This window comes from Polaribacter sp. 20A6, assembly GCF_011378915.1.
In the GTDB taxonomy this organism is placed as follows: Bacteria; Bacteroidota; Bacteroidia; order Flavobacteriales; family Flavobacteriaceae; genus Polaribacter; species Polaribacter sejongensis.
In genome coordinates this window covers 1-57,671 of sequence record NZ_WTPZ01000006.1, presented here as the reverse complement: position 1 = coordinate 57,671, position 57,671 = coordinate 1, and the positions used below count along the sequence as shown (strand labels likewise).

Sequence of the window (57,671 nt, the reverse complement as noted above, 5' to 3'; positions counted from 1 at the left end):
ATTTCTTGGACGGATAAAAATGGAGATGGTAAAATTCAGTATGTTGCAGGGAATGCATTAGACGGAAAAAAACCAGTGTACACAGAAGATAGAGGCACGTTTGGTGAAAGGTTAATTTCAAACGCAAATTTAGAGGCTAAAAATGAATTGTATGTAGATAGAGATATAATGGTATTGGCAAATCCGGAAATAGCACAATTACCAAACTGGGTAATTGGTTTAGTTGCAGCGGGTGGTTTAGCAGCAGCATTATCTACAGCAGCAGGTTTATTGTTAGTGATTTCAACCTCTGTTTCTCATGATTTAATCAAAAAACAATTAAAACCAGATATTTCAGATAAAGCTGAATTAATGGCTGCAAGAATAGCAATTTTTGTAGCAATTTTAATCGCAGGGTATTTTGGTATAAATCCCCCAGGATTTGTCGCCGCGGTAGTTGCGTTAGCCTTTGGTTTGGCCGCGGCTTCTTTCTTTCCTGCGATCGTTTTAGGTATTTTTGATAAAAAAATGAATAAAGAAGGAGCTATCTCAGGGATGGTAGTTGGAATTGTGTTGATGCTTTTTTACATGATGAAATTTAAATTAGACATGTTTGGTGGAGGTACAGAAGAAGATTGGTGGTTTGGTACGTCTCCAGAAGGTTTTGGTACCATTGCAATGTTTGTGAATGTAGTTATTTCAGTAGTGGTTTCTAGAATGACTGCAGCTCCACCACAAGACGTACAAGAAATGGTAGAAAGTATAAGAATTCCTTCAGGTGCTGGAGAAGCTTCAGGTCATTAAGCGCTATTATTTTAAAAATAAACAAATAAAGGTAAAATCGTTAGTTAGAAATCAGCATTACAACTTGTAATGCTGATTTTTTTATTATTTTTAAGGAATAAAGTAAATCAATGAAAAAAAGACACGAGCAGAAGTTAATTGTATTATCAATTGCATTGTTTTTTATTTTTAATATACCATTTGTCCTAATTTTTAATTTTGAAGGAGCGGTTTATGGTATTCCTACTTTTTATTTTTCCATATTTTCTGCTTGGTTATTATCCATTGTAATTTCATATATCGTTTTAAATCGTCATTATGAATAGTTTTACTTTAATAACCATCATTATTATCTACTTAGCAGTGTTGTTTTACATTGCCTTTTTTGCTGAAAAAAAACGACAAAGCAAATGGGTAAATAATCCTTATGTGTATACTTTGTCTCTTGCAGTATATTGCTCTGCTTGGACGTATTACGGGAGCGTAGGTATTGCAGCTACTTCTGGTATTCACTTTTTGCCTATTTATTTAGGTCCTGTAATTGCTGCTCCTTTATGGATTATTGTACTTCGAAAAATTATTAGAATTTCTAAACAACATAAAATATCTTCCATTGCAGATTTTATTTCTTTACGCTACGGAAACAACCGATTTTTAGGAGCTTTGGTAACTGTTGTATGTCTTTTCGGGACATTGCCTTATATTTCTTTACAATTAAAAGCAGTTTCTGAAACCTTTGAAATCATGTCTGATGAAACAAGTTATGTTTCAACTTCTATATTTGATGATTCTACTTTTTACGTTGCTTTGTTATTAGCCATTTTTGCTGCTTTTTTTGGTACTCAAAATACGGATGCATCAGAAAAACACAAAGGTATTGTTGCTACAGTTGCTTTTGAATCGGTTTTAAAATTGGTTTTTTTCTTTATTGCGGGTGGGTATATTACTTTTTACTTGTTTGATGGTACAACGGATATTTATGATAAAATTTCGAAAGCAGAAAATTTTATAGAACTCACTACTTTAAGTGGATTAGAAGAAGGTTTTAGTTGGTTTTTTATGATTGCTTTATCTTTTATGTCCATCTTTTTATTACCACGTCAGTTTCAAGTTTCGGTGCTAGAAAACAATAGAGAAAAACATTTAAAGAAAGCAATTTGGTTATTTCCATTGTATTTATTGTTGTTTAATATCTTCGTTATTTTTATAGCTTGGGCTGGTAAATTAACGTTTGGTTCTATAGAAAATGCAGAGTACTATTCTTTGCTACTTCCGTTAGAAAATGGAAATTCATTTTTAGCTACGCTTGTTTTTTTAGGTGGTTTTTCTGCAGTTATTTCTATGGTGGTAGTTTCTACGTTGGCATTGTCAACCATGGTAAGTAATAACTTAATTATCCCTTATGGGTTTTTAGATAAATTTATAAAAAACCAACCAGAAAGAAATTCTAAATACATTAAAAATATACGACGTATTTCCATTTTTACCATTATTATTTCTGCCTATTTCTTTTATGTATTATTTTCAAAAGAACTTTCCTTATATTCTATAGGGTTAATCTCTTTTGTAATCATTGCTCAATTAGCACCTTCTTTTTTTATTGGCCTATTCTGGAATCGTGGCTCTTCTAAAGCGGCTATTATCGGAATTATAATAGGGGTTTTTATTGCCTCTTATTCCTTGGTCTTACCTTTTACTTTACAAACGATTACAGGTACGGCTGATTTTATACAATATGGTTTATTTGGTATTACTGCTTTAAAACCAAACGCATTATTTGGTATCGATTTTTTAAGTCCGCCAGCACATGCGTTTTTCTGGAGTCTAACATTTAACTTGATGAGTTATTTAGTCTTTTCATTAGTTTCTAAAGGAAATTATAGAGAACGAAATTATGCAGAGATGTTTGTAGACAGTAAGAGTTTTACCTCACTTCAAGAGAATGCTTTTGTATGGAAAGGAGAGGCTTATGTTTCGGATATTAAAAATGTATTGGTTCGTTTTTTAGGTGATGAACGTGCTACTCGTGCACTTAAAATATTTTTCACCAAATATAAATTACCACCAAATACGCAATTGGGAGATGCACGGTTAATTAATTTTTCAGAAAAATTATTAACAGGAAGCATTGGTTCTGCATCCGCAAAAATATTGATTGCAAGTGTGGTGAAAGAAGAGCAGATTAGTTTGGTAGAGGTGTTAAAAATTTTAGAAGAATCTAAAGAACATATTGTAAATAATAAGGTTTTACTAGAAAAGTCAAATGAATTATCTCAATTATCAATTCAATTAAAAGACGCGAATGAAGAGTTGATCAGTAAAGACAAGCAAAAAGACGAATTTTTAGACACCGTTGCGCATGAATTGAAAACACCAATTACAGGGATTCGTGCAGCTACAGAATTGTTGATGGATGAAGAGGATGATATGCCGAAAGAAGTGAAAGCACAATTCTTAAAAAATATTTTACAGGATTCTGAAAGGTTAGGACGTTTAATTCATAATATTCTAGATTTTGAGAAACTAGAAACAGGAAGATTAAATTTAGATTTAGAATATCTAGACATTCAAAAAACAATTACCAAAGCAATTGGAAGTACTACTCAAATTGCCACAAAAAAGGGAGTGAAAATAGTGGTGAAGAATGTACATTCTTTTAAAGTGAATTATGATGAAGATAGGATTTTACAAGTATTAACCAATTTAATCTCTAATTCCATTAAGTTTTGTCAACCAGAAACCGGTAAAATTGAAATAGATTATAAATTAGGAAATGCTGTTGTAGAAATCTCTGTATCTGATAATGGTAAAGGAATTCCAGAGGAAGACCATGAGTTTATTTTTGATAAATTTTATCAATCTAAACATCAAAATACTAGAAAACCACAAGGTAGCGGATTGGGGTTGGCAATTACCAAGCAAATTGTTGATAAACATAACGGTAAAATTTGGGCAAAAAAAGGTGTTAAAAACGGAGCAATATTTGTTTTTACCATCCCTTTTAAGTAAATTGTTCACGTAAAGTATGAAGAAGAAAATTTTAATTGTTGATGACGAGCCAAATATTGTAATGTCATTAGAATACGCTTTTAAAAAACAAGATTTTGAAGTGTATATTGCAAGAGATGGAAGTGAAGCTTTAGAGATCTTAAAACATCAAACGCCTAACATTGTTTTGTTAGATATTATGATGCCAAACGTAGATGGATATCAAACTTTACAACATATAAAAAATACGGTTAGTTTAAAAGATACTAAAGTGGTCTTTTTAACGGCAAAAAATAAAGCTTCAGACGTTGAAAAAGGTTTAAAACTTGGAGCAGATAAGTATTTAACAAAACCTTTTTCAGTAAAAAAACTAGTTTCAGAAATATTGGAACTTTTACATTAAAGAGAGTCTTTAACGCTATTAAATATTGATTTTGTGTGCAAACAAACAATGTTTAATTAAAATTTAAAGACATGAAATTTCAACTAAATCCGCTTGCATCAGATATTTTTATCAGTATCTATGCAGTAAGTACATTGTATTTTAGGTTTAAGTTTGAAGATAACGGAAACATAGATCCTATACTTTCGGTAGTTTTAGGACTTTCTTTTGTGACCATTATTTGGGCGCTTATTAAACTTAAAATATTAAACCCTAATTGGTTTGGCTTGCTTAATTCTAAAAAAGCGAGATCATGAAATACCAAAAATTTTATCAAAAAAGTATTCTTCATCCAGAAGATTTCTGGGGCAAACAAGCAGATAAATTAGATTGGTATAAAACACCGACTACTATTTTATCAAAAGACAAACACAACTATTATCAATGGTTTGAAGATGGGGAACTTAATTTAAGTTATTTGTGCATCGATAAACATATTAAAGATGGTTTTGGAGATCAAAATGCCATTATTTATGACTCTCCAGTAACTGATACTAAACAGCATATTACCTTTCATCAATTGCATCACGAAGTATCTAAACTTGCAGGTGGATTACAACAGTTAGGATTAAAAAAAGGAGATACTTGTATAATCTATATGCCTATGATTCCGCAAGCTTTATATGCTATGTTGGCTTGTGTTCGGATAGGTGTTATTCATTCTGTGGTATTTGGCGGTTTTGCTCCGCATGAGTTGGCTATCAGAATAGATGATTGTAAGCCAAAAGCAATTATTACAGCTTCTAGTGGAGTAGAAATAGAGAAGATAATTCCGTATAAACCTTATGTAGATGCTGCAATTGAGAAATCAGTAAATAAGCCAGAAAAAGTAATTGTTTTCGATAGGAAATTAGGGGTAGAAGTATCAATGAAAAGTTACGATGTAGATTATACGGATTTAGTTGAAAAATCTCCTTCCATAGAACCTATTTCAGTAGCGTCTATACATCCTTCATATATTTTATATACATCAGGAACCACAGGAACTCCAAAAGGAATTATTAGAGATACTGGAGGTTATGCAACTGCTTTAAAATTTTCTATGAAATATATTTATGGAGTAGATAAAGGAGATGTTTTTTGGGCTGCAAGTGATGTCGGTTGGGTAGTTGGACACAGTTATATTGTATATGCGCCATTATTAAATAGAAACACAACCGTACTTTTTGAGGGAAAACCAATTAGAACACCAGATGCATCTACTTTTTGGCGCGTAATTAGTGAGCACAAAGTAAAAGTGATGTTTACGGCTCCAACCGCAATTAGAGCAATCAAAAAAGAAGATGCTAATGGTAGGATGATTAAAAAATACGATTTATCGAGTTTAAAATATCAATTTTTAGCAGGAGAACGTTGTGATGTAGCTACGTTAACTTGGACCAAAGAACATTTAAAAGTTCCGGTTATAGATCATTGGTGGCAAACCGAAAGTGGTTGGCCGATGGTAGCAAATATGGTAGGTGTAGCATTGCAAGAAGTAAAACCAGGATCTGCAAGTTTTCCTGTTTGTGGGTATGATATTCAGATATTAAATGAAGAAGGAGAAGAAGTCGCTTCTAGTGTAGAAGGATTTGTTGCAGTAAAACTGCCTTTGCCTCCAGGCACTTTAATGAATCTTTGGGGCAATCCAGAGCGCTTTCAAATGGGATACTTACATCGTTTTCCGGGATATTATTTTTCTGGTGATGGTGGTTACAAAGACGAAGATGGATATGTTTTTATTACCGGAAGAGTAGATGATATTATAAACGTTGCCGGACACCGATTGTCTACCGCAGAAATGGAAGAAGTTGTAGCATCTCATAAAGCGGTTGCAGAATGTGCTGTTTTTGGCGTGCATTGTGAAATTAAAGGACAAAAACCTTTAGGATTAGTCGTTTTAAAAAAGGGAGATGGTTATAATCAAATACAAATTCAAAAGGAAATTATACAAGATGTACGTCATGGAATTGGTGCTGTTGCGTCTTTTAGAGATGTATTAATTATAAATAGATTGCCAAAAACAAGAAGTGGGAAAATTCTTCGTAAATTGTTACGCAATATTGCGGATGACTTGCAGTATAATATTCCGTCTACAATTGATGATATCTCGATTATAGCCGAAATAAAAAGGGTTTATCAGAAAAATCACATAGGAATTTATAAATAATTAAATAAACAAAATATAAAACTAACTTGTTAAATTGGCATTCGTAATAAAAATGCCTTAAAAAATAAAACCAATATAAGTATGAGTAATTACCACATAAAACATTTAGAAGAATATTTTAAAGTCTATAGAAAATCTATAAGAGAACCTGAAGTTTTTTGGGAAGAAATAGCAGAAGAGCATTTTTTATGGAGAAAAAAATGGGACAATGTGTTAGATTGGGACTTTTCTAAACCAGAGATTAAATGGTTTGAAGGAGCAAAATTAAACATCACAGAAAATTGTGTTGATAGGCATCTGTCTACAAAAGCAGACAAAACTGCAATTTTATTTGAACCTAATGATCCGAATGAACCTGCAGAACATATTACCTATAAACAATTATCAGAAAGAGTCAATCAATTTGCCAATGTTTTAAAAGAGCATGGAATTAAAAAAGGAGATAGGGTTTGTATTTATGTTCCTATGATTCCGGAATTAGCAATTTCTTTGTTAGCGTGTGCAAGAATAGGAGCGATACATTCTGTTGTTTTTGCTGGTTTTTCATCAACAGCTTTGGCAACTAGAATTAACGATTCTGATTGTAAAATTGTTATTACTGCAGATGGTTCTTTTAGAGGGAAAAAATCAATCGACTTAAAAGGAATCGTAGATGAAGCTTTAGAAAATTGTCCTGGAGTAGAAAATGTATTGGTTGCAAAAAGAACCAAGGCAGATATCAATATGAAAGAAGGAAGAGATAAATGGTTACAACCATTATTAGACAACGCTTCTAAAGAATGTAGCCCAGAAATAATGGATGCAGAAGATCCTTTGTTTATTTTATACACTTCTGGTTCTACAGGAAAGCCAAAAGGAATGGTGCATACAACAGCAGGTTATATGGTGTACACGGCATATACTTTTAAAAATGCATTTCAATACAGAGAAAACGATGTCTATTGGTGTACGGCAGATATTGGTTGGATTACGGGACACTCGTATATTGTTTATGGACCTTTAGCAAACGGAGCAACAACCGTACTTTTTGAAGGAGTACCAAGTTATCCAGATTTTGGTCGTTTTTGGGATATTATAGAAAAACATAAAATCAATCAATTTTATACAGCCCCAACCGCAATTAGAGCTTTGGCAAAACACGGAACAGAATTATTAGATAAGTATGATTTATCATCTTTAAAGGTTCTAGGGTCTGTTGGTGAGCCAATTAATGAAGAAGCATGGCACTGGTACAATGATAATGTAGGTAAGGGAAAAAGTCCTGTTATAGATTCTTGGTGGCAAACAGAAACTGGTGGAATTATGATTACGCCAATTCCTTATGTAACCCCAACAAAACCAACATATGCAACCTTACCATTTATAGGAATTCAGCCTGCAATAATGGATGAAAATGGAGGAGAATTAAAAGGAAATCAAGTAGAAGGAAGATTGTGTATCAAGTTTCCTTGGCCAAGTATTGCACGTACTATTTGGGGAGATCATCAACGATATAAAGAGACTTATTTTTCAGCCTATAAAGACATGTATTTTACTGGTGATGGAGCGCTGAGAGATGAGGTTGGGTATTATAGAATTACAGGTAGAGTAGATGATGTAATTATTGTTTCTGGACACAATTTAGGAACTGCACCAATAGAAGATGCTATTAACGAACATCCTGCAATTGCAGAATCTGCCATTGTTGGTTTTCCACATGATATTAAAGGAAGTGCATTGTATGGATATATTACCTTAAAAAATGCTGGAGAATATAGAAATCATGATAATTTAGAAAAAGAAATCAATCAATTAATTACAGATAGAATTGGTCCTATTGCTAAATTAGATAAAATTCAGTTTACAGAAGGATTGCCAAAAACACGTTCTGGAAAAATTATGAGACGTATTTTACGTAAAATAGCTTGTAACGAAATGGATAATTTAGGAGATACAAGTACGCTGTTAAATCCAGAAATAGTGCAAAGTATTATTGATAATAGAAAGTAATTAGATATATTTTTTATTTGTAAATGGAAAATCAGATTACGTTAGAAGATAAATTAAAAGAAAGAATTAAAGAACTAACTTGTTTGTATAGAGTTAGTTCTTTAATTAAAGATAGCGGTTTTAATGATTTAAAAGAATTATTAAAAGAAATAGCCCTAAGTCTAAAAGAAGCAGTTAGATTTCCTGAAGAAGCATTTGTAGAAATTAAAGTAGATAATTTTGTTTTTGTTGAAGGACAAAAAAGGGAAGATGCTATTTTTATTATTTCTGCTATAAAATCTTTTGGAAAAATTAAAGGATCTGTAACCATAGGTTATTCGAAGCAAAAATTTTCTGAAAACTCTTTTTTAGAAGAAGAAAAGCTATTGTTACACCAGATTGCTTCAGAAATTGGCGATTTTTTAGAACGAAAAGAAATCAATGAAAAAGAAGAGATTGCCAAAAGACAAATTGAAAGAGTTGGTAGACTCACTATTTTAGGAGAAATTACTGCGGGAATTGCGCATGAATTAAACACACCTTTAGCGAACATTTTAGGTTTTTCAGAATTATTAAAAGAACAATATAAAGGAGATAAAGTTGGGCGTGAAGACTTGAAAAAAATAATAAATAGTGCCATCTATTCTAGGGAAGTAGTTAAAAAATTAATGTTTTTTTCTTGTGAAATGCCTCAGCAAATGGTGTCTGTAGATATCAATATTATTATTAATGAGGCAATTAGTTTGTTAAAGCCTAGTTTTAACAAGAAACACATACGTTGTAATATTACTTTTTCAAGTGATGAAATTTATTTAAAAGTTGATAAAATTCAGTTAACCCAAGTCATTTTTAATTTGGTAATTAATGCTATTTACTTTTCACCAGAAAGAGGAAAGATAGATATTAATGTTATTGAAAAAACTAAAAATGTACAAATTAGAATTTCTGATGAAGGCACAGGAATAGAACCAGCTAATTCCGAAAATATTTTTAATCCTTTTTTTACAACCAAACCCACCGGAGATGGTTCTGGTTTAGGTTTAAGTGTTGTACACGGAATTATTAAAAGTCATAAAGGGACTATAATTCATCAACCAAATTCGCCAAAAGGTGCTATTTTTGTTGTTAGTTTTCCCAAAAGTTAAAAGATGCTAAACAAAGAAAATATATTAATTGTAGATGATGACCTTCTTATTTTAGAGCTCATACAAAGGCATTTACAATCTTTAAATTATCATACTTATAAAGCGATATCTGTTAAGGAAGCATTAGAAATTTTAAAAGATACTTCTATAGATTTATTAATTACAGACCTGCAAATGCCAGATGTGGATGGTTTAGAGTTAATTAAATATACGTCTGAGCATTATCCTAAAATTCCAAAATTAGTAGTTACAGGTTTTCCTTCAATCGAAGGAGCTTTAGAAGTAATGAAATCTGGAGCAGTAGATTATATTACGAAACCTTTTACAAAAGAAGAACTTAAAAAGGCAGTTTTAAAATCTTTAGAAACAAAGTCTAAAGAAGATAGAGTTACTAAGATAAAAGTAGCTGAAACTCATAAACCGTATGGCGAATTGATAGGAGCATCGCCTGCAATGAGAAAAGTAACTGACGTAATAGATCGGTTAAAAAATAACAAAGCAACAGTTTTTATTTATGGTGAAAGTGGAACCGGAAAAGAGTTGGTGGCACGTTCTATTCACTATATGGGTAAATATTCCTCAGCACCTTTTGTTGCCGTAAACTGCGGAGCAATTCCAGAGAATTTATTGGAATCAGAATTGTTTGGTTATGTAAAAGGAGCATTTACGGGTGCAGAAAAAGATAGAAAAGGCTTTTTTCAGGCAGCCAATAATGGGACTATCTTTTTAGATGAAATTGGCAATGCATCTTTAGCAACTCAATTAAGATTATTACGAGTTTTACAAGAAAAAGAAGTGGTAAGAGTTGGTTCTCAAAAAGCAGAAAAAGTGGATGTTAGAGTAATTGCTGCAACCAATATCAATCTAAAAGATTTAATTGAAAAAAAGCGTTTTAGAGAAGATTTGTATTACCGATTAACAGTTGTAGAAATTAAGGTGCCAACTTTGGCAGAAAGAAGTTCAGACATTCCGCTGTTGGTAGAAAAGTTTTTATTCAAATACGGAATAGAATACAAAGACCGTTTTTTAAAGATTACACCTGAAGCTTTAGAGGTTCTAAAAAACTATTATTGGCCAGGTAATATTCGGGAATTAGAAAATGTAATACAAAGAGCTATTATTATGTCTGATAGAAATGTAGATGTAGAGCATTTGCCAGAGCATATAAAATATCAAATCGATTTTTCTAAAACAGATAAGTTGTTGTCTTTAAAAGAATTTGAAAAAAACTATATTTTAAAGGTTTTAGTCGCTACAAATAATAATAAAACCAAGGCAGCAGAGATTCTTAAAATTGATAGAAAAACACTCCGGGAAAAATTAAAATAAAAACATTTTAAAAACGAGTAAAAAAGTAGCAGTTGGGGAATATTTCCTCAACTGTTTTTTTTGTAATAAATACCGGTTTTAGGTTAAGTGGTTGATTCAGTGTTGTTTGATTGTTGTTTTTGTTCTTTTGGATATAAGTGGCATATGACTTGCTATTAGATAGTTGTAATTAAAAAGATAATTATGGTTTTCAATAACAATAGTTTATGTAGTACTTGTATTCATAAAACAGACTGTAGTTTAACATCAAATAAAAATGCTATTTGGGCTTGTAGTGAATATGAAAAAAAAGATTTATTAGAAACAAATGCAATATCAGATTTTAATTTTTAAGAAATTAAAATCATTTAATTATAAAATTGTTAGTAGAAAAGTAAAAAAATAAGCTAGTTAAACAAGGTTAGATCGAAAATGTATTAAGCAGTTTAACAGTGCTAACTAGTTTGTAAACTCAAAGCTAAATTAAGAAATATTTAATGCAGCCAATAATTAATAAGTAATTCATTTTCCTTTAAGAATGGGCAATGAAGATGTAGAAAAAATAGTATTGCTATAACTCCAGGTATTTTATATTATTCTGGAGGTATTGTAGATTGTTATTTTTAGTGGCTTTACAATAAAAAGGGAGAAGTATTTATTAAGGAATTAAATCTTGCAGAAAGTAGGCAGATAGATTTATGCTTTGTCAATAGATGGATTAGAAAGAATGTATGTAAAATGTGGTTTTTTCCATAGAATTAAATTTTGAAAAAATGAAGTATGGTCAGTTAATTATAGAAGAAAATGAGTTTTTAATAATTGAAAAACTCTTAAATTTAAATAAGGTAGTCGAGTCAAAAACGGTAAAGAGTCATATTTTTAAACTACAAGAAGAATTAAGAAATGTAACTAAAGTTGTAACGGAAAAAGAAATGCCTGCAGATGTTGTAAGGCTTAATTCATTAGTTACAGTGCGTTCTTTAGATGGTTTATGGGAAAAAACTTTTGAGTTGGTTGTGCCTTCTAAAGGGAACGTTTTACAAAATAGAATATCATTATTATTACCAATGGGTACCGCGGTTTTAGGGTATGCCAAAGGCGATTTAATTTTATGGGATTTTCCTGGAGGACTAAAAGAATTAAAAGTTTTAGAAGTAATGCAGCCAGAAAGTATAACAAAATAAATAATTATTATGCAAATAGATAATGAGCAAACTGAAAATCAAATAATTCAAAAACGAAGTCTAAAGGAAGTAAAAAGATGGATGTTAGAACTGAATGAAATTTCACAAGAATGTAATGATATTGAAATGAATGGTCTTGAAGGAGATCATTTAAGTAAGGAAATTACTGCTATTCTTGAAAATAATAAGATGATACATCAAACACTTTTGGAATATAAAAATGTCTTAGACAATCCAACGGAGTGTATTGATTTAGCGTGTGATTTATTTTTTTACAAAGAGCATAAAAAAAATAGAAATCTATTTATAGAGCATTTTAATGATTATAAGAAATTGAAAAAGGAATATGATTTAATTTAAGAATTGTTAAGTTAGTTTTTTTGTAGGTGGCTCTGAATTTTTCATTTGGAGCTGCCTTTTTCATTTGATTTTTATGCTAAAATTAAAGATTATTCTCTCTCTATAAAAGACCTTTTCTGTCATTACTTCTTTGCAAATAAGCTAAAGAAAGTACCGTGTTTTTTTTCTTTAAAACACAAAGTAGTTTTACAAATAAGATTGCGGTAATAAAAGCATCTCCAGAGGCCGTATGTCTATCATGTTGAGGTATGTTAAATCGAAGTGATAATTCATCTAAACTAAAATGTTTTTTTGAAGTATCTAATTTTGATTTTACAAACAAATGCCCAGTGTCTAACACTTTATTTTTTAGTTTGGGTAGGTTTAAACGCTTTAAAGCTTGGTTTATCATGGCAACATCAAAGGCTGCATGATGTGCTACTAAAACAGCATTTTTAATATGCTCCAAAAATTGGATGATACCTTCCTGTTCAGTTACTTTATGTATGGTTCCTTGTTTTAGAATACCATGAATTTTTACCGTTTCTACGTTGAATAAATCTTGTGTAAGATAGGATTCTAAACTGTCAGAAACTTTTATTGTTTTATCAATAACAGCGATGGTTCCAATGGATAATATTCTATCTTTTTTGATGTCTAAACCTGTCGTTTCAGTATCAAAAATTACAAAACGGATGTTTTCAAATTCAGCGTATTGTTTCCCTCTGAAACATTCTTTATAGGATTTCCAAAAAGGTGGGTATACTTTTTTTCTGAACCAACTCATACTACAAAAATTGAGAAAGTTTAAATCGAGTCTGAATTAAATCTTGCACCTCTTTTACGGCTTTAAAACAACTTTTTATTTCCAAACGATTGGCTTTACTTAGTGTTTGTAAATCTATAAATCTACCCGAATCGTTGTGTAGTAAACCTTGTTGTGTTCTAAAATATAGTAAATTTTTAAAAGCATCTAAACAAGCCAAATACACCTCTTTATTCTGAGGTTCCAATTCTACCAATTTTTGATATCTAACAATGGTATTGTTGTGTGTTTTTATATTTTTTGATAAGATTAACAAACGTGCCGCATCTACCAAAGGCATCATCGCACGCGCTTTAATATCAAACTGATCTTTGTGTTCTCCATCTCGTTCTACTAAAAACTGTCTAAAGAAACTTAACGGAGGTGGATTTTTTAAAGCATTTAAACCTAAATACGTTAAAAAAATATCACGAGATTCTATAGACTCAAAAATACTTTCTGCTAAAGAGTTTACTAGTTTTTTATCACCATAAACAAATTCAAAATCAAAGAAAATAGTACACAACATCAAGTTGTCTTGATCTGGTGTTGTAATCCATTTTTTAAATTGTTGTTCCCATTGAGAAACCGATAAACACCAGGCAGGATTGCTTGCCATCATATCAGCAGGACACAATTCAAAACCAACAATTTCTAATTTTTGATTTATTTTTTTAGCAAGCGTTAAAAAATATTGTTGTGTTTCCTCATATTCATTTTTATCAACATCATTAAAAACGAGCGCATTGTCTTGGTCTGTAAGTAACAATTGTTCTTCTCTACCTTGACTTCCAATGGCTAACCAAGCAAAATTAGTTGGTGGAGGAGTTGGCATTTCTTTTATAGCTTGATCAATAATTTTTTGCGTTATACTTTCGTTAATAGCAGAAAGAATTTTGGTAGCAAATGTAATAGGAATTTGCTGTTTGATATACCGTTTTAAAAGTTGCTCTGCTCGTTTTCTAATCTGTTGTAATTGCGCAGGAGTTGAGGTTCGTTTTACTTCTTTTACCAATGCAGATGCATTATTTTCTCTAACGACAATAATATCATGTTCAGATAAAATACCTGTTAAATCAGAATTTGGTGTGCCATCTTTGGTAATACACAAATGTGTAATTTTATATTTTAACATGGCAATTTGTGCTTCTGCAACTGTAATGTTTTCTGGATATGTTATTACCGGAGAAGACATTATTTTAGTAACAGATTCTTCGATAGAAACCAATCCTGTAGCAATTTTAATCCGTAAATCTTTATCGGTAATAATACCTAAAGGTTTGTTGTTTTCGGTGATAATGATAGAACCAACCCGTTTGTGCGTCATAATAATGGCCGCCGCTTTTATACTTGTTTCTGGAGAACAGTGAATTGGGTTTTTAGAAAAATCGATGGATTGCTCTTCAAAAAAATCTTGTATCTTCTCTGAAGATTGATTTTGAGGTTTTGGTTCTGAATAGCGTGTGTTAGAAACAAAGCTCGTCATTAAAAAAGCACTCGCTTCTGAGTTTGTGGTGATATAATTCTCAAATAATTCAGCAGACAAACTATACACAATACTTTCCTCTAAGGCTTTTGCAGTTAATTTATAACTGTCTTTACGCATGAGCGCGCGCAAACCAAAAATATCACCTTCATCGCATTCGTCAACTAAGGTATTTGTTTCTTCTTCAAACAAACCAATGGCACCATCTTTTACTACATAAAATTGATTTTTAATGGGTGTTCCTGTGACAAATAAATCCGTATTTTTTTCTAAATAAAGGATGTCCACAGCCATACAAATTGCCAATAATTCATCTTTGGGCAACATGTTAAAAGGAGGGAAGTCCTTTAAAAAATCTGAAATACGTTTTGCAATAGTGTTCATGATTCTAGTTTACAAAATACGATTTGGTTTTTAATGAGTTGTCAATTGTTTTGTACTCTATAGGTCTAATTTATAATGGGATGTTTCCGTGCTTACGATCTGGTCTCACTATTTCCTTATTTTCTAACATAGAAAAAGCCTTTATTAACTTTCTTCGGGTATCTTTTGGAATAATTACTTCATCTATAAAACCACGTTGTGCAGCGCTGTATGGATTGGTGAAAAGTGCTGCATATTCTGCTTCTTTTTCTTTTAATTTTTCTGCTGGTTTTTCAGACGATTTAATTTCTCTTTTAAAAATAATCTCTACAGCTCCTTTAGCTCCCATAACTGCAATTTCTGCACTTGGCCATGCAAAATTCATGTCTGCTCCAATATGTTTAGAGTTCATAACATCGTACGCGCCACCATACGCTTTACGTGTAATTACGGTAACTCTAGGCACTGTAGCTTCGCTAAAAGCATATAATAATTTTGCTCCGTGTACAATAATACCATTCCATTCTTGGTCGGTTCCTGGTAAAAAACCTGGAACATCTTCAAGCACTAACAGTGGAATGTTAAAAGCATCGCAAAAACGCACAAAACGTGCACCTTTTTTAGAACTATTTACATCTAAAACACCTGCTAAAAACTGTGGTTGATTGGCTACAATTCCAACACTTCTTCCGCCTAATCTAGCAAAACCAACAATAATATTTTCAGCATAATCTTTATGAATTTCATAAAAAGAATCTTCATCTATAATTCCGGATATGACTTTGTGCATATCATACGGTTTGTTGGCATCTAAAGGAACAATGCTAGAAAGTTCTTCTCTAATTTCATCTTGTAATTTAAAAGGTAAAAGGGGAGGAGTTTCTTTATTATTTTGAGGTAGATAACTTAAAAGTTTTTTAATGTCTTCTAAACAAGTTACGTCATTAGATGAGGTTTTATGCGCTACTCCAGATTTTGTAGCATGTGTACTTGCGCCACCTAGTTCTTCACTTGTTACTTCTTCATTAGTAACCGTTTTTACTACACTCGGTCCTGTGACAAACATATAACTTGTATGTTCTACCATAATGGTGAAATCGGTCATTGCGGGAGAATAGACTGCACCACCAGCACAAGGTCCCATTATGGCAGATAACTGCGGAATGATACCCGAGGATTGTACATTTTTGTAAAAAATATCGGCATAACCGCCAAGAGAACGCACACCTTCTTGAATTCTTGCACCACCAGAATCGTTTAGTCCAATTAAAGGAGCACCAACTTTTAGTGCCAAGTCCATAATCTTACATATTTTCTCTGCATGAGTTTCAGATAAAGAGCCTCCAAAAACGGTAAAATCTTGCGCAAAAACATAGGTTAATCTTCCGTTTACCGTTCCGTAACCAGTTACAACGCCATCACCATAATAAACTTGATATTCCATACCAAATTCTTTTGTTCTGTGTGTAACTAAAGCGCCAATTTCTTCAAAAGAACCGTCATCTAATAAATACAAAACGCGCTCTCTGGCGGTTAATTTTTTCTTTTGATGTTGCTTATCAATTTTATCTTGACCACCACCTAAATAGGCTTGAGCAAGTTTGTCGTTAAGGATTTTTATTTTTGATTCCATTATTGTGTTTGTTTTCTCGCAAAGTTGCTAAGGCGCAAAGTTTGGCTAGTTGTGTTGTGTGTTTGTTTTCTCGTTAAGGCTCAAAGACGCAAAGTTTTGTGTTATTTTTTTGTGCGTTTGTTGACTTTTTTTGAATTTCTTTTTTGTGAAATAATAGTTTACACGTCTAATTTTTATTTTTTTGAATACTGCGACTGCGACTGCGACTGAATACTACTACTACTACTACTACTACTACTACTACTACTACTACTGCCTACTAGAAACAGGTATTCTCAATAACTTTTTGTCTTCTAAATACTTTTTTACTGCAATTAGTGCGGCAATTTCTGCTTCTTCTTTTTGCTTCTTTTTTAAAGCTTCGGGCGAATAATATTTTTTTACAAAATGTGTATTGAAATTTCCAGAACGAAAAGCATCGTGTTCACACACAAAAGTTCCGAATGGTAACGTGGTTTCAATTCCTTCAATTTGATAATTCTGAATTGCAGTAAGCATTAATTCGATGGCTTCTTCTCTTGTTTTTCCGTAGGTGATGAGTTTCGATAACATTGGGTCATAATAAATAGGAATGTCCATACCTTGTTCGAAACCATTATCTACACGAATGTTGTTGCCAATTGGTAATTTATACACTTCTAAATTCCCCACACTTGGTAAAAAGTCATTTAAAGGATCTTCTGCATAGACACGTAATTCTAATGCGTGTCCGTTTATTTTTAAGTTTTCTTGAGTGATTGGCAATACTTCGCCACGAGCCACACGAATTTGTAATTCTACTAAATCTGTATTTGTAATGAGTTCCGTTACCGGATGTTCTACTTGCAAACGTGTATTCATTTCTAGAAAATAGAAATTATGATGATCATCTAACAAAAACTCAACTGTACCAGCACCCACATAATCACAAGATTTTGCGACTTTAATGGCGGCTTCTCCCATCTTTTTACGTAATCCTGGAGTTAAAACAGCAGAAGGAGCTTCTTCAATTACTTTTTGATGTCGACGTTGAATACTACAATCACGTTCAAAAAGATGTACCCCATTTCCGTGTGTATCTGCCATAATTTGAATTTCGATATGTCTTGGAGAGGTAACATATTTTTCTATAAAAATGGATCCATCACCAAAAGCATTTAATGCTTCGCTGATGGCTCTTTGCATTTGCGATTCGAATTCCATTTCGTTTTCTACCACACGCATTCCTTTTCCACCACCACCAGCAGATGCTTTTATTAGAATAGGAAACCCTATTTCTTTCGCTATTATTTTAGCTTTTGGAATGTCTGTAATGGCTTCTTCAGTACCAGGAACCATTGGGATATTGTATGCTTTTACGGCTTCTTTTGCCGCCAATTTGCTCCCCATTATTTTAATGGCTTTAGATTTCGGACCAATAAAAATGATGTTATTTTTTTCGCAGGCTTCTGCAAAATCGGCATTTTCAGATAAAAAACCGTAACCAGGATGAATGGCTTGTACGTTTAGGTTTTTAGCAACTTCAATAATTTTATTTCCTAATAAATAAGATTGATTGGAAGGAGCTTCTCCTATTAAAACAGCTTCGTCTGCAAACCGAACATGTGGTGCATTTCTATCTGCAGTAGAATAAACAGCAACGGTTTTTATACCCATTTTTTTTGCGGTTCGCATAACACGAATGGCAATTTCTCCTCTGTTTGCTATTAAAAGTTTTTTCATATAAAATTTATTGGTTTTATGAAAGATGGTAAACGGATATGTCAATACCTACAAGGTTTTAAAAACCTTTCATTAAGAAATTTCTTACTTATTCAAATTCTATTAAAAGTTGATTTTTATCTACAGTTTCTCCTTTTGTAACAGAAATTGTTTTTATAATTCCTGCTCTTGGAGACGTTAAAGCGTTCTCCATTTTCATGGCTTCTAATATTAAAAGGGTGTCACCTTCTTTTACTTCCGAACCAACTTGAACATTAATTTCTAATATTAAACCAGGCATAGGCGCTTTAATTTCGTTGACTTCTTTTGTGATGCCAATTTCGAATCCCATTTCTTTGATAAGAATATCTAATTCATGATGAATGTTAATATGATAAACCGTGTTATTCACTTTTACAGAATACGATTTCTCATTAAAATTGGCGTTTGTAATTTCAGTTTTGTACGATAGATGATTATGTAGTACATGAAATTCGGAATCTGAAACTTGTAAAGTGTCTAGTTTTTTTACAGTTTTTTCGTCAATCTTAAAATCGAAAGTATCGTTCACTTTTACTTGATAAGCATGTTTCATCCTTTTTTATGATTTAATGATTGTAAATATATGTTTTTTAAAGGTTTCTTTTTAAGGTGTTTATGTAAATGTTGCTAATTTAATATAGTTATTGTTGAAAAAGTATTGATTGTTATTTACGATTTTCAATGTTGTAAAGTGTATTTTAATATCTTCTTATTATTGATGAAATTCAGTAAAAACCTATCTGAAAACTTAATTTTTAGTTAAACAACTATTTTTGTAGTTATATAACTAAAATTATAGTTTATATTTGGAATGCGTTAGAGGTAGCAGCCTTTCGACTACGCTCAAGACAGGTATAACGAATAGCCCGACCCTTTTGGGAAACGCCCTAATAAATAATAGTCTATAATGGAAAAATTAACCAACAAAGAAGAGGGAATCATGCATGTTTTATGGAAGTTAGAAAAGGCTTTTGTAAAAGATGTACTTGCCGAAATTAAAGAAGATAAACCGCATTACAACACGTTGTCTACGATTATTAGAAAATTAGAAGACAAAGGATATGTGGGGTATAATGCCTACGGAAAAACGCATCAATATTATCCGATTGTAACGAAAGAGGCATATAGAAGTGGGTTTATGAATACGGCAATTGATAATTATTTTAACAATTCGTATAAAAATATGGTGTCCTTTTTTGCGAAAGAAGAAAAGATTAGCGTAAAAGAATTGAAAGAAATTATTGATCTGATTGAAAAAAATAACTAGTTATGGACTATTTACTAAAAGTGAGTGCGGTGGTTGCTATTTTCTATTTGAGCTACAAATTGCTTTTACAACGAAATACTTTTTTTAATGAAAATAGATGGTTTTTGTTGATGGGATTGGTAACTGCTTTTATTATTCCGTTGTTGGTGATTCCTGTTTATATTGAGTATACACCGGTTGTAACTTCAGAATATATTTCTAGTGATGTGGTAGTTCTGAATGAAATTATTGACAAACCATTTAACATTTTAGACTATTTGCCTATACTATATGGTTTGGGAGTTTTGTTTTTTTTGGTGAAGTTTCTAATTCAGTTAATGTCTTTAAGTTTTGTGATTTTTAAAAATAAAAAAGAGAAAGTTGGCCGTTTTACATTTATTAATACGATTAAAAATAATTCACCTTTTTCTTTTTTTTGTTGGATTATTATCAACCCGAATAATTTTACAAAATCGGAATTAGAACAGGTTATGATTCATGAAAAAGTACATGCAAGTCAATTGCATTCTATAGATGTTTTGCTAAATCAAATTTCTTGTATTGTACTTTGGTTTAATCCGTTTATGTGGTTGTATCGTAAAGATGTTCAGCAAAATTTAGAATTTATTGCTGATAAAAAAACACAAGAAAAAATCGATTGTAAAAAGAGTTACCAAACTACATTATTAAAAGCGAGTGTTGGCGTTAATCATTTGACTTTAAGCAATAATTTTTATAACTCATTAATAAAAAATAGAATCATTATGTTAAATAAATCGAAATCAAAAAAAATAAACCTTTTTAAATTTGCTGTTGTAATCCCATTACTAGCATTGTTTTTAATGAATTTTAACAAGAAAGAGGTGTTTGTTAAAAAAGTTTCTCAAGAATCAGTCAATTATTCCGATTCTGGTATAAAGGAAACAAAGGATAGGATAGAGGTAATAATTGACAAAAATACTTCTGATGAGGATTTAAATAATGCTAAAGAAGCATTTACAAAAAAGTTTGCTGTTGATTTTTCTTACACGAATCTTAAAAGAGATTCTAATTATAAACTTACATCTATTGAAGTTAAACTAGAAGATAGAAATGGAGCTGTAACTGCAAAACATTTTGATGAATTAGGTATTAAACCATTTATAATTTATTACAATAAAGATGGAAGCGCAGGTACACATTTTGTGGAAAAAGAAAAAACTAATAAAGTTGAAGAATTTGTTATTACTGATAATACACCAGATGAACAGTTTAATGTTTTAAAAGAACTTTTAGCCCAAAAAGGATATACTCTTAAAATAAGTAATTTAAAGCGTACAAAAGGAGGTTTAATTAGAGCTATTACAATAAACATCAAAAATGAAACTACAAAAGCTAGTTTTAAGACCTCTTCTGCTTTGCCGATAAAAGTGATACAGATATTACTTGATAAAGAAAATAATAGTATTAAAATAGGAAACCTTTCTAAAACGGATAAAGAAATGGTTTCTGGGTTCTCTTCTCAAAAAGCAGCTAATGAATATAATGAATCTAAAAAAGTGAAAAATTTAATTCCGGAAGATCAATTAAATAGTGCATTGTATATCTTGGATGGAAAGGAAGTTACCCCAGAAGTTATTAAAGATTTAAATTCAGATGACATAAATTCTATGTCGGTTTTAAAAGACGAGAAAGCTACAGTAGTTTATGGAGAAAAAGGAAAAAATGGAGTTATTTTGATAACAAGTAAAGAAGCACATGAAAATGAAAAATTTAGTAATATTGGCAAGTCTTTTTCTGATGTTAATGCTATTGAAGATGCAGGTTCTGATGTTAACGTTATTGAATATGCAAGAAAAGAAAGAAAAGAGCCACTTTGCTTAATAGATGGTAAAGTGGCCTCTAAAAAAGAGTTAAAAGCATTATCTCCAGATGATATAGAATCTGTTTCTGTTTTAAAAAATGAAAAATCCATCGAAAAATATGGAGAAAAAGGTAAAAACGGTGTTATTGAAATAACTACAAAAGAGAAAAAATAAAAAGATTTATCATAATTTCAAGACCCTTCAGGTTTTTAAAACCTGAAGGGTCTTTTTGTTTATTGTAACTTTGCAAATATGTCAGACTTCTTTTCTATGGCATATAAATTGACAATACATTTGTACTTACATTTTAAAATAAACAATGCAACATTATAAAGAATCAAAAAAAGATAAATCAAAACCCAAAGTAACCTTAAAACAAGCTTTTAAAACCATTATTTGGCCAAGAAGAAACTTGGTCTTTTTAGGTTTGATATTAATAATTATTAGAAGTTTATCGGGTTTTGTACTACCCATGCAAAGTAAAGTTTTGATGGATGAGGTAATTCCGACTAAAGATTACAGTCAGTTATACAACTTAATTTTTATTGTAATTGGGGCTATTTTAGTACAAGCAGTAACTTCTTTTTTATTGACAAAAGTATTGAGTATTCAGGCGCAATATTTAATATCAGAATTAAGAGCACAAGTACAAAAGAAGGTTTTGTCGTTGCCAATTAGTTTTTTCGATAATACAAAATCTGGAGCTTTAGTATCTAGAATTATGAGCGATGTAGAAGGTGTAAGAAACTTAATTGGTACAGGTTTGGTACAATTAATTGGCGGTTCGTTTACGGCAATTTTAACCTTAGTCATTTTGTTAAGAATGAATGTTTGGATGACGGTTTTTACATTTGTACCATTATCTATCTTCGGAATTATTGCCTTAAAATCATTCAAATACATTCGACCTATTTTTAGAGCAAGAGGAAAAATTAATGCCGAAGTAAAAGGACGTTTAACAGAAACTTTAGGCGGAATTAGAGTGATAAAAGCTTTTAATGCAGAAGAACAAGAAAGTAAAATTTTTGAGCAAGGTGTTGATAATATTTATCAGAATGTAAAGAAAAGTATGACGGCAACTGCTATCGTGACAAGTTCATCAACCCTTTTAATTGGTTTGGCAACTACTGGAGTGATGGGAATTGGTGGTTATTATATGATACAAGGCATTATGACTTTTGGAGACTTTATTCAGTTTACATTTTTACTAGCTTTTATGGTGGCGCCAATTGTACAGATGAGTAATATTGGTAGTCAGTTAACCGAAGCGTTGGCAGGTTTAGACAGAACCGAAGAATTAATGAACATGGCTGCGGAAGAAGATGATGAAGAAAGAACGGTTGTTTTAGAAGATTTACAAGGAGAAATTAATTTTGATGATGTTTCTTTCTCTTATGAAGAAGGGAAGAAGGTGATTAATAATATCAACTTTAAAGTTCCTGCAGGTTCTGTAACGGCTTTGGTGGGGAGTTCTGGTTCTGGTAAATCTACCATTGCAGGTTTATCGGCAACGTTTTTGAACCCTAAATCAGGTACAATTACGATTGATAATCAAGATATGTCTAAAGTAAAACTATCTAGTTATCGTAAATATTTAGGCGTTGTTTTACAAGACGAATTTCTGTTTGAAGGAACGATTAGACAAAACATACTATTTCCAAGACCAAATGCTACAGAAGCAGAATTACAAAATGCTGTTAAAGCTGCGTATGTTAACGAATTTACAGATCGTTTTGATGATGGTTTAGATACTTTAATTGGAGAAAGAGGCGTGAAGCTTTCTGGTGGGCAGCGTCAAAGATTGGCAATTGCAAGGGCTATTTTAGCAGATCCAAAAATTATTATTTTAGATGAAGCTACTTCTAGTTTAGATACCGAAAGCGAGTCTTTAATTCAGAAAAGTTTGTCTAAATTGGTAAAAGATAGAACAACGATTGTGATTGCGCACAGGTTGAGTACTATTAAAAAAGCAGATCAGATTTTAGTGGTAGAAGCGGGGAGTATTGCAGAAAGAGGTACTCATGATGAGTTGATTGCGAAACAAGGAAGGTATTATGATTTGTATACGTATCAATCTAAAATATAGGCGCAGTAGATAAAAATTATATTGTCTGTTCGAGCTCAGTCGAGAACTAATAGGTTTCGACTGCGCTCAACCAGACATTTTGCTAAAATTGAAGGGTATGTAATTTATAAAATTACCTATTCATTTCTAATTTAACATTTAAATTTCACTCCTTTTGTAAAGAAATACAATAAAAACGACTTTTTAAACTATCGAATTTAAATATATAATCGAATTATGAAAAAAGTACTTTTATTGTTAATTGTAGTCATTGCAATTTCTTGTAAGAATGAACCTAAAAAAGAGGTTGAAAAAGGTAATATTGTAGCTATAAAAACAGAAAATTTCCCTGAAGAATTAGGAAAAGTTTTTGAAGCTCACGGAGGAATTGATACTTGGAGAAATGCAGAAATTTTATCCTTTAAAAAAGGAGAAGAAGTACATACAATCAATTTACAATCTCGTATAAATGTAATTAATGCACCTAATTATGCTGTTGGTTTCGACGGAAAAAATGTTTGGTTAGACGAAGCAGAAGAAGGAACGTTTAAAGGAAATCCTGCTTTTTATCACAATTTATTCTTTTACTTTTATGCAATGCCTTTTGTGTTATCTGATGAAGGAATTACATATGAAAAAATAGCACCTTTAACTTTTGATGGTGTAGATTATCCTGGTTATAAAATGTCTTTTAAATCTGATGTTGGTAGTTCTCCTGATGATAATTACAAGTTATATTTTAACGTAGAAACACATCAAATGGAATGGTTAGCGTATACGGCTACTTTTATGTCTAAAAAGCCAAGTGATAAATTCAACATCATTAAATATGGTAAATGGAATAATGTAAGCGGATTGATTTTACCATCAGAAATTACTTGGTATAAAAAAGATGAAAATGGTGTGCCAACTGAACCAGCAAGACCCGCTGCTGTATTTACAGATGCATCAATCAATAAAAATAATTTAACAGATTCATTTTTTGAAAAGCCAATTAAGTAAGTATATTTGAAATTAATCGGTTTAAAAAACGCTGAAATCAAATTATGAAAAAAGTACTTTTATTGTTATTGGTGGTAATTGCAGCTTCTTGTAAAAACGAAGCTAAAAAAGAGGTCAAAAAAGAAACAGTTGTTGAAGCTAAAAAAGAAACATTTCCAACAGAATTAGGAAAAGTATTTCAAGCTCACGGTGGAATCGATGCATGGAGAAAAGCGCAAGTATTGTCTTTTAACAAAGGAGAAGAAGTGCACACTACAGATTTACATTCTCGTAAGATTGTTGTGAACACACCGGAATACTCTTTAGGTTTTGACGGAAAAGAAATTTGGTCTTTAGAAGAAGTAGAGGGTAGTTTAAAAAGAGATCCTGCTTTTTATTACAACTTGTATTTTTACTTTTATGCAATGCCTTTTGTATTGGCAGATGAGGGAATTATTTATGAAAAAGTAGCTGATTTGGTATTTGAAGGAACCAATTATCCAGGTTATAAAATTTCTTATAAAGCAAATGTAGGTACTTCTCCGGATGATAATTATATTGTGTATTACAATGCTAAAACCTATAAAATGGAATGGCTTGCTTACACAGTAACTTTTAAATCTAAAGCTCCGGTTGATAATTATAAAATGATTAAATATAATTCTTGGGAAAATGTAAATGGTTTTATTTTACCAAAACAAATTACTTGGTATAAAAAAGATGGAAATGATCAATTATCTGCTACTTCTAAAATTGTAGATTTTACAATGCCTTTAATAAGTCAAGGGAAGTTAGCAGATTCATTTTACGAAAAACCAGCGAAATAATTTTAGTATAAAAAAAGTAAGCGTCGTTTTTTTTACAAAACGACGACTTACCAAGTAAACTAATAAAACCAAGTATTAGTATAAATATTAGAAGTTAGCTTTCTAATATGTTTTTATTCGGAGTAAGGCTGATGATTATAACTCAGTACCCTTTTTAATTTCCAAATTTTATTTTCTAAAATCCAAAGGTGTGTAAAATCTGCAATTCCAACAGTTTTTAATACACCTTTTTGTTTTTGTTGAAACGTGTGTTTTCCTTTTTGAATAGCGCCATAAATAACGCCATTATTGTTTAATTGATATACTTCTAAAGAATTAGCAACCAATTGTCTGGTGTTGTTTCCTGGGTTGGTACATAGGTTCTTTTTTATAGTATCAATAAATTCTGCCTTGTTTTGAATTCCTCCAACATCATGATAGAATTCAAAATTATCAGCTATAAGTGGGCTTAGTTTTTCAACTTCACAATTGTTAAACGCTCTTTCAAATAGAATACTATCTTTAGATTTTAATGTTTTAAACAAGGCAGAATTTGTATCAAACTGAGCGTTTAAAACAAAGTTGTAAAACAACATTGCCAAAAATAAAAGTACTTTTATTAAAATTGATTTTCTAAAAGGTTCTAAAAAAGAGTCCATAGTTTGGTTGCTTAATTTGTTACAATTGATTATTTCTTAGAAATACTTCCGCCAGAAGTCGTTTTTTTATCAATTGTTTTTGGGTTTCCTTTAAAATCAATATCGCCACCACTTGTTGCTTTTGCTTCTAGTTTTTTTGATGCATAAATATTAATATCAGCTCCACTAGTTACTTTTGCTATGGTATTTTCGCTTTCTAAATCATATGCATCAATAGAACTTCCGCTTGTTGCGTTAGAAGCATGATTGATTGTATTTCCCGAAATATGAATGTCAGAACCACTTGTAGAATTGGTTTCTACACTTGTTGCGTTTATTTTAATATTAATGTCTGCACCACTGGTAGCCGAAATAGAAATTTCATCGGTATTTATAACATCTTTTCCGTATACATCACTTCCGCTAGTGGCTGTTAAAAGGGTTAAATCTTTAATGGTAACATGTACTTTTTTGGCTGCTGCTCTCCAGATTCCTTTATCAGCATATATTTTTAATATGCCATCTTCAACTTCCGTAATAATAATATCGTGTAAATTTTCATCAGCTTCTAGGGTCACTTTATTTTTAGAACCTTGGGTTATGTAGACATCTAAACCTGTACTTACTTTTATTCCCGTAAATTGATCTGCAATTTTTCTAGTTTTTGTAATTATATTTTTATCTCCGTTAATTCTATTCATCATGTCTACATTACAAGATGTAAAAAGAGTTGTTATAAATAGAATTGCAATAATTTTTGATACTGAATTTTTCATGAGTTTGGTTTTAATTATATTGTAAATGTCTTTTAATAGACGCTTCAAATCAAAGGATGGTTGCTCAATTGTTGTTTTTTATGGTTGAATTGTATTAATTAACTTCCTCTTCAATAATTTCAGTATCTTCTAATTCTACTTCACAATCGGTACATTGTAAGGTTTTATCGGTCATTTTAAAATGATGATTAACCATGTCTTTGTCATAGATATCAGTTTCATTTTTTACATCGTCTAAAAAGTTTTTTATTGAATGATCAAAATAAACGGTGTTTCTTTCTGGAATATACAAAGTGATATTAACTTCTTCATCTTTCCATATATTTTTAAAGTTTGATAAATAATAAGCATCTAAAACAATCGTATTATTGATAACTTCATATTTATATTCAATTCTTTCAGCATTCCAGTTTGCATTGTATCTAGTTTTTCCAGAAGATTCTTTTTGAAGAATGATGTATGCTTCATTAGAATTACTTTTTTTAACATCAACGCTAATGTTATTAGAATATAATTTGTTTATTCCATCTATTTCAATTTGCTGCTTGCGATAACTTCTTCTTAAATTATGTCTGTAATAGATTTCATCATCATTGATCATTTTTAAATTGATGGTATCATTTTCCATAATATTTAAAGCCGTTTTCTTTACAAACTTACCGTCATTAACATGAGTAGTTCCGTATTCTATTCCTGTAAAAATCATCATTAATAAAGCAATTACCCAAACGCCCAAAAGTATTAATGAGGTGGGTTTGCTAATTTTTTTTACACTACTCGATAATATGCGTAGGCCTAAAACAAATAAAATTAAAAACGGAATACCAATTAGTAAAAATGCTGCAATTGTTAATACCCACTTAGGTAAAATTGCGTCATAGAAAAATGGAGGATATTGTAAAAATTCTCCGTTCACATTTAAAACCTCTAAACTTCCTACTGAAAACCCACCAATGATTAGTGATAAAATAACTGCACCAGCAATAAATACTAGCAGAATTCCAATAAATTTACCAATCACTTTAAAGAATACAAGAATAATCTTGCCTATGGTGTTGATGAAATCTTGTAATCCATTATTTTTTTGAGGCTTTCCCGAAAAAGTCTGATTCATTTTTTCTGAAAACTCATTTGCTCCATCTTTAAATTTTTCTGATGCTTTGTTCGCAAATTCTGTTACATTTTCTGAAACATTATTAAACTCTTCACGAATCTTTTTTTCGATATTATCGATGTTTACAGGTTCTCCTTCCATTTGTAATTTCTCTGCCGTCGTTTTGGCTTCTGGCAATAAAATCCAAAGGATAATGTATAAGATAACTCCAAAACCAGCTCCAAAGAATAGTGCTAATAAACCAAGACGAATCCAGATGGTATCTACATTAAAATAATGAGCAATACCAGAGGCAACTCCTCCTAAAAATTTATCATCACCATCTCTAAATAATTTTTTTCCGGTAGTGTTATTTCTAGTGTAGGAATAGTTTGCATCACTATATTCTTCTTCAGCGCCAGCATAATCTTCTGGTTGTCCCATAATTTTAATGATATCTTCTATATCACCTTCATTAATAACCTGTCTTGCATCTGTTATTTTTTCTGATAACAATTCGCTAATACGCGCTTCTATATCTGCAATAATTTCGTTTTTTCCTTGTGGATCATCGCTTAACGATCTAGAAATAGATTCTAGATATCGTTTTAATTTCTGATAGGCAACTTCATCTATGTGGAAGAAAAATCCGCCTAAATTTATGTTGATAGTTTTATTCATTGGTAGTTGGTTTTTTGCTGATTACTTGGTTTACTGCGTTTACTAAATTACTCCATGTTTTATCTAATTCTTTTATAAACATGCCGCCGTTTTCTGTTAAAACATAATATTTTCTTGGTGGTCCAGAGGTTGATTCTTCCCATCTATACGTTAATAAACCTGCGTTTTTTAAGCGTGTTAATAACGGATATATGGTGCCTTCAACCACAATCATTTCTGCACTTTTTAATGTCGAAAGAATTTCAGAAGTATAGGCATCTCCATTTTTTAGGATGGATAAAATACAATACTCTAAAACACCTTTTCGCATTTGTGCTTTTGTATTTTCTATTTTCATTTATTGTGGTTTTAAATGATTATTTAATAAATTTTATAGTGAAAGGGTATTTATAATTTTCTCCTTCTTTTGCTTTTAATGCAGCTATAATTATCAATGCAATTTTAATGATGCCTACAATTCCTGCAAGAGATGCAATACCGAAAACTCCGAATAAATTTGAAGCTTCAAAATTGATATTAATATGATTAAAGTTGTTAAAATTATCGAAGTTTCTAAAAATTGATCCAATAAAAACCGGAATAAAAGATAAAGTCAAAATAAAAATATACAGAGAATAACTGATATTAAAATTGATTGCCTCTTTGCCATGTTCATCTAAAAAGGTACTTCTGTCTTTTAGCGTTTGCCATGCAATTAATGGTGTAATTATATTACCAAACGGAAATATAAATCCTGCGAAAGCAGAAATATGTATTAAAAAGGCATTGGTGTTTTCGTTATTTTGTTTCATGTTTTCTAAACTATATAATACTTTCTTATGCAAATATATATCTTTAAAAAGGTATTATGCAATACATAGTACTATAATTAACATTTCCTTAACATTTAAGGTTTTGCTATAAAAAGCAGTTAAAAAGTCTTGTACCCGTTGTTATTCTTGAGTTTTTGTTTCATTTATTTTAACTATCTTGTCAACTTTAATCGATGTTATTAAAATTAAACAAAGTTATAAAATGAAATTTACTCCAAGAAAAGTCAACCTTTTTAACCTTGTAAAATTGCCTTTAGCATATTTAGGAGGCGTAAGAGTGCGCACTATTACGGATACAGAAGTGGTGGTTTCTATAAAATACAGATGGATGAATCAAAATCCGTTTAAAAGTATGTTTTGGGCGGCACAAGGTATGGCGGCAGAAATGCCAACAGGTGTTTTGGTAATGAAAGCTATTGATGATTCTAAGGTAAAAGTATCGATGTTGGTGACCCAACAAGAAGCGCGGTTTTTTAAAAAAGCAACAGGAAGAATTCTTTTTTCATGTAAAGGAGGGAATGAAATTCGAGAAGCAATTCAAGAATCTATTAAAACAGGAGAAGGTCAGGTTATTGTTTTAATATCCGAAGGAAAAAATAAAGATGGAGTAGTAGTTTCTAGGTTTCAATTCCATTGGAGTTTAAGGGTAAAGAAATAGTTTACTCTTTACCTTTATATAGTTCTGGTCTTTCTTCGTTATAATCACATTCTTGAAAAATACCACAAGATACATTTGTACGCGCTAAAGATTTTGTTACTTCAAACTTTTTAGATAAAGCTTCTATTTCTGGAGATAAATATTTCATAATTTTTTTATTTTTTAATTCGTGTATTAAATATAGTTTTTCTTCTTATCACTGCAAAAATATGGCTTTTTCTATTCATAAATAATTTGAAAACGGCTGTTTTGTCTTTATTAACAAAAATTTAAAAGGTTCTTTACATAAACCTTTCATAAGAAGTGATTTGTTAAAAAAGTATACTTATTTAGATTGTAGTAAAATTTACTAAATTTAAAAAATAGTTTTTTGGTGTAACAAATATCCTTTAAAAGCTTCTAATTAATGTATAAACCTTAAAAATTGAATTATGTTTCAAGATAAAATTCCACAAAACCCAAACAATAGAAATGCTCACGAAATAGATTATAAAATCTTTGGAGAAGAAATGCAGTTTGTAGAAATAGAGTTAGATCCGCAAGAAGGAGTCGTTGCAGAAGCAGGTACTTTTATGATGATGGACGACAATATTAAAATGAATACTATTTTAGGTGATGGTTCTAATCAAGAAACAGGTTTATTAGGAAAGATCTTTTCAGCAGGAAAAAGAATTTTAACAGGTGAAAGTCTGTTTATGACTGTTTTTACCAATGATGGATTTGGTAAAAAACAAATTTCATTTGCATCTCCGTATCCAGGTAAAATTGTTCCGATTGATTTAACAGAATTTGGCGGAAAATTTATTTGTCAGAAAGATGCATTTCTTTGTGCTGCAAAAGGCGTTTCTATCGGAATAGAGTTTTCTAAAAAATTAGGGAGAGGTTTGTTTGGTGGCGAAGGTTTTATCATGCAAAAATTAGAAGGAGATGGTTTAAGTTTTATTCATGCAGGAGGAACCATGGCAAAAAAAGTATTACAACCGGGTGAAGTTTTAAAAGTAGATACGGGTTGTATTGTTGGTTTTACACAAGATATAGATTATGACATTGAGTTTGTTGGAGGTATTAAAAACACTGTTTTTGGAGGTGAAGGATTGTTTTTTGCTTCTTTAAAAGGGCCAGGAACTGTGTATGTTCAATCTTTACCATTTAGTCGATTAGCAGGACGAGTTTTGGCAATGGCGCCAAGAACAGGAAGTGGAAAACGAGGAGAAGGAAGTGTTTTAGGTGGAATAGGAGATTTATTAGACGGTGATAATCGATTTTAATATGTAGCTTTTATCATTCTGTCATTTCCAGAAAAATCTTTCTTTAACTCTATGTTTTTAAAGCCTTTTTCTTGAAGCATTTCTACAGTCTCTTTTCCAAGATATTGGTTGATTTCAAAAAATAACAATCCGTTTTTGGTAAGGTCTTGTTTTGCTAAATCTGCAATTTTTTTATAGAAAATTAAAGGGTTTTCATCATCAACAAATAGTGCAAGATGTGGTTCGTTTTGTAATACATTATTATTGATTTCTATCTTTTCTAATTCTCTAACATAAGGAGGATTAGAAATTACGAAGTCATAATTTTTAGGTAATTCTTTAGCTTTTAAAATATCTATTTCTAAGAAAGTAATGTCAACCTTATTTAATAAAGCATTTTGTTTTGCTTTTTTTAAAGCTTCTGAAGAAACATCAATAGCAGAAATAGAAACGTTATTTAAATTCTTGGCCAAAGAAATAGGAATGCAACCTGTACCTGTTCCAATATCAAGAATATTTAAGTTTTTATCTTGATTCTTACTTCTTATTTCTAGAACTTCATTGATCACCCATTCTACTAGTTCTTCGGTTTCTGGTCTTGGTATTAAGGTGTTTTCATCTACTAAAAATGGCAAACTAAAAAACTCAGTTTCTCCTAAAATATACTGAATAGGTTCTTCTTTTTGAAGTCTTTTTACAATACTTTTTAATTCTGATAAAATACTTTCATCAATTAAAAAGTCTGGTTTTAAAACGGTATCAATTCTTTGTAGGTTCAGTTTTGCTTCTATCAACAAAAAAAAGAAAGAATCAATTTCTGTTTTTGGATACATCGTTGATAATTCACTATTAAAAAAAATACGAAAATTTTGAAGTGTCATAGATAATTTATAATAAAGGGCTTAAAAATCTAGCAAGACGTTCAAGTGTTTTTTGTTTGTTAGATCTGTTTAAGAAATCTTCTATAGTTACTTTAGTAGCTAAATTTTTTCTTTCATTGAACTCTTTTGATATTTCTGAAGTAATTTCTTCATCAAAAATTAAAGCATTTAATTCGTAATTATGTTCAAAGCTTCTGCAATCAAAATTGGTAGAACCGATAGAGGCAATCTCATCATCAATAAATATAACTTTACTGTGCGAGAAATCGTCCCTCAAATAAATATCTACACCGGCTTTTAATAAACCTTCAAAATAGGAATACATACTATAGGTAGCCATTTTAGAATCTGTAACTTTAGGTAATAGTAAAGTTACTTTTACACCGCTTAAAGCTGAAATTTTAAACGCTTCTAATATCGAATAAGTAGGTATAAAATATGGGTTTAATACACAAATACTCTTTTCGGCTAAATTAATAAGGCTTAAATATTGTTGCATTACAACAGGTTGTTTGTAATCTGGACCGCTAGAAACAACTTGCATTGTAGTGTTTCCTTCAGCGTTACAAACCTTGTTGTATTTTTCTTTCTGACTTAAATCTATATCTGTTGCGTAGTAATAATCTTTTAAAAAAGTATCGTGTAAATCAGCAACTGCACAACCAGATATTTGTACATGTGCATCTTGCCAAATCCCTAAATTAGTGTCTTCTGTAATATATTCATCAGAAATATTTACGCCACCTGTAAAACCAATTTCATTATCTATAATTGCAATTTTTCTATGATTTCTATAATTTAAAGAAAAAAGAAAGCTTCCAAACTTAAAAGGAGTTTCTGGATATATTTTTACACCTATTTCTTTAAGGTGTTGTATCGTTTTTTTGTTTAACGGAAAGGTTCCTATAGAATCGTATAAAATACGGACTTCTACATTTTCTTTTCGTTTTTGTTCTAATAAGTTAATAAGATTGTTGAGGATTTCGCCATTTTCAATAATGTAATACTGTAAATGGATAAATGACTTCGCATTCTTAATAGCTTTAAAAAGTGTTTCAAAAGTTTCTTTTCCACTTTTTAAGACTACAACATCATTATTTAATTGTAGCGGTAAATTTGTGTTATTAAAAATTAGATTAGATATTTTAGAAGCTTTGTGACTCTTAAGGACAGCTATATTTTTATTTTTTTCATTTTTGAGATTCTTTTCAATGTAATCTTTCCTTTTTTTAGCCTCTTTAAGTTCAAAGTATTTTATTTTTCTTCTATTAATGCCGAATAAAATAAAAGCAAAAACACCCATGAATGGAAATAAGAGTGTAATTAAAATCCAGCTTAAAGATTTAGACGGTTTTACGCCAAAATATAAAATATTGTAAAAAGCCCAACTAAATAGTAAAAGGTGTATCGATAAGAGAATAGTATATATCAATTTTTATAATTTTTTAAGCATCCAAACAGGGCAAGAATAATGTCCGGTATTTCCCATAGGTTTATCTAGATTTACAAACCCACTCCTTTTGTACAATGCTTGTGCAGCATTCATATAGGGCATGGTTTCTAAATAACAGTTTTCAAAACCAACTGTTTTTGCTTTTTCTAAGCACGTATTTATTAATTTAGAACCCAAACCCTTTCCTCGTGTTATCGGTAAAAAATACATTTTTTGAAGCTCGCACGTACTCCCTTCAAAATTATCTAATTGTGCAATTCCTGCACCACCAACTACCTTGTTATTATGCTCTACAACATAATAAAATGAAGTTGGTTTTTCAAAATTTTCAAACATTTTATCAGTAGCTTTGTCTTCATAGGCAGTACCAATTTTTGGTGCCCCCATTTCTAAAAGAACTTCTCTGATTACAGTTGCCATTTGTGCATTGTCTTTAGATTGAATTTCTCTAATGATAAAATCTGTACTTTTCATTTATTACTGTATTTTTGCAAGAGCAATTTACCTTTTTTTTTAAATATTGAACATGAAAAACCTTATATATTTTATACTTTTCTTTACATTAATTACAAGTTGTTCTGTAAGGGAAAAACCTGTTTTTATAAAGGTAGATAATGTAAAGGTAACTTCTTTTAAAGGAGATACAATTCGTTTAAAAGCAGCAGCTTTTTTTGAAAACCCGAATGATGTTGGTGGTGTTATTTCTACGGATGAAATTAAAGTAATTATTAATGGAGCAGAAGTTGCTCAGGTTTCTTCAGATGAATTTGAAGTACCAGCAAGAAAGGAGTTTTCTATACCTTTGACTGTAGTAATTCCTGCTAAAAAAGTCTTTGATAATAACAAAAATGGAATCTTAGGAGGTTTGTTAAATTCATTTTTAAATAAATCTATAAAAGTGCAATTTACAGGGGATTTAAAATACAAAGTTTTTGGATATTCTAGTGTATATCCGATAGATCAAATTCAGGAAATTAAATTTTAATTGTTGGTGATAGATCACAAATTATACATAAAACGTTGCTTACAAATAGCCAAAAATGGGATAGGCGTTTCGCGTCCTAATCCTTCTGTAGGTGCCGTTGTAGTATATCAAAATAAAATTATTGGCGAAGGTTTTACATCCGCTTATGGCGGTAATCATGCAGAAGTAAATGCAATTAACGCAGTAAAAGACAAAGCGCTTTTAAAAAAGGCAACGATCTATGTAACTTTAGAGCCTTGTTCTCATTTTGGTAAAACGCCACCTTGTGCAGATTTAATTGTAAAACATCAACTAAAGAATGTAGTTGTTGGTTGTGTAGATTCTAATAGTTTGGTTGCTGGTAAGGGGATTGAACGTCTTATAAATGCAGGAATTAATGTTATTGTAGGCGTTTTAGAAGATGAATGTAAAGAACATCACAATCGTTTTTTTACGGTTCAGAATAAAAAAAGACCTTATATTATTTTAAAATGGGCACAAACTAAAGACGGATTTGTTGCTCCTTTAACAAAAGATGAACAGAAACCAGTTTGGATTTCTACTCCATATTCTCAGCAATTAGTCCACAAATGGCGAGCACAAGAACACGCAATTTTAGTAGGGACAAATACGGTTATTGCAGACAACCCGAAGTTAAATGTAAGGAGTTGGACGGGGCATAACCCTGTTAGAATTGTTTTAGATGGTACTTTAAGAATTCCGGAAGACAGTAATATTTTAGACGGAAGTGTAAAGACGATTGTTATTTGTGATAAAAAAATACTGAATAGCAAGGAGCTTCAACCCCTTGAAATAATAAACATCATTTTTGAAGCAATTGATTTTCAAAATAATATAGCAAAACAAGTTTGCGATGTTTTACAAAAACACCAAATTCAGTCTGTAATTATAGAAGGAGGTACACAAACTTTACAAACTTTTATTGATGAAAATATTTGGGATGAAGCGCGTGTTTTTGTTGGAGAAACCACATTTAAAGTAGGAGTGAAGGCACCTGTTTTTAAGAAAGTAGTTAAAGAAGAAATAAACATCAAAACAGATGTTTTAAAAATATATACAAATGATTAAAAACATCATTTTCGATTTTGGCGATATTTTTATCAACCTAGATAAAAAACGTTTTGCAAAAGAATTACTAGACTTAGGGATTTCGCAAGAAGCAGAAGTCAATTTGCCAATTTTGAACGAGTATGAAATGGGATTGATTTCTACAGAAGAGTTTGTTGCTTTTTTTGAAGCTAAGTTCAATGTTCCAAAAGAAAAATTAGTGAAAGCTTGGAATTCTATTCTGTTAGATTTTCCATTAAACCGATTAAAATTTATTGAAGATTTAGCAGAAAGTAAAAAGTATAGATTATTTTTATTAAGCAATACCAACGATTTACATATTTCTTGGATTCAAAATAATGTTGGAATGGAATTCTATAATTCCTTTAAAATTTGTTTCGAACAGTTTTATTTAACACACGAAATTCATTTAAGAAAACCCAATGTTAATATTTATGAATTTGTGTTGAATGAGAATAATTTAATAGCAGAAGAAACACTTTTTATAGATGATACTAAAGAAAATACAGTTTCTGCAAATACTTTAGGCATTCATACTTGGAATTTAATTCCGGGTGAAGAAGAGGTAACAGAATTATTTACAAAAAAGGAAAATTTATTTTGATTTATTTAATTTTCAGCATTCTTTTTTCAACCTCACTATTTGTCATATTTAAATATTTTGACATATATAAAATTGACACTTTAAAAGCAATTGTTGTAAATTATTTAGTTGCTTTCGCTTTTGGATTCAGTTTGTCTGAAATTACATTTTCTTTAAATGAGATTCCTGAGAAACCATGGTTTTTTGGAGCTATTGTTTTAGGAGCATTATTTGTTGCTATCTTTTTTGTAATGGCAAATACAGCGCAACAAAATGGAGTTTCAGTAGCTTCTGTTGCAGGGAAAATGTCTGTGGTTATTCCGGTAGTTTTTGGTGTTATACTGTATGATGAATCTGTAACATATTTAAAAATTATAGGAATTTTAATTGCGCTAGTTTCTGTGTATTTAGCTTCTGTAAAAGAGGATAAGAACAGCTTTAAAAAAGCAGGGTTAATGTTTCCTATATTGCTCTTTTTTGGTTCTGGAGCTATAGATACAACACTTAAATATGTTCAAATTAATTTTGTTCAGAATAATGAAGCGGCTCTTTTTTCTGGAAGTTTATTTGGTTTTGCTGCTTTTTTTGGATTGCTTATTTTATTGATAAAAACACTTCAAAAGAGAGAACCATTTGGTTTTAAAAATATAATTGCAGGTATTGTTTTGGGAATTCCGAATTATTTTACAATTGTATTTTTAATTAAAGCGATGCAAACATCTGGATTTGAAAGTTCTACTTTATTCACAATAAATAATGTATCTGTAGTTGTAGTGTCAACCTTAGTTGGATTATTGTTGTTTAAAGAAAAATTTAGTTTAAAAAATAAAATAGGAGTTGTTTTGGCAATTATAGGAATTGTCTTAGTAACCATTGCTTAATATGTTAGAAGACGTTTATAAAACAATAGAAAAACCATCTGAAGAAACCCTTTTTAAAGAAAAAGGATCTAAGTTTTTTGGATATGTTTTTCCTGTTTTATCAGAAGAGGATGTAAAAGAACATTTAGAAGACTTAAGAAAGAAACATCATGCTGCACGTCATTTTTGTTATGCCTATCAATTAGGTATTGAAGATGTGAAATTTAGAGCAAATGATGATGGAGAACCTAATAATTCTGCCGGTTTACCAATTTATGGTCAAATACAATCTTTTGAGGTAACGAATGTTTTAATTGTTTCTGTCCGTTATTTCGGCGGAACAAAATTGGGGGTTGGAGGTTTAATTTCTGCCTATAAAACATCTGCACAAATTAGCTTAGAGGCTGCTGATATATTAGAAAAAACCATAAATATTTATTATAAGTTAACTTTTGAGTACGATATGATGAATGCCGTACAAAGAATTATCAAAGAGAAAAATATTGAGATTACCAATCAAAAATTAGAAATGAATTGCGAGTACACCATTTCTATCAGAAAAAAAGATGCACAAGCAATTTATACTATTTTTGATACTTTATATAAAGTAGATATTAAAGAACTAGAGTAGTATTTTAGTTCCAGAATGTTTTTCTCTGTTTAAAAAATTAATACCCCAAACCTTTTAATAAATGATCTGGACAGCGAGTTGGTTTCATCGTTTTAGAATTCATAAAAGCTAAAACAGAACTTCCTGTACAAATGAGTTCGTCATTTTGATTTACAATTTCATAATCAAACTCAATTTTAACCATTGGTTTCTTTTTCAATATTGTTTTTATGGTTAAAACGTCGTCATACAAAGCAGATTTTATAAATTTAAAATTTATAGAAATAACAGGAAGCATTATCCCACTTAATTCCATATCTTTGTATGTAACCCCTAAAGAACGCATCCATTCGGTACGTCCTAGTTCAAAAAATTGCGCGTAATTACCGTGATACACAACCCCCATCTGATCGGTTTCTGAATATCGGATTCTAGTTTTTGTTATAGATTTTTTCAAGTGATATAATTAATTAGTGTTTTGTGTATTCTACGTAAAAAATAGTTAATAATCAATAGCAAATTGATTTTTTTATACTGAATTTTATTCACATTTTTGTACCACCTTAAAAAAGGCATCATAAGCCCTTTTTAAACCCTAATTATAACACAAAAAATCGCTAAAATTAAATGATTATAAATGCTGACTCAGTTTGGGATGAATGTTTGTCTTTTATAAAAGATAACATAAAACCGCAAGCATATAAAACTTGGTTCGAGCCAATAAAACCGGTAAAACTTTCTGGCGAAGCGTTGACTATTCAGGTGCCTAGTAAATTTTTTTACGAATGGTTAGAAGAGCACTATATCAAATTATTACGTGTTGCTTTGGTAAAACAATTAGGCAACGATGCTAAATTGATTTACGATGTAAAAATGGAAAACAATTATAGCAGTAATAGACCGCAAATTGTTAAAATCCCGAGTTCTAACAGAGATCCTTTAAAGCCACAAAGAGTTACTGTTCCTTTAGAGTCTAATAAAAGAGAATTAAGAAACCCTTTTGTAATTCCTGGATTACAAAAAGTGAAAATAGAATCTCAATTAAACCCTAATTATAGTTTTGCAAACTTTATAGAAGGAGATTCTAATAGATTGGCACGTTCTGCAGGTATGGCAGTGGCAAATAAGCCAGGAGGAACCTCTTTTAATCCATTATTAGTATATGGTGGTGTTGGGTTAGGTAAAACACATTTGGCGCATGCTATTGGTGTGGATATCAAGGATAAATACCCAGACAAGACTGTTTTATATATTTCTTCAGAAAAATTTACACAACAGTTTATAGATTCTGTAAAATCAAATACAAGAAATGATTTTATTCATTTCTATCAAATGGTAGATGTGTTAATTATAGATGATGTACAATTCTTGTCAGGTAAAGCTGGTACACAAGATGTATTCTTCCATATTTTTAACCATTTACATCAAAATGGAAAACAGGTTATTTTAACTTCGGATAAAGCTCCTGTAGATATGCAAGATATTGAGCAGCGCTTATTATCTCGTTTTAAGTGGGGGTTATCTGCGGAGTTACAAGCACCAGATTACGAAACTAGAATTTCTATCTTACAGAATAAATTGTACAGAGATGGTGTAGAAATGCCTGAAGATATTGTAGAATATATTGCAAAAAATATAAAATCTAACGTAAGAGAATTAGAAGGTGTTGTTATTTCTATGATTGCACAGGCTTCTTTTAATAGAAAAGAGTTTTCTGTAGAATTAGCAAAACAGATTGTAGATAAATTTGTAAAAAACACTAAGAAAGAGGTTTCTATAGATTATATTCAGAAAGAAGTTTCTAAGTATTTTGATATGGATGTAGCAACTTTACAATCTAAAACACGTAAACGTCATATTGTACAAGCGCGTCAGTTAGCCATGTTTTTTGCTAAAAGATTAACAAAGACTTCTTTAGCAAGTATTGGTAATCAAATAGGACAAAGAGATCATGCAACGGTATTACATGCTTGTAAAACGGTAGATAACTTAACAGAAACCGACAAGCAGTTTAAAAAGTACGTAGAGGATTTAACTAAAAAGTTGACTTTCTAAATAGTAGATTTTCGAATAACTTATTGATATTTTAATTTTACGCTCTTAAATTTTTTAAGAGCGTAATTGTTTCTTATTTTTATCAAAAATTATTTTTATGCAAAAAATATTGATGGTTTGTTTAGGGAATATATGTCGCTCTCCCTTGGCAGAAGGAATTTTACAATCTAAAGTAAATTCTAATACTGTTTCTGTAGATTCTGCAGGTACAGCTGCATATCATATTGGTAAACTTCCGGATGAACGCTCTATAGAAGTTGCTCAAAAACATGGAATAGACATCACTAAGCAAAGAGCAAGAAAATTTGTTGTAAAAGATTTTGACGAATTTGATATTATTTTTGCAATGGATGATAGTAATTATCAAAACATACTGTCGTTGGCCAGAGATAATACTGATGAGCAGAAGGTAAGAATGATTTTAAATGAAACACATCCTACTAAAAATTTAAGTGTTCCAGATCCATATTATGGAGGAAATGAAGGTTTTGAAAATGTGTATAAAATGTTAGATGAAGCTTGTGATATTATTGCGGATAATTTGTCTTAAATAAAGGATGTTCTTTATCAGTGAGAGCCTGTATAATAAGTGTCAAAAAAAATAAAAATATTATTTCTACGTTTTTAGTTTGTCTAAAATCGTGAAAACTGTATCTAAAATATAAAAAATGATTGGTAAACTCTATTTAATCCCCACTACTTTAGGAGAAACTGAACCTTTAGAAGTAATGCCTTTATCAGTTAAAAAAGTAGTTGAACAGATTGATTACTATATTGTTGAAAATGAAAAATCAGCAAGAAGATTTATTAAGAAAATTTCACCTAAAAAATCGCAGCCTTCACTTCAGTTAATGTTGTTAGACAAATATGCTGAAGAATTAGAAACGTCTAGGTATTTAGATATTTGTAAAGAAGGAGTTAATGTTGGGTTATTGTCTGAAGCTGGTGTGCCTGCAATTGCAGATCCTGGTGCAAGTATTGTTAAGTTAGCACATGAAAATAATATTCGTGTAATTCCTTTAGTTGGACCATCGTCTATTATCATGGCGATGATGAGTTCTGGTATGAATGGGCAGAACTTTGCTTTTAACGGGTATTTGCCTATAGATAAATCGGATAGAAAAAAAACGATAAAAGATTTGGAGAGAATTTCTCAAGATAAAGATCAATCTCAAATTTTTATAGAGACACCTTATCGGAATGATAAAATGTTGGCAGATTTAAAAGCGACTTTATCACCAACTACCAATTTATGTATTGCGGCAGATATTACTTTGCCATCAGAATATATAAAAACTATGATGATTAAAGACTGGAAGCATCAACAACCAGACTTACATAAGAAACCAGCTATTTTTATTATCCATAAGTAGTCTAAAACAGACTCTAGTATATTGCTGTATTTTAGACTAAAGTTCTATTAAAGACTTTGTGATGTAAATATTATAAAAGATACTGATCAAAAAAAACACTTAATAATCTATAGATTATTAAGTGTTTTTTTTTGAAGTCTAAAAATGAAATAAATATGTCTTTAGGCTTATAACTTTGTGATATTAAATAACGTTTAATTTTTTTCCAACTGTTACAAAAGCTTCAATTGCTTTTTTGATATGTTCTTTAGAATGTGCAGCAGACAATTGGACTCTAATTCTTGCCTTTCCTTTTGGTACAACAGGGAAGAAGAAACCAATAACGTAAATACCTTCATCTAGCAAGAGTTTTGCAAATTCTTGAGCAATTTTAGCGTCATAAAGCATTATTGGTACAATTGGGTGTGTACCTTCTACAATTTTAAAACCAGCCGTTGTCATTTCAGATCTAAAAAACATAGTGTTCTGTTCTAGTGTATCTCGTAAATCTGTAGATTTTGTTATTTTATCTAATACCTTTAGTGTAGCACCAACAATTGCAGGAGCCAACGTATTTGAAAATAAATAAGGGCGAGAGTTCTGTCTTAAAATATCAACTATTTCTTTTCTTGCTGCTGTAAAACCACCAGATGCACCACCTAAAGCTTTACCGTAAGTTCCAGTAATAATATCTACTCTATCCATTACATTATGGTATTCATGTACACCTCTTCCGGTTGCACCAATAAAACCAGTAGAATGGCATTCGTCAATCATTACTAAAGCATCATATTTGTCTGCTAAATCACAAATTTTATCTAATTGAGCGATGGTTCCATCCATAGAAAATGAACCATCTGTAACAATTAATCTACGTCTAGATGAGCTAGCTTGTTTTAATTGTTCTTCTAGATCCGCCATGTTGTTATGAGAATATCTAAATCTTTTTGCTTTACAAAGACGAATACCATCAATAATAGAAGCGTGGTTTAAAGCGTCAGAAATAACAGCGTCTTCAGCAGAAAGTAAAGGTTCAAATAAGCCTCCATTAGCATCAAAAGCAGCAGCATATAAAATACAATCTTCCATTCCTAAAAAAGCGGCAGTTTTTTCTTCTAATTCTTTATGAATATCTTGTGTTCCACAAATAAATCGAACAGAAGAAAGACCAAAACCATGTGTTTTTATAGCATTTATTCCTGCTTCTAGTACGTCTGGATGTGATGCAAGTCCTAAATAATTATTGGCACAAAAATTAAGAACATTGTCTTGGTTAACTGTGCTAATATTTGCTCCTTGTTTAGAGGTCAATATACGTTCGCTTTTAAAAAGACCATTAGATTTTATAGTTTCTAATTCTTTTTTTAAATCGTTTTTTATAGTGCCGTACATAATATTATGAATTTATAAGGTTATTATTATATTTAAGTTCCAAGTTTTTTAACATCACTTTTGTTAAAGACTTGATATCAAATTTTGGTTTCCATTGCCAATCTTTTCTTGCTTCCAAATCATCTATACTTATTGGCCAAGAATTTGCTATTTCTTGTCTAAAGTCTGGTGAATAAGTTACTTTAAAATCAGTATAGTTTTCTTTAATACAAGTTTCTAGTTGATTAGGGTTGAAGCTTAAACCAGAAATATTATAAGACGTTCTTATTGTTATTTTGTCTTTTGGAGCTTCCATTAATTCTAAGGTGGCTCTTATAGCGTCATCCATATAAATCATTGGTAACGTAGTATCTGCATTTAAAAAACACTCATAATTCTCGTTCTTAACAGCTTTATGAAAAATATCTACAGCATAATCAGTTGTACCTCCACCTGGTAAAGATTGATAACCAATAACACCAGGATATCTTAATGATCGCACATCTAACCCGTATTTATCGAAATAGTATTTTCCCCAATTTTCTCCTGCAGCTTTACTAATTCCGTATACCGTAGAAGGTGTTAAATTGGAAGATTGAGGAGTATTTAAGCGTTCTACATTATTCCCGAAAACGGCAATAGAGCTAGGGAAAAACACTTTACTTATTTTATGAATTCTAGAGACTTCTAAAACATTAAATAAAGTTTTCATATTTAAGTCCCAAGTACTTAATGGATGTTTTTCTCCATTTGCAGACAAAATAGCTGCTAAATGGTATATTTGAGTGATTTTATATTTTAATACAATTGCTTCTATAGCATCAAAGTCTGTAACATCTAGAGTTTCAAATACCCCATTAAATGTTGGGTTTACTCTTAAATCTGTTGCTATTATATTTTTAACCCCGTATTTTTCTTGTAATTTTTCGGCCAAAACAGTGCCTAATTGACCACTAGATCCTGTTATTAAAATAATTTCTTTATCCATTTTTAATAATATTTTGAAAGGATAAAATTAAATATTTGATTAATTATAAAGTTAATTTCACTTAGTTTAATTTAAAAATAAGTATTTTTATCTTTATTTAATCAGTATTTAAATTTTAAATACTTTTACATGGGTGTATGTAAGCCCCTAACAAGTGATTTTATCTTTATATGGAAAAAATAGACGAAACAGATTTAAATATTTTAAGAATTCTTCAAGAAGATTCTAAAAAAACAACAAAAGAAGTTGCAGAGATGCTTAATCTAACTCCTTCTCCAGTGTATGAGCGTGTTAGAAGATTAGAAAAACGTGGATATATTAAAAAGTACGTTGCACTTATAGATAAAGACCTTCTAAATATTCCTATTACAGCAATTTGTATGGTGTCATTAAGATACCACGATGAAGGCTTTATAGATAAATTTGAAAAGCAAATTAGAGGTTTAAAAGAAGTACAAGAATGTTACCATATGGCTGGTAAGGTTGACTTTTTTTTGAAAATTAACTTAGGTAGCCTTAATGAATATCATGAGTTTGTAAGGCTAAAACTTTCTAAAATTGAGAATATTGGTGTTTTAGAAAGTTATTTTGTTTTAAAAGAAATAACTCGTACCACGGGGTATTGCATATAAAACTAATAGTATTATTAAGAGCTGTATTCTGTTAATTAACTATTAATAACAGTAGCGTCTTGGTCTGCTATAATATTAGAAACATTATAACCTCCAAAGTTCTTTAAATAAGACTTTATAGAAGAACCGTAAGCATCAGAAAAGCCTTCAACACCGTTACTTCTTAAATATTTTTTTACGTTTCCAGCACCACTTAAATGAGCAGCTGCTAAGATACCAGATTCTGTAATTTTAATACCGTTTATGGTTTTTCCTACAGAACGTCTAATATCTTTTCTTAAAATCCATTTATTTACTTTACACAAAGCTATAAATGCCTTTTCTTGTAATTCTGGATCTTTTAAAAATGCTGTTGTATTGTAAATTTTAAATCTTCGTAAAGTTGTTCTTCCAAATTGGTATTTTCCTAAATAACCTAATGTGTTTACTACGGTATAACTTCCTTGAGATTCTTTAAAAGCCAATGCTTCTTTAAAGCCTACAAAGTCCTTTTGTAAATAAGGAATGTTATAGTCTACGAATTTTGGGAAAGTAACTTTGTTGTGAGTACCTATTTTTTTATCAATAGAAGTTGCGTTGATAAATCCTAAAAATACGATACTTAAAAATAAAAACTTTTTGATAAACTAAATTTTCTGTTTTGCGGGTGCAAATGTATAACCAAATTTAATTATACTGATAATCAATATGTTAAATTTTATTAAAAATACATATAATGAAATGTTAAAGCTCCTTTGGTGTTGATTTCAAGAGTAGGAGCAGGTATTTTTATGAAGTTTACAACAGAAAAGACAGATTTTAAGAATTCCGAATTTGTCTTTATTTTTGTTAAATCGAGGTCTAAACTTAGGTAGAATTGTCGGTAAGCATCTTGCTGTATTGGGTTTACTGCGTTTGAGTTTCCATAAAGCATGCCTTCGGCTCCATACCCTAAAGCAACATTTAGCCATTTTGGAAATGAACTTTTCTTGTTAAAAGACCAAATATTAGCAGAAAGCCAATACGTTTGTCCGTTATAATCCTTTAAAGCTTGTTGTAAATAGTTTTCTCCTAAGGTATTTGGTCGTTGTTTTGCAAACTTGGTTTGATTAAAAGAGTACTTAACTGTAATACGTTGTTCTTGCCATAATAATTCTTGTCCTATTAACAATCCAGTTCCTGTTGCGTTTGCAAGAACATCACCAGGTGAAGCTCCCCATTCTTCAGAAAAACCATCTAATACTTCTACAGCAGTTAAAAAAGCAAAGCCTGCTGTTGCTCCGTAAATTAATTGGTTTTTTTTAGAAACTCCAGCCCAATCTAAAGTTTCCATAGCAACTTTACCAAGATAGTAGGAAGTCATAAAATGTCCAACTTTATCCATTTGCTTCCAATCTTTATTGTCATTTTTAAAATGAAAACTTGAACGTGGATAATCTTGATACCAAAGTTGGTTTAAGGCAATTAAAGCGCCTCCAGCCATTACACTTTCGGTAAGAATAATAGCGTTTTTTCTTTTTGTATTTAAGGTGTCAGATTTTTTATAAAATGATGAGTTTTGGGCATGAGAGAAAATCGTCAATAAAAAAAAGAGAGAAAAAACAATTAATTTATTTAATTTCAATTTTATCATTTTAAAAATATATAGGGTTGTATTTTACAACAGTAAGAAGAGATAAACGTTACTATTACTTATAAAACTATCTATTAATACTTTGTTTGTTCATCCATTGATGATATTTTGCTGCATTTCTATTATGCTGAGAAAGTGTTTTTGCAAAAGCATGATATCCTAATTTATCTACATTAGCACACATATAAAAATAGTCATGTTTTTCTGCATTTAAAACGCCGTCAATAGATGAAATATCTGGCATAGAAATTAGCGTAGGCGGTAAACCTTTAAATTTATAGGTGTTGTAAGGAGAGTTTATTTCTAAATCTGCTGTCAATACCCTTTTTACCACATAATCTTGTCCTTTAAGTTCTTTAACACTATAGATAATTGTAGGATCTGCTTGCAAAGGCCAACCTTTTTTTAATCTATTTAAATACAAACCAGCAACAATTGGTCTTTCTATGTTTTTTGCAGTTTCTTTTTGTACAATAGAAGCTAAAGTTATCACTTCTTCTTTAGACAATTCTAATGCTTTTGCTTTTTGTAGTCTACTTTCATTCCAAAAACGATTGTATTCTACAAAGATTTTGTCTCTAAAGTTTTCTGCAGAAACAGTCCAGTAAAACTGATAACTATTTGGAACAAAAATTTGCAATACAGATTTTTCTGTCAGGTTGTTTTTAGATAAGAAACCTTTGTCTTTAAAAGAGGTTAACAACGAAATTGAATCTGTTTCTAATTGTTCTGCAATTCTTCCTGCTAATTTTTCTAAAGTGTCTTGGTTATTAAAAGATAACTTTACAGGTGTTTGGTTACCGCTTCTTAAAAGGTTTACCAACTCGTTGTTAGACATTCCTTCTTTTAGAATATATCTACCTGGTTTTGGTTTCGAAAGGTTTTTCTTAGCAGCTACTAAAAGAAAAGTGTTAGTGTTTTTAGAAAATTCAGAAATTTTTTCTTTCACATCAATTAAGCTGTCAGAAGAGTATATAAAAAGTTCTGTGTCTTTTGTAATCGATTTTCCAAATATTTTTTGATAATATTGGTATCCTATAATTCCACTAATAAAAATAACGGTAGCAATAACTGCGTATATAAATTTTTTACCCAAAGTTTTTTGATTTTTTTAGAATTGCAAAATTAGTCTTTTATCAACTGAAATAAAACTTCATCTTTAAATTTTCCTTCGGATAATATCCAATCTTTTTTTATACCTACTTTATTGAAGTTATGTTTCTTAAAAAACGAGATACTTTTAGAATTATCAGTTGTAATATTGGCATACAATTGATGCATATTTAAAGTAGAGAAAGCATATTGAATTAAAATAGAGAGTGCTTCGGATGCAAATCCTTGTTTTTGAAATTCTGGATGGATTAAAACACCAATTCCTGCTCTTTTATGCATCGGATTATAATCGAATAAATCAATCATTCCAAGTTGTCTTCTTGTCGCAGTTTCTTCAATTAATAGACGTAGTTGTTTTGCTTCGTAAATATCTAAATGTGCATTTTCTAAATACTGTCTTAGAATAAATTTAGAAAAAGGAGTTTGTGTGTGGCTAATTTCCCAAAAAGACTCGTTATTTTCTATTTGATATAGAAAGTCTAAATCTTCGGGTTCTAAAGCGCGTAATGTTATTTTTTTACCGTTTAAAGTCATATTTTTCTAAAATTAGTTTTCTTGTTAGAAAATTTATAAGCATTTAGATTATAGAATGCAAAATAAGTAAAATAATAATCTTATACAGCTTAGAGTTGCATAGAAAAAGCTTTAGTTTTTGATTAAAAATCATGGTACTCTTTAGCAAAAACTACTTTTTTCCCTGTTACTTTCTCTATCTCTAGAGCATATTTATCAAAAAAATTACAAGCTTCATAAAAAATAGAGTGGTTGTATTTTTTATTATCTGTTATTATTTCTAGGTAAGCACCACCACTTCCTTTTGCAGGTAAAATATTTTGAATACAGAATGAATTTATTTCAGTAATATCAAATAATTGTGCTAAGTTATTACTAGAAAATCCTATTTTTTTATTTTTATCATCAACCCAAATAATGGTTTTGTCTTTAAATTGAAGATTTATTTTTTTTGGTCTTATTTTTATCCTTTTGTTCTTTCGGTAATCACCAGAAATGGTAATATTTCCATTTAATAATAAGAAATCGGAAATAACCATCCGTTCTTCGTAACTTTCATTACGCAGTAATTCTGGGTATTCTCTTTTATTCTCTATCGATAAAGAAGTATAACCACCATTAAAATGCCAATCACTGTCATAGGTATAACAAATTGATAAGTGCATTCCTTTTAAATTGAAATTTATATTTTTTTGATCTACTCTTTCATAACCGTTATTCATTTTGCTACTAGCTAAATCTTTGTTTAAAATTTTCTTTAGCTGTATATAACTTTCATCAGTTGCTATACTATTAAAACAATGTGTGTAAAAGTGTAGAACAGGAACATCAGTTCTATCGTTTTCAAAATAAGCACTAAAATCTTTTAAAAGAATATTTCCAATACGTACAGGAGCATTAAATTTTAGCAATTTTTGTCCGTAAGGTGATTTTTTAAATAAAGTATTTTTATTTTTTTCTAATTCCTCATACGAAGTATCCCAAGAAATGAATTGCTTGGGTTGAGACTGCACTTCAAACCCTAGGTTATAATCGGTATCATCATACTTTAGTATTTCAAAAGTAGGAGTATATTTTTTTCTCCAAATTTCTTTTTTTAAAACGGTTGTTTTTACAATATTTTTAAAAAAAATAGGATTATTAAAATCAAACTTAGCAGATAACTCTTGGTACATTTTACTGAATCCGGTATAGTTAACAGGTATAAAGTTTTGATGGTAATCAAAAAGGAAAAGATAGGCTAATTGATTCCTTTTAATAGTGATATATGCATATTGTAAATCTTTTAAGTTTACAGTACAACTATGTATTCCTTTAGTATCTGTACAAATAATTTGATTGTTTTCAATTTTCACATTTCCTTCATTACTTTCTTTCGGAAATATTTCAGTTTGGTCTTTTTTTGTGTTAAAAAGATTTTTTAAAATACTCATAATCTTTATTTGTAGTGAATGTCAGAGTCAAAAGGATACCATTTTTTGAGATTAATATTTAAAAAGTAATTTCCCCTTTAAAAACAAAAGTAGCAGGTCCTTTTAAAAATACATTTGTGTAAATTCCATCCTTTTCAGAAAAAGAAACCTCTAAATTTCCACCTTCAACAGGTAAAGAAATTAAATTACTTGTTGTTTTTCCCGTTTTGTGCATGGCAATTGCAACTGCTGTCACTCCGGTTCCGCAAGCTAAAGTTTCATTTTCAACACCTTTTTCGTAGGTTCTTACTCTAAAAGTAGTCTCATTAATTTTCTGAGCAAAATTCACATTACTTCCAGGAGCACTATAAGAATATCTTATTTCTTTTCCTTTTTCAAAAACAGGAAAATTATCTAAATCATCGACTAATTCTACATGGTGTTGGGTTCCTGTATATGCAAAAACTGAATTCTCCTTCAAGATAATTTCATCAACATCTATCATTTTTAAAGAAACAATTCCATTTTCAATTGTAGCTAAATGAGGACCATCTACAGCAATAAAGCTCGTTTTAGAGGTAATAATTTCTAAGTGTTTTGCAAAAGCAACTGCACATCTGCCACCATTTCCGCAGAAAGTTTCACTTCCATCAGCATTAAAATAAATCATTCTAAAATCGAAATCGGTATCGTTTTCAATTAAGATAACTCCATCTGCACCAACACCAAAATTTCTATCACAAAGTTTCGCTATATGGGCAATGTTTTCTTTCGGAAAAGTTAGAGTTCTGTTATCTATCATAACAAAATCATTTCCGGTTCCTTGGTATTTATAAAAGTCTAAATTCATTAGCACAAATATATGAATTTAAAGAATAAAAAAGCACTGTTAAAAAGCGGTTAAAGTCAGTTAAAATCAAGTTAAACAGATTTTTTGAAATTGTTATAATTGTATATTTGAGTAATAAAAATTTAAAATCATGAAAAAAATACTAAGTTTATTAGGAATGGCAGTTTTAGGAGGCGCTATCACTTTAGGCGGATATAAAATGCTATTTAATGAAAATGTGGTTATAGAAAGAAGTTTTTCTCACCCCATAAAAACGGTTACGGCAAACTATAACCCAGCATTAAACAATGCAAATGCAATAGCCAATTCTGTAGATTTTACGGTTGCTGCAGAAAATACCGTACATGCCGTAGTTCATGTTAAAAATACTGCGATTAGAACACAATCTAGTCCGATAGATCTTTTCTTTGGTAATAGTAACGGAACCAGAAAATTTGAGCAAGTTGGTACGGGGAGTGGTGTAATTATTTCGCAAGACGGTTATATTGTATCTAACAATCACGTTATTGATGGAGCGTCTGATATAGAAATTACTTTAAATAATAGAAAAAAATATAAAGCACAATTAATAGGTACGGATAAAGATAACGACATTGCATTGTTAAAAATTGATGTAGATTTTGATTTACCTTATATTCCGTTTGCAAATTCAGACAATATAAAAATTGGAGAATGGGTTTTAGCAGTCGGTAATCCTTATAATTTAACATCTACAGTTACTGCAGGTATTGTGAGTGCAAAAGGCAGAGATTTAGAAGGAACTAGGTCTACAGATTCTTTTATTCAAACAGATGCAGCGGTAAATCCAGGAAATAGTGGAGGAGCTTTGGTAAATACACGTGGTGAGTTAGTGGGTATTAACACGGCAATTACTTCTAAGACAGGTTCTTTTATTGGCTATTCTTTTGCAGTTCCGTCTAATATTGCTAAAAAAGTTGTAGATGATTTATTAGAATTTGGTACTGTGCAAGAGGCTATTTTAGGGATCAACATAAATCAAGAAGATGGAGATATAGAAGGAGTGTTGATTGCAGGAGTTAGTGATGATGGTGGTGCGCAAAAAGGTGGTTTAAAATCTGGAGATGTTATTAAAAAAGTTAATGATGTTAAGATTTCTAAATTCTCTGAGTTAAGAGGTCAATTAACAGCAAAAAGACCAGGAGATTTAGTAAATATTACGATTGATAGAGATGGAGAAGAGATCACTAAGAGTATAACATTAAGTAAAAAAGATGCTTATGTTTCTAGAAAATTAGGAGTTGTTTTAAAAGATGTTTCTAAAAAAGAAATTAAGAAATTTGATATTCCTGGAGGTGCTAGAATAATGACCAATCAAAATAGAAATCTTAATTATTATGGTGTAAAGGAAGGCTATATTATTACAAAAATTAATAAGAAGCCAGTTTTAAATGCTAGTGATGCTGTAAAAGAAATAGATGCATCTTTTGGAGCGGGAAATCCAATTTATATAGAAGTTATCAATTTAGACGGAGAAAGAGAGCGTTATGCTTTTAGATAGAATAGAAAAATAACAATAATTAAAATCCTGATAATTTATCAGGATTTTTTTATTTACGAAAACTTTACGAAATCGATTTCGTATTCAAGGAAAAAGAAATACTTTTGCCTGAAATTTATTTTAATTTTCAATATGTCAATAATTTTAGATTACGAAAAAGAGGTAATTACACAAGCTCAAAATAGAAGAGCAACAGTAGAGTTTATCACTATTGTAAATGATTTATGGTATGATAAATCTATTGAACTTGTATTATTTAGAAACACTTTAATAGACAAAAGAGCAAGTGAGGTTTTAAATTTAATAAACTATGCTAAAGAATTTGTAAACAAACCAATTTCTATACAAGATGCCTTAGGTATTGCAAAAGCAATTCAGCAAATAGACTTACCATCTTCTAAATTAGATATTGGTAAACTTGCTTACGAGTGTTATTTAAGTCCTATAAAAGGAGCTGATAAAGTGGCTTTTGTAAGGAACAAATTAAAAGGCGCTACAGAATCAGAGAACATTCAACCTAAAGATGTTGTTTTGTATGGTTTTGGTAGAATAGGTCGCTTATTAGCGAGAGAGCTTATGTCTAAAATGGGGAAAGGCTCACAATTAAGATTAAGAGCTATTGTAACTCGTGGCGAAATAAATAGAGAAGTTTTAGAAAAAAGAGCTTCTTTATTAAGTATAGATTCTGTGCACGGAGATTTTTTAGGAACTGTAGAAATAGACGTAGAGCACAACGCTCTAATTATAAACGGAACAACAGTTCATTTAATTTCTGCAAATAATCCAGAAGAAATCGATTATACCAAATACGGAATTAAAGACGCATTAATTATAGATAATACAGGTGCTTTTAGAGATGATGTTGCTCTGGCAAGACATTTAAAAGCAAAGGGGGCAAGCAAAGTTTTGTTAACAGCTCCAGGAAAAGGAATTCCTAATATTGTACATGGTGTAAATCACAAAAAATATAATCCAGATTTGGTAGATATTTTTTCTGCCGCATCTTGTACAACCAATGCAATTACACCAATTTTAAAAGTATTAGAAGATAATTTCGGAATTAAAAAAGGACATTTAGAAACCATTCATGCATACACAAACGACCAAAATTTGGTAGACAATATGCATAGTAAAAATAGAAGAGGAAGAGCTGCGGCTTTAAATATGGTGATTACAGAAACTGGTGCCGGTGCTGCAGTTGCTAAGGCAATTCCTGCATTGGCAGGTAAATTAACATCTAATGCAATTAGAGTTCCAGTTCCTAATGGATCTTTGGCAATTCTCAATTTGCAGTTAAATACAATGGTTTCTACAGAACGTGTAAACTCAATTATAAAAAAATATGCCTTAGAAGGCGATTTGGTGGAACAAATTAAATATTCATTAGACAATGAGTTGGTATCTTCAGATATTCTAGGATCTACAGCACCTTCAATTTTCGATAGTAAATCTACAATTACAGACAAGGAAACTATTGTAATTTATATTTGGTACGACAATGAATATGGATATTCACATCAAGTAATGCGTCTCGCAAAACACATTGCCAAAGTAAGAAGGTATACCTATTATTAAAAATCTCTTAGTGCAAGTTCATTCAATTAAAATTGAATGTAAAAACCCGAAATGTTGTTGTTTCGGGTTTTATTTTTTTAGAAGCAATTTCCTGCTTTCCATTATATCTTTTTTTGAAAAAACAAAAAAAGGATGCCATTTCAATCAGGGCTAAACTTGTTTGGCAGCTTCTGTAATTATTTTAAAAATCAATTTTTTCAATTTTAACAGTCTTATTTATTCTTCTTCAAAGAAATCAATAACAGCTTCAAAATCTTCATTTAAAAACTCTTCTTTACTCATAAAATATTCAGAGGTCGTCATTCTATAGCCTGTTTCATTTTTTTCTAAATACCAAATAATATCATTAGCTTCCACAAAAGCTTCTTCAGCATTTAATTGATCTGCAAATAATCGTTTAATCACGTTATGGCTATCTAAGTTTTGAGTAAAACATTTTAAGGCAATTTCTTTCGTAATGTTTATTTCAGCGTTTCTAGCTGGAGTAATTTCAAAATCTACAACAGTCGCTTTTGTATTTGGGAATTTTCCATTAAAAGCTTTGTATAAAAGCTGGTTTATAATAAAAAGTGTTTTGTGTAATTCAATTTTTGGGTATTCCTCAGAAATCTTATCCACCAACATTTCATAAGAAAGAGAATCTATTTGTCCCTCATTTAAAACATCCGATAGTTTATAATCTAAAACAATGGCAGCTGCTTCATTAGGTTCTTTTTCCGAAATTGCCATAAAAAGTAATTCTCTTAACTCTTTAATGTCATTTACATTATTATTGGCAAAATCAAAACGTACCAAAAGTTCTTTGTAATCTTCAATACTCCAAGAATTCTCCAAGTCATCTACTGTAGAAATTTTGTTTATTTTAATAGCGTACTTCATTTTTTACTTCATTTTTGAATGTCCATGTAAATTACATATTATTCAAATTAATAACAAGTTATTTAGTAGTATTATTGTTTTTTTAACAGAAAACAGTTGTCTTTTTTTAGTTATAAATAGCTCATTATTTTACACTCCTTTTTTGATTAAACAAACTTTTGTTGCCAACCCTCTTTTTACTATTTTTACACATCTTAATAATCCGTTTTTATATGAAATCTCATCAAGATTTACCCTATTTTCAAATACCAGAACCTTCAACAGAATTTACTGCGGGTTCAACAACTAGTAGAATGATAGATGGTTTGGGGTTTAGATATTATTGGGCAACAGATGGTTTAGTAGAAAAAGATTTAACTTTTAAGCCAAATTTAGAAGCAAGAACAACAGAAGAAACGATAGATCATATTTATAATTTATCAATAAGAATTTTATATGCTACTTTAAAAAAGGTAAATGGAGGTGAGCAACCTGAGCTCACATTTGTAGAAAAAAGGAAAAAAACACTAGAAAACTTATTACAAGCAAGTACAATTCTTAGAGAAAGTAAAGATGTTTCTGATTATAAAATTTTATTTCCAGATAAAGAGTTTTCTTTTTGGTGTGTAATAAACGGACCAATTGCAGATGCAATTTGGCATGTTGGACAAATAGTTTCGTTTAGACGCTCTACTGGAAACCCTTTTTCAAATAGAGTAAGTGTATTAACAGGAAAACAACAAGATTAATTTTTTATTTAAGAATGACAAATCAACAAAAAATAGTAGCACTTCGTGATGAATTAAATACACATAATTACAATTATTATGGGTTAGATAACGCATCAATTTCAGATTACGAGTTCGATATAAAATTAAAAGAATTAGAAAAGTTAGAAGCAGAAAACCCTGAGTTTTTTGATCCAAATTCTCCAACGCAAAGAGTAGGAGGAACGGTAACAAAAAACTTTAATACGGTTGTTCATAAAAATAGAATGTATTCTTTAAGCAACTCCTATTCTAAAGAAGATTTATTAGATTGGGAAGAAAGAGTGCAAAAAGTTTTGGGCACAACAGAAGTAGAGTATACTTGTGAGCTAAAATTCGACGGAGCTTCCATTAATTTAACCTATGAAAATGGTCAGTTTGTTAAAGCTGTAACACGTGGAGATGGTTTTCAAGGAGATGAAGTAACACCTAACATAAAAACAATTCGTTCTATTCCTTTAAGTATAAAAGAAGACTTCGTCTCTAATTTCGAAATGCGAGGAGAAATCATTTTACCTATTGAAGGTTTTAATAAAATGAATGAAGAGCGTGTAGAAAACGGAGAAGAAGAATATAGAAACCCAAGAAACACCGCAAGCGGAAGCTTAAAATTACAAGACAGTACAGAAGTTGCAAGAAGACCTTTAGATTGTTTATTATATCAAGTAGTAGCGGAGGAACGAAAATACAAAACCCATTTTGAGAGTTTAGAAAACGCTAGAAAAGTAGGTTTTAAAGTTCCAGAAACCATCACTTTGGTAAAATCGATTGATGAAGTTTTCGATTTTATCACCAATTGGGATACAAAACGACACAGTTTACCTTACGAAACTGACGGAATTGTAGTTAAAGTAAATAATTTATATCAGCAAGAAGAACTAGGGTACACAGCAAAAGCACCAAGATGGGCAATTGCGTATAAGTTTAAAGCCGAACAAGTTTCAACGGTTTTAAAAGAGATTACGTATCAGGTTGGAAGAACCGGCGCAATAACTCCGGTCGCAAATTTAGAACCTGTGCAATTAGCAGGTACAACAGTAAAAAGAGCCTCATTGCACAATGCAGATCAAATTTCAAAATTAGATATTAGAGTAGGAGATACTGTTTTTGTGGAAAAAGGGGGAGAAATTATTCCTAAGATTATTGCTGTAGATTTTTCAAAACGACCACAAGACTCAGAACATACAATTTACGCAACCAATTGTCCGGTGTGTAATACAGAATTGATAAGAACAGAAGGAGATGCAAAGCATTATTGTCCAAACGAGTTTGGATGTGCGCCTCAAATTACAGGAAGAATTCAGCATTTTATTTCTAGAAAAGCCATGGATATCGATGGTTTAGGGGGTGAAACGGTAGATTTATTACGAAAAGAAGGACTTGTTAAAAGTTATGCTGATTTATATGATTTAACCGTAGATCAGGTTATTCCGTTAGAAAGAATGGCAGAAAAATCTGCTCAGAATATGATTGACGGAATTATCAAATCAAAAGAAATTCCGTTCGAAAAAGTATTATTTGCACTCGGAATTCGTTTTGTAGGAGAAACGGTAGCTAAAAAATTAGCAAAACATTTTAAATCAATAGACAATTTAATGTCTGCAGATTTAGAAACGTTAATAAGCGTAGACGAAATAGGAGAGAGAATAGCGCAAAGTATTATTGAATTTTCTACAAATCAAGAAAATATCGATTTAATAAATCGTTTAAAAACATCGGGAGTTCAATTAGAAGTTTCTGCTGAAAGTTTAGAGAATCAAACAGATAAACTAGCAGGACAAATATTTGTAGTATCTGGCGTTTTTTATCAAATGAGTAGAAATGAATTAAAGAAAGCTATTGAAGATAATGGCGGAAAAGTAAGTTCATCAATCTCTAAAAAAACAAATTTTATTGTTGCTGGTGATAATATGGGACCATCAAAATTAACAAAAGCAGAGAGTTTAGGAATTGCAATAATTTCTGAACAAGATTTTATAGATAAAATTAGTTAAAAGATAACTTTGGACTCTAATTTGCAGTAAATAATAGAAATAGTTGACTTTCATTTTCAACTGATGCTGTCTTGTAATATGATAATAAAATTGAAAAAACTTCTTTACATATATATAGTACTAATTTCGGCAGTCTCTTTTTCTCAAATACAAGAAACAGATTCCTTGCCTATTAATGACGACGATTATGTTTTTGTAAAACCAGGAGATACATTAGTTGTAAATCTTAATGAGTTTTCATTATTACCAAAACATAAATTCAGTTCAAGAGAAGATGTTCGTTATTATTTGTGGTTCCGTAGAAAAGTATTTAGAGCCTATCCCTATGCGCAACTTGCCTCAGAAAGGTTAGATTCTTTAAATGTAAGATTAGAAAAAATCGAATCTAAAAGGAAAAGAAGACAGTACACAAAGATTATTCAAAAATACATAGAAGGCGAGTTTACAGATCAAATTAAAAAGATGACTACCACAGAAGGTCGAATCCTCATTAAGTTAATCCATCGTCAAACAGGTGAAACTGCATTCGATAATATCAAAGAATTAAGAAGTGGTTGGAAAGCATTTTGGTACAATACGACGGCAAACGTTTTTAAACTTTCATTAAAAACAGAATACCATCCAGAAACAGAAAATGAAGATTTTCTAATAGAGGATGTCTTGCAACGTGCATTTCAAGAAGGTAAGCTTAAACCTCAATCGTCAAAACTCAATTTCGATTTTACTAAAATAATTATAGAAAGAAAGTCAGAGATTAATGTAGAAGAATACAAACTGTTTTTTTCTAAAATGCGTAAAAAAGGAAAAATTAGAACTTCTAAGAATTAATATTTTCTTTTGGGTGTTCCCTTTTTTTTAGTTTATACTATATAAATATCGTTATTATTTAATGACCAACATCAATTTAAAGAAGGTTTTAGATAAAAAAGGTCGGGCTTTCCACTATATCTTTTTGTATGCTTATTTCTGCTATCGCTACAATAATCATATAAAAAGGATGCCGTTTCAATCCCTAACACAGCTAATTTGCCAAATGAAGTTCCTTTTCAAAGAATCGTACATATATAAGTAATGCTTTAATACGGAACAAACACTATGGAGTACTTCCTTAACATTTAAGACAAAACCATCACCAAGACCTCACAGGTTTTTAAAACCTGTGAGGTTTATTAGTTCTAATAACTTGATAATTAGTGTTTTATTCTTAGGGGCTGTTTGTTTTTGTATAGATTACATATAAGTCTCAATCAAATACACCTTGTCCATTGTTATTTAGCCAAAGAAAACCCCACAACTTATGTTCCACTATGTGTCAGAAAAACTTGTTTCATAGTTTTTTTAGAGTAGTAAGATAATAATAACTCTTTTTTCTCCATTAGTAAGGCACCCAATTCGTCGAATTCATCCTATTTATAAATATGCACCTATATATAAGAGCTCATATTATTCCGGTTTTAAGAATTACTTTGTGGAAATTCT

At 30.6% G+C, this 57,671-nt stretch carries 57 protein-coding genes (1 of these 57 running past the window's edge); 33 read left to right on the top strand and 24 right to left on the bottom strand.

Annotated features, from left to right (window positions below; translation table 11 throughout):
• The 12 genes from GQS57_RS14410 to GQS57_RS14360 all read left to right on the top strand — a co-directional run.
• On the top strand, window positions 1-783 hold the end of the coding sequence (locus GQS57_RS14410; RefSeq protein WP_165733567.1) for a sodium:solute symporter family protein. It extends 987 nt beyond the left edge of the window; only the last 783 of its 1,770 coding nucleotides appear in the window; the start codon falls outside the window, past its left edge; the stop codon is at window positions 781-783.
• Window positions 784-893: 110 nt separating this feature from the next.
• A complete protein-coding gene (locus tag GQS57_RS14405; RefSeq protein ID WP_165733566.1) occupies window positions 894-1,088 on the top strand; it encodes a hypothetical protein in 195 nt (64 codons plus the stop codon).
• Entirely contained in the window at window positions 1,081-3,771 is a 2,691-nt protein-coding gene (locus GQS57_RS14400) for a sensor histidine kinase (RefSeq protein ID WP_165733565.1), read from the top strand. Before GQS57_RS14405 ends, GQS57_RS14400 begins: the two co-directional genes overlap by 8 nt.
• 16 nt (window positions 3,772-3,787) lie before the next feature.
• Window positions 3,788-4,153, top strand: a complete 366-nt coding sequence (locus GQS57_RS14395; RefSeq protein ID WP_165733564.1) for a response regulator transcription factor — start codon at window positions 3,788-3,790, stop codon at window positions 4,151-4,153.
• 71 nt (window positions 4,154-4,224) lie between these two features.
• Complete coding sequence (locus GQS57_RS14390; RefSeq protein WP_165733563.1) at window positions 4,225-4,449, top strand: hypothetical protein; 225 nt, start codon at window positions 4,225-4,227, stop codon at window positions 4,447-4,449.
• Window positions 4,446-6,341, top strand: a complete 1,896-nt coding sequence (locus tag GQS57_RS19005) for an acetate--CoA ligase (RefSeq protein WP_240915494.1) — start codon at window positions 4,446-4,448, stop codon at window positions 6,339-6,341. The genes GQS57_RS14390 and GQS57_RS19005 overlap by 4 nt, the downstream gene beginning before the upstream one ends.
• A gap of 81 nt (window positions 6,342-6,422) precedes the next feature.
• Entirely contained in the window at window positions 6,423-8,330 is a 1,908-nt protein-coding gene (gene acs / locus GQS57_RS19000) for an acetate--CoA ligase (protein WP_240915493.1), read from the top strand.
• Window positions 8,331-8,353: 23 nt separating this feature from the next.
• A complete protein-coding gene (locus tag GQS57_RS14380) occupies window positions 8,354-9,454 on the top strand; it encodes a sensor histidine kinase (protein WP_165733562.1) in 1,101 nt (366 codons plus the stop codon).
• A gap of 3 nt (window positions 9,455-9,457) precedes the next feature.
• Entirely contained in the window at window positions 9,458-10,783 is a 1,326-nt protein-coding gene (locus tag GQS57_RS14375; RefSeq protein WP_165733561.1) for a sigma-54 dependent transcriptional regulator, read from the top strand.
• A 183-nt stretch (window positions 10,784-10,966) separates the two neighbouring features.
• Window positions 10,967-11,116 (top strand): hypothetical protein, encoded by a 150-nt coding sequence (locus GQS57_RS14370; RefSeq protein WP_165733560.1) that lies wholly within the window; start codon window positions 10,967-10,969, stop codon window positions 11,114-11,116.
• Between the two features lie 419 nt (window positions 11,117-11,535).
• Window positions 11,536-11,946: a GreA/GreB family elongation factor gene (locus GQS57_RS14365; protein WP_165733559.1), complete on the top strand. Its 411-nt coding sequence runs from the start codon at window positions 11,536-11,538 to the stop codon at window positions 11,944-11,946.
• 9 nt (window positions 11,947-11,955) lie between these two features.
• Window positions 11,956-12,306 (top strand): hypothetical protein, encoded by a 351-nt coding sequence (locus GQS57_RS14360; RefSeq protein WP_165733558.1) that lies wholly within the window; start codon window positions 11,956-11,958, stop codon window positions 12,304-12,306.
• 100 nt (window positions 12,307-12,406) lie between these two features.
• Here the strand turns inward: GQS57_RS14360 and GQS57_RS14355 are convergent, their stop codons facing one another.
• The 5 genes from GQS57_RS14355 to GQS57_RS14335 form a co-directional block, all read right to left on the bottom strand.
• Complete coding sequence (locus tag GQS57_RS14355; RefSeq protein WP_165733557.1) at window positions 12,407-13,072, bottom strand: PolC-type DNA polymerase III; 666 nt, start codon at window positions 13,070-13,072, stop codon at window positions 12,407-12,409.
• A gap of 1 nt (window position 13,073) precedes the next feature.
• Window positions 13,074-14,960: a DUF294 nucleotidyltransferase-like domain-containing protein gene (locus GQS57_RS14350; RefSeq protein WP_205860277.1), complete on the bottom strand. Its 1,887-nt coding sequence runs from the start codon at window positions 14,958-14,960 to the stop codon at window positions 13,074-13,076.
• 70 nt (window positions 14,961-15,030) lie between these two features.
• A complete protein-coding gene (locus GQS57_RS14345) occupies window positions 15,031-16,572 on the bottom strand; it encodes an acyl-CoA carboxylase subunit beta (RefSeq protein ID WP_165733556.1) in 1,542 nt (513 codons plus the stop codon).
• Window positions 16,573-16,821: 249 nt separating this feature from the next.
• Window positions 16,822-18,273, bottom strand: a complete 1,452-nt coding sequence (gene accC, locus GQS57_RS14340; protein ID WP_165733555.1) for an acetyl-CoA carboxylase biotin carboxylase subunit — start codon at window positions 18,271-18,273, stop codon at window positions 16,822-16,824.
• Window positions 18,274-18,361: 88 nt separating this feature from the next.
• The gene (locus GQS57_RS14335) at window positions 18,362-18,847 is read right to left on the bottom strand and encodes an acetyl-CoA carboxylase biotin carboxyl carrier protein subunit (protein WP_165733554.1); all 486 of its coding nucleotides are present in this window, start codon (window positions 18,845-18,847) and stop codon (window positions 18,362-18,364) included.
• Between the two features lie 354 nt (window positions 18,848-19,201).
• Between GQS57_RS14335 and GQS57_RS14330 the strand changes: the two genes are divergently transcribed.
• From GQS57_RS14330 to GQS57_RS14310, 5 genes are all read left to right on the top strand, one after another.
• Window positions 19,202-19,561, top strand: coding sequence for a BlaI/MecI/CopY family transcriptional regulator (locus tag GQS57_RS14330; protein WP_165733553.1), 360 nt, complete (start codon window positions 19,202-19,204; stop codon window positions 19,559-19,561).
• Window positions 19,562-19,563: 2 nt separating this feature from the next.
• Window positions 19,564-21,558 carry a M56 family metallopeptidase gene (locus GQS57_RS14325; RefSeq protein ID WP_165733552.1) on the top strand — a complete coding sequence of 665 codons (1,995 nt, stop codon included), beginning with the start codon at window positions 19,564-19,566 and terminating at the stop codon, window positions 21,556-21,558.
• Between the two features lie 145 nt (window positions 21,559-21,703).
• Entirely contained in the window at window positions 21,704-23,470 is a 1,767-nt protein-coding gene (locus tag GQS57_RS14320; protein WP_165733551.1) for an ABC transporter ATP-binding protein, read from the top strand.
• 216 nt (window positions 23,471-23,686) lie between these two features.
• Window positions 23,687-24,451, top strand: a complete 765-nt coding sequence (locus tag GQS57_RS14315) for a DUF6503 family protein (protein ID WP_165733550.1) — start codon at window positions 23,687-23,689, stop codon at window positions 24,449-24,451.
• Window positions 24,452-24,495: 44 nt separating this feature from the next.
• Window positions 24,496-25,257 carry a DUF6503 family protein gene (locus tag GQS57_RS14310; RefSeq protein WP_165733549.1) on the top strand — a complete coding sequence of 254 codons (762 nt, stop codon included), beginning with the start codon at window positions 24,496-24,498 and terminating at the stop codon, window positions 25,255-25,257.
• Between the two features lie 113 nt (window positions 25,258-25,370).
• On the opposite strand, the gene GQS57_RS14305 is transcribed toward GQS57_RS14310, so the two are convergent.
• The 5 genes from GQS57_RS14305 to GQS57_RS14285 all read right to left on the bottom strand — a co-directional run bounded on the left by GQS57_RS14305 (window position 25,371) and on the right by GQS57_RS14285 (window position 29,215).
• The gene (locus GQS57_RS14305; RefSeq protein WP_165733548.1) at window positions 25,371-25,895 is read right to left on the bottom strand and encodes a nuclear transport factor 2 family protein; all 525 of its coding nucleotides are present in this window, start codon (window positions 25,893-25,895) and stop codon (window positions 25,371-25,373) included.
• 29 nt (window positions 25,896-25,924) lie between these two features.
• On the bottom strand, window positions 25,925-26,650 hold the full coding sequence (locus GQS57_RS14300) for a head GIN domain-containing protein (RefSeq protein ID WP_165733547.1): 726 nt from the start codon (window positions 26,648-26,650) through the stop codon (window positions 25,925-25,927).
• Window positions 26,651-26,744: 94 nt separating this feature from the next.
• Complete coding sequence (locus GQS57_RS14295; protein WP_165733546.1) at window positions 26,745-28,424, bottom strand: PspC domain-containing protein; 1,680 nt, start codon at window positions 28,422-28,424, stop codon at window positions 26,745-26,747.
• The gene (locus GQS57_RS14290; RefSeq protein ID WP_165733545.1) at window positions 28,417-28,761 is read right to left on the bottom strand and encodes a PadR family transcriptional regulator; all 345 of its coding nucleotides are present in this window, start codon (window positions 28,759-28,761) and stop codon (window positions 28,417-28,419) included. The genes GQS57_RS14295 and GQS57_RS14290 overlap by 8 nt, the downstream gene beginning before the upstream one ends.
• Before the next feature lie 19 nt (window positions 28,762-28,780).
• The gene (locus GQS57_RS14285; RefSeq protein WP_165733544.1) at window positions 28,781-29,215 is read right to left on the bottom strand and encodes a DUF4870 domain-containing protein; all 435 of its coding nucleotides are present in this window, start codon (window positions 29,213-29,215) and stop codon (window positions 28,781-28,783) included.
• 223 nt (window positions 29,216-29,438) lie between these two features.
• Here GQS57_RS14285 and GQS57_RS14280 point away from each other — a divergent pair, with 223 nt between their 5' ends.
• Window positions 29,439-29,894 (top strand): DUF4442 domain-containing protein, encoded by a 456-nt coding sequence (locus GQS57_RS14280; protein ID WP_165733543.1) that lies wholly within the window; start codon window positions 29,439-29,441, stop codon window positions 29,892-29,894.
• Window position 29,895: 1 nt separating this feature from the next.
• Here GQS57_RS14280 and GQS57_RS14275 read toward each other — a convergent pair whose 3' ends face one another.
• A complete protein-coding gene (locus GQS57_RS14275) occupies window positions 29,896-30,042 on the bottom strand; it encodes a hypothetical protein (protein WP_165733542.1) in 147 nt (48 codons plus the stop codon).
• Between the two features lie 283 nt (window positions 30,043-30,325).
• Between GQS57_RS14275 and GQS57_RS14270 the strand changes: the two genes are divergently transcribed.
• On the top strand, window positions 30,326-31,162 hold the full coding sequence (locus tag GQS57_RS14270) for a TIGR00266 family protein (RefSeq protein WP_165733541.1): 837 nt from the start codon (window positions 30,326-30,328) through the stop codon (window positions 31,160-31,162).
• Here GQS57_RS14270 and prmC read toward each other — a convergent pair.
• The 3 genes from prmC to GQS57_RS14255 are packed head-to-tail and all read right to left on the bottom strand — an operon-like array spanning window position 31,159 to window position 33,949.
• Window positions 31,159-32,022: a peptide chain release factor N(5)-glutamine methyltransferase gene (gene prmC, locus GQS57_RS14265; protein ID WP_165733540.1), complete on the bottom strand. Its 864-nt coding sequence runs from the start codon at window positions 32,020-32,022 to the stop codon at window positions 31,159-31,161. The genes GQS57_RS14270 and prmC overlap by 4 nt on opposite strands.
• 7 nt (window positions 32,023-32,029) lie before the next feature.
• Window positions 32,030-33,454: a cardiolipin synthase gene (cls, locus tag GQS57_RS14260; protein ID WP_205860276.1), complete on the bottom strand. Its 1,425-nt coding sequence runs from the start codon at window positions 33,452-33,454 to the stop codon at window positions 32,030-32,032.
• Between the two features lie 3 nt (window positions 33,455-33,457).
• A complete protein-coding gene (locus GQS57_RS14255; RefSeq protein ID WP_165733539.1) occupies window positions 33,458-33,949 on the bottom strand; it encodes a GNAT family N-acetyltransferase in 492 nt (163 codons plus the stop codon).
• Between the two features lie 52 nt (window positions 33,950-34,001).
• Between GQS57_RS14255 and GQS57_RS14250 the strand changes: the two genes are divergently transcribed.
• Genes GQS57_RS14250 through GQS57_RS14230 form a run of 5 tightly spaced genes read left to right on the top strand, consistent with a single transcriptional unit; the run spans window position 34,002 to window position 37,602 of the window.
• Entirely contained in the window at window positions 34,002-34,460 is a 459-nt protein-coding gene (locus GQS57_RS14250; protein ID WP_165733538.1) for an LEA type 2 family protein, read from the top strand.
• Window positions 34,461-34,466: 6 nt separating this feature from the next.
• The gene (gene ribD / locus GQS57_RS14245) at window positions 34,467-35,528 is read left to right on the top strand and encodes a bifunctional diaminohydroxyphosphoribosylaminopyrimidine deaminase/5-amino-6-(5-phosphoribosylamino)uracil reductase RibD (RefSeq protein ID WP_165733699.1); all 1,062 of its coding nucleotides are present in this window, start codon (window positions 34,467-34,469) and stop codon (window positions 35,526-35,528) included.
• Entirely contained in the window at window positions 35,521-36,132 is a 612-nt protein-coding gene (locus GQS57_RS14240) for an HAD-IA family hydrolase (protein ID WP_165733537.1), read from the top strand. The genes ribD and GQS57_RS14240 overlap by 8 nt, the downstream gene beginning before the upstream one ends.
• Complete coding sequence (locus tag GQS57_RS14235) at window positions 36,129-36,992, top strand: EamA family transporter (protein ID WP_165733536.1); 864 nt, start codon at window positions 36,129-36,131, stop codon at window positions 36,990-36,992. Before GQS57_RS14240 ends, GQS57_RS14235 begins: the two co-directional genes overlap by 4 nt.
• Before the next feature lies 1 nt (window position 36,993).
• A complete protein-coding gene (locus GQS57_RS14230; protein ID WP_165733535.1) occupies window positions 36,994-37,602 on the top strand; it encodes a YigZ family protein in 609 nt (202 codons plus the stop codon).
• A 37-nt stretch (window positions 37,603-37,639) separates the two neighbouring features.
• Here the strand turns inward: GQS57_RS14230 and GQS57_RS14225 are convergent, their stop codons facing one another.
• Window positions 37,640-38,038, bottom strand: coding sequence for a thioesterase family protein (locus GQS57_RS14225; protein WP_165733534.1), 399 nt, complete (start codon window positions 38,036-38,038; stop codon window positions 37,640-37,642).
• A gap of 170 nt (window positions 38,039-38,208) precedes the next feature.
• Here GQS57_RS14225 and dnaA point away from each other — a divergent pair, with 170 nt between their 5' ends.
• The 3 genes from dnaA (at window position 38,209) to GQS57_RS14210 (ending at window position 41,009) form a co-directional block, all read left to right on the top strand.
• The gene (gene dnaA, locus GQS57_RS14220; RefSeq protein WP_165733533.1) at window positions 38,209-39,636 is read left to right on the top strand and encodes a chromosomal replication initiator protein DnaA; all 1,428 of its coding nucleotides are present in this window, start codon (window positions 38,209-38,211) and stop codon (window positions 39,634-39,636) included.
• A 97-nt stretch (window positions 39,637-39,733) separates the two neighbouring features.
• The gene (locus tag GQS57_RS14215) at window positions 39,734-40,186 is read left to right on the top strand and encodes a low molecular weight protein-tyrosine-phosphatase (protein ID WP_165733532.1); all 453 of its coding nucleotides are present in this window, start codon (window positions 39,734-39,736) and stop codon (window positions 40,184-40,186) included.
• Window positions 40,187-40,304: 118 nt separating this feature from the next.
• Window positions 40,305-41,009, top strand: coding sequence for an SAM-dependent methyltransferase (locus GQS57_RS14210; RefSeq protein WP_165733531.1), 705 nt, complete (start codon window positions 40,305-40,307; stop codon window positions 41,007-41,009).
• A 183-nt stretch (window positions 41,010-41,192) separates the two neighbouring features.
• Here GQS57_RS14210 and kbl read toward each other — a convergent pair whose 3' ends face one another.
• Both kbl and GQS57_RS14200 read right to left on the bottom strand, forming a co-directional pair.
• Window positions 41,193-42,380 carry a glycine C-acetyltransferase gene (kbl, locus tag GQS57_RS14205; protein ID WP_165733530.1) on the bottom strand — a complete coding sequence of 396 codons (1,188 nt, stop codon included), beginning with the start codon at window positions 42,378-42,380 and terminating at the stop codon, window positions 41,193-41,195.
• Between the two features lie 4 nt (window positions 42,381-42,384).
• On the bottom strand, window positions 42,385-43,347 hold the full coding sequence (locus GQS57_RS14200; protein WP_165733529.1) for an NAD-dependent epimerase/dehydratase family protein: 963 nt from the start codon (window positions 43,345-43,347) through the stop codon (window positions 42,385-42,387).
• Between the two features lie 170 nt (window positions 43,348-43,517).
• Here GQS57_RS14200 and GQS57_RS14195 point away from each other — a divergent pair, with 170 nt between their 5' ends.
• Entirely contained in the window at window positions 43,518-43,979 is a 462-nt protein-coding gene (locus GQS57_RS14195) for an Lrp/AsnC family transcriptional regulator (protein WP_165733528.1), read from the top strand.
• A gap of 35 nt (window positions 43,980-44,014) precedes the next feature.
• On the opposite strand, the gene GQS57_RS14190 is transcribed toward GQS57_RS14195, so the two are convergent.
• The 6 genes from GQS57_RS14190 to dapF form a co-directional block, all read right to left on the bottom strand.
• On the bottom strand, window positions 44,015-44,545 hold the full coding sequence (locus GQS57_RS14190) for a peptidoglycan-binding protein LysM (protein ID WP_254712756.1): 531 nt from the start codon (window positions 44,543-44,545) through the stop codon (window positions 44,015-44,017).
• Between the two features lie 134 nt (window positions 44,546-44,679).
• The gene (locus GQS57_RS14185; RefSeq protein WP_165733527.1) at window positions 44,680-45,591 is read right to left on the bottom strand and encodes a DUF2279 domain-containing protein; all 912 of its coding nucleotides are present in this window, start codon (window positions 45,589-45,591) and stop codon (window positions 44,680-44,682) included.
• Between the two features lie 67 nt (window positions 45,592-45,658).
• Entirely contained in the window at window positions 45,659-46,687 is a 1,029-nt protein-coding gene (gene mltG / locus GQS57_RS14180) for an endolytic transglycosylase MltG (RefSeq protein WP_165733526.1), read from the bottom strand.
• A 29-nt stretch (window positions 46,688-46,716) separates the two neighbouring features.
• Window positions 46,717-47,238 (bottom strand): GNAT family N-acetyltransferase, encoded by a 522-nt coding sequence (locus GQS57_RS14175; RefSeq protein WP_165733525.1) that lies wholly within the window; start codon window positions 47,236-47,238, stop codon window positions 46,717-46,719.
• Between the two features lie 122 nt (window positions 47,239-47,360).
• Window positions 47,361-48,650, bottom strand: a complete 1,290-nt coding sequence (locus GQS57_RS14170; RefSeq protein WP_165733524.1) for a hypothetical protein — start codon at window positions 48,648-48,650, stop codon at window positions 47,361-47,363.
• A 58-nt stretch (window positions 48,651-48,708) separates the two neighbouring features.
• Window positions 48,709-49,479, bottom strand: a complete 771-nt coding sequence (dapF, locus tag GQS57_RS14165; protein ID WP_165733523.1) for a diaminopimelate epimerase — start codon at window positions 49,477-49,479, stop codon at window positions 48,709-48,711.
• Window positions 49,480-49,609: 130 nt separating this feature from the next.
• On the opposite strand from dapF, the gene GQS57_RS14160 reads away from it, so the two are divergent.
• Both GQS57_RS14160 and GQS57_RS14155 read left to right on the top strand, forming a co-directional pair.
• A complete protein-coding gene (locus GQS57_RS14160) occupies window positions 49,610-50,998 on the top strand; it encodes a trypsin-like peptidase domain-containing protein (protein WP_165733522.1) in 1,389 nt (462 codons plus the stop codon).
• 132 nt (window positions 50,999-51,130) lie between these two features.
• The gene (locus GQS57_RS14155; RefSeq protein ID WP_165733521.1) at window positions 51,131-52,573 is read left to right on the top strand and encodes a glyceraldehyde-3-phosphate dehydrogenase; all 1,443 of its coding nucleotides are present in this window, start codon (window positions 51,131-51,133) and stop codon (window positions 52,571-52,573) included.
• 216 nt (window positions 52,574-52,789) lie between these two features.
• Here the strand turns inward: GQS57_RS14155 and GQS57_RS14150 are convergent, their stop codons facing one another.
• Window positions 52,790-53,452: a hypothetical protein gene (locus tag GQS57_RS14150; protein WP_165733520.1), complete on the bottom strand. Its 663-nt coding sequence runs from the start codon at window positions 53,450-53,452 to the stop codon at window positions 52,790-52,792.
• Window positions 53,453-53,664: 212 nt separating this feature from the next.
• On the opposite strand from GQS57_RS14150, the gene GQS57_RS14145 reads away from it, so the two are divergent.
• The 3 genes from GQS57_RS14145 (at window position 53,665) to GQS57_RS14135 (ending at window position 57,020) form a co-directional block, all read left to right on the top strand.
• Window positions 53,665-54,180, top strand: coding sequence for a hypothetical protein (locus tag GQS57_RS14145; protein ID WP_240915492.1), 516 nt, complete (start codon window positions 53,665-53,667; stop codon window positions 54,178-54,180).
• Window positions 54,181-54,194: 14 nt separating this feature from the next.
• Window positions 54,195-56,192, top strand: coding sequence for an NAD-dependent DNA ligase LigA (gene ligA, locus GQS57_RS14140; protein WP_165733518.1), 1,998 nt, complete (start codon window positions 54,195-54,197; stop codon window positions 56,190-56,192).
• Window positions 56,193-56,282: 90 nt separating this feature from the next.
• Window positions 56,283-57,020 (top strand): DUF4294 domain-containing protein, encoded by a 738-nt coding sequence (locus GQS57_RS14135; protein WP_240915491.1) that lies wholly within the window; start codon window positions 56,283-56,285, stop codon window positions 57,018-57,020.
• The last annotated feature ends 651 nt before the right edge of the window (window positions 57,021-57,671 follow it).

Excerpts from the sequence above, each read along its gene's own strand:
- GQS57_RS14405 (WP_165733566.1), top strand. The coding sequence starts at position 894 with ATGAAAAAAAGACACGAGCAGAAGTTAATTGTATTATCAATTGCATTG.
- GQS57_RS14400 (WP_165733565.1), top strand. The coding sequence starts at position 1,081 with ATGAATAGTTTTACTTTAATAACCATCATTATTATCTACTTAGCAGTG.
- GQS57_RS14395 (WP_165733564.1), top strand. The coding sequence starts at position 3,788 with ATGAAGAAGAAAATTTTAATTGTTGATGACGAGCCAAATATTGTAATG.
- GQS57_RS14390 (WP_165733563.1), top strand. The coding sequence starts at position 4,225 with ATGAAATTTCAACTAAATCCGCTTGCATCAGATATTTTTATCAGTATC.
- GQS57_RS19005 (WP_240915494.1), top strand. The coding sequence starts at position 4,446 with ATGAAATACCAAAAATTTTATCAAAAAAGTATTCTTCATCCAGAAGAT.
- acs (WP_240915493.1), top strand. The coding sequence starts at position 6,423 with ATGAGTAATTACCACATAAAACATTTAGAAGAATATTTTAAAGTCTAT.
- GQS57_RS14380 (WP_165733562.1), top strand. The coding sequence starts at position 8,354 with ATGGAAAATCAGATTACGTTAGAAGATAAATTAAAAGAAAGAATTAAA.
- GQS57_RS14375 (WP_165733561.1), top strand. The coding sequence starts at position 9,458 with ATGCTAAACAAAGAAAATATATTAATTGTAGATGATGACCTTCTTATT.
- GQS57_RS14370 (WP_165733560.1), top strand. The coding sequence starts at position 10,967 with ATGGTTTTCAATAACAATAGTTTATGTAGTACTTGTATTCATAAAACA.
- GQS57_RS14365 (WP_165733559.1), top strand. The coding sequence starts at position 11,536 with ATGAAGTATGGTCAGTTAATTATAGAAGAAAATGAGTTTTTAATAATT.
- GQS57_RS14360 (WP_165733558.1), top strand. The coding sequence starts at position 11,956 with ATGCAAATAGATAATGAGCAAACTGAAAATCAAATAATTCAAAAACGA.
- GQS57_RS14355 (WP_165733557.1), bottom strand. The coding sequence starts at position 13,072 with ATGAGTTGGTTCAGAAAAAAAGTATACCCACCTTTTTGGAAATCCTAT.
- GQS57_RS14350 (WP_205860277.1), bottom strand. The coding sequence starts at position 14,960 with ATGAACACTATTGCAAAACGTATTTCAGATTTTTTAAAGGACTTCCCT.
- GQS57_RS14345 (WP_165733556.1), bottom strand. The coding sequence starts at position 16,572 with ATGGAATCAAAAATAAAAATCCTTAACGACAAACTTGCTCAAGCCTAT.
- accC (WP_165733555.1), bottom strand. The coding sequence starts at position 18,273 with ATGAAAAAACTTTTAATAGCAAACAGAGGAGAAATTGCCATTCGTGTT.
- GQS57_RS14335 (WP_165733554.1), bottom strand. The coding sequence starts at position 18,847 with ATGAAACATGCTTATCAAGTAAAAGTGAACGATACTTTCGATTTTAAG.
- GQS57_RS14330 (WP_165733553.1), top strand. The coding sequence starts at position 19,202 with ATGGAAAAATTAACCAACAAAGAAGAGGGAATCATGCATGTTTTATGG.
- GQS57_RS14325 (WP_165733552.1), top strand. The coding sequence starts at position 19,564 with ATGGACTATTTACTAAAAGTGAGTGCGGTGGTTGCTATTTTCTATTTG.
- GQS57_RS14320 (WP_165733551.1), top strand. The coding sequence starts at position 21,704 with ATGCAACATTATAAAGAATCAAAAAAAGATAAATCAAAACCCAAAGTA.
- GQS57_RS14315 (WP_165733550.1), top strand. The coding sequence starts at position 23,687 with ATGAAAAAAGTACTTTTATTGTTAATTGTAGTCATTGCAATTTCTTGT.
- GQS57_RS14310 (WP_165733549.1), top strand. The coding sequence starts at position 24,496 with ATGAAAAAAGTACTTTTATTGTTATTGGTGGTAATTGCAGCTTCTTGT.
- GQS57_RS14305 (WP_165733548.1), bottom strand. The coding sequence starts at position 25,895 with ATGGACTCTTTTTTAGAACCTTTTAGAAAATCAATTTTAATAAAAGTA.
- GQS57_RS14300 (WP_165733547.1), bottom strand. The coding sequence starts at position 26,650 with ATGAAAAATTCAGTATCAAAAATTATTGCAATTCTATTTATAACAACT.
- GQS57_RS14295 (WP_165733546.1), bottom strand. The coding sequence starts at position 28,424 with ATGAATAAAACTATCAACATAAATTTAGGCGGATTTTTCTTCCACATA.
- GQS57_RS14290 (WP_165733545.1), bottom strand. The coding sequence starts at position 28,761 with ATGAAAATAGAAAATACAAAAGCACAAATGCGAAAAGGTGTTTTAGAG.
- GQS57_RS14285 (WP_165733544.1), bottom strand. The coding sequence starts at position 29,215 with ATGAAACAAAATAACGAAAACACCAATGCCTTTTTAATACATATTTCT.
- GQS57_RS14280 (WP_165733543.1), top strand. The coding sequence starts at position 29,439 with ATGAAATTTACTCCAAGAAAAGTCAACCTTTTTAACCTTGTAAAATTG.
- GQS57_RS14275 (WP_165733542.1), bottom strand. The coding sequence starts at position 30,042 with ATGAAATATTTATCTCCAGAAATAGAAGCTTTATCTAAAAAGTTTGAA.
- GQS57_RS14270 (WP_165733541.1), top strand. The coding sequence starts at position 30,326 with ATGTTTCAAGATAAAATTCCACAAAACCCAAACAATAGAAATGCTCAC.
- prmC (WP_165733540.1), bottom strand. The coding sequence starts at position 32,022 with ATGACACTTCAAAATTTTCGTATTTTTTTTAATAGTGAATTATCAACG.
- GQS57_RS14255 (WP_165733539.1), bottom strand. The coding sequence starts at position 33,949 with ATGAAAAGTACAGATTTTATCATTAGAGAAATTCAATCTAAAGACAAT.
- GQS57_RS14250 (WP_165733538.1), top strand. The coding sequence starts at position 34,002 with ATGAAAAACCTTATATATTTTATACTTTTCTTTACATTAATTACAAGT.
- GQS57_RS14240 (WP_165733537.1), top strand. The coding sequence starts at position 35,521 with ATGATTAAAAACATCATTTTCGATTTTGGCGATATTTTTATCAACCTA.
- GQS57_RS14230 (WP_165733535.1), top strand. The coding sequence starts at position 36,994 with ATGTTAGAAGACGTTTATAAAACAATAGAAAAACCATCTGAAGAAACC.
- dnaA (WP_165733533.1), top strand. The coding sequence starts at position 38,209 with ATGATTATAAATGCTGACTCAGTTTGGGATGAATGTTTGTCTTTTATA.
- GQS57_RS14215 (WP_165733532.1), top strand. The coding sequence starts at position 39,734 with ATGCAAAAAATATTGATGGTTTGTTTAGGGAATATATGTCGCTCTCCC.
- GQS57_RS14210 (WP_165733531.1), top strand. The coding sequence starts at position 40,305 with ATGATTGGTAAACTCTATTTAATCCCCACTACTTTAGGAGAAACTGAA.
- kbl (WP_165733530.1), bottom strand. The coding sequence starts at position 42,380 with ATGTACGGCACTATAAAAAACGATTTAAAAAAAGAATTAGAAACTATA.
- GQS57_RS14200 (WP_165733529.1), bottom strand. The coding sequence starts at position 43,347 with ATGGATAAAGAAATTATTTTAATAACAGGATCTAGTGGTCAATTAGGC.
- GQS57_RS14195 (WP_165733528.1), top strand. The coding sequence starts at position 43,518 with ATGGAAAAAATAGACGAAACAGATTTAAATATTTTAAGAATTCTTCAA.
- GQS57_RS14185 (WP_165733527.1), bottom strand. The coding sequence starts at position 45,591 with ATGATAAAATTGAAATTAAATAAATTAATTGTTTTTTCTCTCTTTTTT.
- GQS57_RS14175 (WP_165733525.1), bottom strand. The coding sequence starts at position 47,238 with ATGACTTTAAACGGTAAAAAAATAACATTACGCGCTTTAGAACCCGAA.
- GQS57_RS14170 (WP_165733524.1), bottom strand. The coding sequence starts at position 48,650 with ATGAGTATTTTAAAAAATCTTTTTAACACAAAAAAAGACCAAACTGAA.
- dapF (WP_165733523.1), bottom strand. The coding sequence starts at position 49,479 with ATGAATTTAGACTTTTATAAATACCAAGGAACCGGAAATGATTTTGTT.
- GQS57_RS14160 (WP_165733522.1), top strand. The coding sequence starts at position 49,610 with ATGAAAAAAATACTAAGTTTATTAGGAATGGCAGTTTTAGGAGGCGCT.
- GQS57_RS14155 (WP_165733521.1), top strand. The coding sequence starts at position 51,131 with ATGTCAATAATTTTAGATTACGAAAAAGAGGTAATTACACAAGCTCAA.
- GQS57_RS14150 (WP_165733520.1), bottom strand. The coding sequence starts at position 53,452 with ATGAAGTACGCTATTAAAATAAACAAAATTTCTACAGTAGATGACTTG.
- GQS57_RS14145 (WP_240915492.1), top strand. The coding sequence starts at position 53,665 with ATGAAATCTCATCAAGATTTACCCTATTTTCAAATACCAGAACCTTCA.
- ligA (WP_165733518.1), top strand. The coding sequence starts at position 54,195 with ATGACAAATCAACAAAAAATAGTAGCACTTCGTGATGAATTAAATACA.